Raw genomic sequence first — 41,050 nt, 5'->3', positions numbered from 1 at the left:
AATGCGGGATCGGAGCTGGATTATTCCCGGATTACGCTACGCTAATCCGGGCTACGTGATGGGTAGCCCGTATTAGCGTTAGCGTAATGCGGGATCGGAGCTGGATTATTCCCGGATTACGCTACGCTAACCCAGGCTACGTAATGGGGTAGCCCGTATTAGCGTTAGCGTAATGCGGGATCGGAGCTGGATTATTCCCGGATTACGCTACGCTAATCCGGGCTACGACGGGTTTCAGTTGAAGCTTTTGGCCAGGGTACGAACCCGGTGTTTGGGTAACAACAGCCAGTAATGACCGGCGTTTTTCATTTTACCGGCGATATAGGTAGCATCCTCCCCGGCGCCCCAGAACACATCACCACGCACCGCACCACGGATGGCGCCGCCGGTATCCTGAGCAATCATTAAGCGCTGCAGGCTTTGAGCTTCGTCGCGATCAGTCCTGGGATGAGTGGTGTTGAGCCACAGCGGGGTTCCCAGTGGAATCCATTTTCGGTCAACAGCCAGCGAATAACCTGGTGTCAGCTCCACGCCCTGTGCACCCATCGCCGCCGTTCGTTTCAGAATCTGAAAGAAGACAAACGATTTATTCTGGTTGAGGACGGGTAATATTTCGTCGGGATGCGCTTCCAGATAGGCGCGTATGCCTTGCATGGAGGCCGTTTTTTTGGTCATGATACCACGATCAATCAATACCTTGCCAACCGGGGTATACGAGCCACCGTTTTCACCCGCATAACCCAGATAGATTTTTTCACCGGTATCGAGCTGCACAACGCCGGAACCCTGTATCTCCAGAAAAAGGCGATCGATATGACTGTTAACCCAGACCAATACCGGCGCCTTGTCTTTCAACGCGCCCTTGTTGATTTCGGCGCGGTTGTGAAAGGGTACGAATCGGTTCTGCTCCATGCGACCGACCAGACGACGGTGCGGCAGGTCAGACCCAAAATCGCTGAGATTGACCGTGACGATATTGGATGGCAAACCATAAATGGGGACATTGTACTCTTCGCTGCGGGTCATGCTGCCATGCAGCAGAGGCAGATAGTAACCAGTAAACAGGCCCTGGACGGGTTTGCTGTCATAAAATTCGACTGGCTGAAACCAGCGTCTGAAAAATTTGCGGGCATTGGCTTCGCTGACAGGTTTGACGTTTGCAGCGGCCATACAGGCCGGCTGCCAGTCTTTTGCCTGCATGGGTATTTGCTGGCTGCCAACCGGGCGCTCAGGATCCTGGCGCAAAAACGCCTTACAGGAAATCTGAAACGCTTTGAAGGACTGCTCAATGTCAGCTGCGTCCCAACCCGGTAACTGGTTAAAACGAGATGTCTTGATATGTATCACGTCAGGTTTCGTCTTCCACAAGGTAGAAACAAGCAGAAGCATACTGATGACGACAATGGTATAGAATATTTTATGTTTCATAGCTGGACAAATATTACACTAAAATAAAATAAATGCAAGATTTTTATCCAGCTGGCCCTTTATTCCATACGCGACTGCAGAAGTTTTCTCAAGGAGTCAGGCAGCATGGCCTGCGCCTTTTCTGTCAGTCTTGCTTCGTGTTTTTGCCACAGGGTACCCACGTAAATTATCAGGATACCTATAATCGTAAGAGCAAAAGGAAACATCATGCTGTCGACAAAAACCTGATAGGCAAGGTGACCCAGATAGTAGCAGCAGCCAATGGCACCAAACACAACAAACACACGCCTGACCAGCACAACCCCAACGCCTATCATGAGCAGATTAATGCACAGGTAGAAGAACTTTGACAGCTCACTGTCAGAACTCTGGCAGCTCAACCCGCCCCAGAACGCCATGACTCCAAATAAATACAGCCAGAAGGCGTAATCACGGGTTCCTTCACTGCGGACGTCAACCCAGAAGGCCAGGCCAATCATCAGCAGTCCGAAATACATGGATACCATGGAGCGGAGTTCAAAGCTGTAATAATCACCACCTATCAGAACAGCAACGTCCATTGACATGTACCACAGCGTAACTGCGACTGGCATAATCATGAAGGGATAGCGATAGATATAGGCAAGAATGCAGCCAACGGCAAGCGTGGCCAGTTCCATGTATATCCATTGCCATTTTACAAAATAATTGTATTCGTTGAAATGCGTGCTGTCTGGCCACCAGTTCATGGCGATTTGCAGTCCATAAACGGCGAGGGGCGTTAAGACCACGGCAAAGGTCGCGCAGATACCGGCCGGGATAATGTGGTTTTTTCTTTGAAAATGATTGGTCAGCAGAAGTGCTGCAGCACCGTAGATGAGCGCAAGAAAGAAGATTCCCCAGCCACCAAACAGCTCCCAGCCCAGATTCATAAACAACGACATGGCGCCAATAGCCAGCAGGCCGCCAAAATAGTAAAGAACATTGGCAAAATTAAAGCCAGCTTCCTGTTCCGGTTGTTGTTTGATGAAGTTTATTAAGGCGTCTGCTTGTTTTGCGTCCAGAATATTCGCTTTGACCGCATCGTTTAAGAGGGCACGGGAAATTTTCATCTCAGATACTCCGCTGAGGTTTAGTAGCCTGTTGATAAGATTATAGCTTATTTCCTGATAGTAAAGATGGCGTTCTGGTGTTTGCCCACCCTACCCCTGTATATCATGTAAGTGTCATCCCCGCGCAGGCGGGAAACTATCCTGTCATAAGGCCGGACGAACCAGCTCCAGCTCTTCCTTAACTAATTCCAGAATGCTGCAATCGGCCTGTTCCGCGGATAGGGATTGTTTCATCTGCTTAAGGCGCGACTGCATTTCGTCGGCCATGTCACGGTTGTTAACCAGAGCGTGCAGCATGGAGCTGATTTGATCCGGGTTGCAGTCGTTTTGCAACAGCTCTGGTACGATCAGATCATTCTGCAACAGGTTACACAGGCCAAGATAACGAACCTTAACCAGCTTTTTCGCAATAAAGGCCGTCAGCATGGATACCTTGTAAATAATGCACATGGGCTTCAGCAGCAGGGCGCATTCAAGGGAGGCAGTTCCAGAGGCTACAACAACGCAATCACTGCAGGCTGCAGCGTCAATTGATTGACCGGAAAGAAAGGTGAATTTGTCCGGTTGCCTGACATAGGCCTTGACGGTTTCCGGGTTAAGCGTTTTCGCAATGGGTATCACAAAATGCCAGTCAGGATGAACGACAGACAGGCGTGCTGCGCTTTCAGCCAATACAGGCATATGCCGTTCAATCTCATTGCGACGGCTGCCTGGTAACAGAGCAATGAGCTTTTTATTCAGTGGCAGACCCAGCTGGGTTCTGAGGGCGTTCGTATCAGCTGAGTCTGGAATTTTATTGACCAGAGGATGGCCGACAAACGATACCGGTACGCCAGCCTGCTGATAAATCTCTTTTTCAAATGGCAGGATAACCGCCATCCGATCAATATTTTCCCTGATGGTACGAATTCGTCCGGCTTTCCAGGCCCAGATTTGCGGGCTGATGTAATACACGGTGCGAATACCCAGCTGCCTGGCAAACCTGGCAAGACGCAGATTAAAGCCTGGGTAATCAACCAGAACCAGCAGATCCGGTCTCTGCTGTTTAAGATGATGTTTGATGGCCGTAAAGGCCTTTTTTATGACAACGGCGTGCTTGATAACTTCCGAAATGCCCGTGACCCCAAAGCGGGCCAGGTCGCTTATCAGCTGGACGCCGGCTTCCTGCATGTGTCGTCCACCAATGCCACTGAGGATAAGACTGGGCTCATCCTTAAGCAGAGCACGTGCCAGGTGAGCGGCGTGCTGATCGCCAGACTCTTCGCCGGCGATGATCACCACGTGTCTTTGGGAAACTGACTCAGGCAAGGGCATGACGTGTTATCAGGTTTGCGTTAATTAAATCGTTGATTCGCTCAGCTGTTTCAAGCGCAGCACGTCCATCCTCACCTGTAACCAAGGGTGTGCTGTTATTTTCTATACTGCTGAGAAAGGCCTTGATTTCTTCGAGCAGGGCATCACCCTTTTCAAAAACCGATTCGTGGCGGGTGATGTCAGGAATCCCGGGGAACATTTCTCCCTGACCTTTCCTAAACAGAGCAAACTGCTTGTTCTGAAAATCGATGGAAATATAGGAATCTGGCTGGAAAATCCGCATTTTCCGTTCAGTTTTGAAACTGATACGGCTGGCGGTGATGTTGGCAACGCAATGATTGGCAAAGGTGATTCGGGCATTGGCGATGTCAGTGGCCTGAGACAGAATAGGCGAGCCCTGCGCCTCTATGCCGACAATCGGACTTTTTACCATGGCCTGGATAAGATCGATGTCATGGATCATCAGATCCAGAATGACGTTTACATCCGTTCCACGCGGATTATAGGGCGCAAGGCGCTGCGACTCGATAAACAGTGGTCTGTCCAGGTATTCGTCCAGAGCAAGACGGGCCGAGTTGAACCGTTCAAGATGACCGACCTGCAGCTTGGCGCCGTGCTCCTTTGCAAGAGCAATCAATTCGTTTGCCTGGCTGACAGTTTCGGTTATGGGTTTTTCTATCAGCACGTGAATGCCCTGAGCCAGGCAGGCTTTGGCAATGGCGTAATGTTGATTGGTCGTAGCCGCAATGCTGACCGCATCGACCTTACCAAACAGTTCGGTATAATCATGAACAGCCGGAACGGAGAGTTCCTGCGCAACGGCATTGCATTGTTCCTGGTTAACATCGCAGAGAGCGACGAGGTCGGCATTGGGGAGCATACGGTATTTTTGCGCGTGAAAACGGCCAAGATACCCCACGCCAATTACAGCACATCGGATAGCAGTCATAGTTACTTGAGTTGATAATAATTTGAACGCATTATGACAGTTCCACCAAAATAATGCAATTTGTCATACGGTTCGGTATTGAGGTCATCATTGGCTTCTCTTCTCGGCAAGCCGTGTCTTAAGCATCGTTATGAGCGGATTGTCGCTGTTAAACTCCCGCGTATCCAGTTTGTGTATGGCTTTGATTCCCATCAGGGCGTTGCTGACAAAAACCGCATCAGCCTCATGAAAATCCTCGATGCGCAGGGAGCGCTCTTTTACCAGGTTCAACTCATAAACCAGCAGATGACGGATTACACCGGGCAGGGCGCCATTTTCAACCGATGGGGTGAAAACCTGAGCCTCCTTAATCAGGTACAGATTACTGATGGCGCCATCAGCGACCATCCCCTGCGAATTTAACATGACAGCCTCGTCGAATCCCCTGGCCTGGGCTTCCTGCCTGGCCAGAATGTTATCCAGATAACTCAGGCTCTTGATGCGGGAAGACGGCGATTGCTCATTACGGCGGACACGGACCTGGCAGGCACTGAGCGTGTTGGCTGATGAGGTACTGAGTGCCGACAGGCTGAGAATGACGGTCGCACTTTGCGTTCCATCGGCGAGCAAGCCGCGCTCACTGACACCATCCGTCACGCTTATACGCAAAGCACAGGTCGAGGCCTCTGCCTGGTTACTCGCCAGTAATCGCTGAACCTGCTGCTGCAGCCCGGAAAAATCCAGGGGCAGGCGGATGGCGCAGGATGTTGCCCCTGCTTCAAGCCGCTGCCAGTGGTGGCTCAGGAGAAGTGGGCGTCCCTGGCTTACCAGAATGGTTTCAAACACGCCATGCCCAAGAGTCAATCCACGATCAGTAGGCAGGATGCACGGACTCTGACTGGGGTGTAGTTGACCATTGACCATCACAAACATAGGCATACCTGGTTTTCTCATGTTGATATTAGGATTATACTCCGCCGCAACAAGAATAATAAGGATAAATCATGAGCATGATTTGTATTGCTGGCGTCGATGAAGTCGGGCGTGGCCCTCTGGCGGGTCCTGTAGTGACCGCCGCGGTTATCATCGACGTCATTATTCCGGGTGTCACGGACTCCAAAAAACTCACGGCAGCCCGTCGTAATAAACTGGCAGAACAAATCAAACTGCATGCGAGGGCCTATGCCTACGGTCGTGCCGAAGTTGAAGAGATTGATCGATTGAATATCCATCAGGCCACACTGCTGGCCATGAAGCGGGCGGTTGAAGGCCTGTCCATACGTCCGGACAAGGTCATGGTAGATGGGGTGCATGCGCCTTCAATTGATATACCCTGCGAAACGGTTATCAAAGGCGATTCGCTGGTTTATCAGATTGGCGCAGCCTCTATTCTCGCCAAGGTAGCTCGTGATTCTGAGATGGACGAGATGGATCGCCAATACCCAGGGTATGGGTTTGCCGGCCACAAGGGCTATCCAACCAGTCAGCATCGCAATGCTCTGATCACGCTTGGGATAACTCCCATACATCGCCGTTCGTATGCTCCGGTGGCTGACCTGATTGATTGAGTCGTTCATAAATTCGAGTATACTCGTTTGATGTCTCGCCAGAATGACAACAATCGATGACTAATAATTTTCTTTACCATGTATTTATTTTCCTCGGCTCGGCCTGTCTCATCGTGCCCCTGGCCAGCCGCTTTAAACTGGGTTCCGTGCTGGGCTATCTGGTTATCGGTGTACTCATAGGTCCCTTTGGTTTTCAGTTGATAGGTAATGCTGCGCAAATCATGCATTTTGCCGAGTTTGGCGTGATCATGATGCTGTTTCTGATTGGTCTGGAGCTGGAGCCTGAAACTCTGTGGCGCCTGCGCCGGGTCATCGTTGGCCTTGGTGGTCTTCAGGTGTTGATCAGCACGGTGGTTCTTACACTGATTGGCATGGCGTTTCATTACGATTGGCGTGTCAGCCTGACGGTCAGTATGGCCTTGTCCCTGTCCTCCACCGCGCTGGTCATTCAAATGCTTCAGGAAAAAAATCTGATGCAGACCACCACCGGCGAAACATCATTTGCGGTTCTGCTGTTTCAGGATATTTCCGTTATTTTTATTTTGCTGTTGATTCCTCTTCTGGCGGCTCCCGGTACCGCACCCATGCAACAGGATAATCTTCTGGCGGCTTATCCCGGCTGGGCCCAGACTCTGATTATCAGCGCCATCATTGCTGCGGTGGTGTTGGCTGGGCATTATCTGTCGCATTATTTTTTTTATATGATAGCCAAAACCAATTTGCGGGAGGTGTTTACGGCTACCTCGCTGGCTGTGGTGGTGGGGATTACCCTGTTGATGCAGGAAGTAGGGGTTTCGCCAGGTCTGGGTGCCTTTATTGCCGGTGTGGTGCTGGCAAATTCTGATTACAAACGAACACTGGAAACCGATATTGAGCCCTTCAAGGGCCTGTTACTGGGATTGTTTTTTATCTCTGTTGGCATGGGGATTAATTTTACCCTGCTGGCGGACAAGCCTATGGATGTATTGGGCGTGGTCAGTCTGCTGGTGTTGGTTAAGGCCGGCATTCTTTTTGCCTTGTGCCTGTTGTTTCGACTGTCCAGAGTACAATCGTTTGGTATTGCCATGATTCTCTCTCAGGGCAGTGAGTTTGCCTTTGTGCTGTTTCAGTTTGCCCGGAGCAGCCAGGTCATCAACGAAAATCAGGCTGGGTTTTATACCCTGGTTGTCGCTATATCGATGGCGAGCACACCACTGCTGAGCCTTCTTTATAATCGATTGATTCTCCCTCGTTTTATGAGCCGCAGGCCGGAGGCGCAATATGATGAATTTACTGAGCAGGGCAGCGTGATTCTGGCGGGATATGGGCGCTTTGGTCAGGTGATTGGAAGATTTCTCAGTGCACAGGGTGTGTCAATCACGGTATTGGAAAGCAATCCGGAACAGATTGAGTCGCTACGCAAATTTGGTATTAAGGGCTATTATGGCGACGCGGGAAGGCTGGATATTCTCCACAATGCCGGTGCGGCGCAGGCCAGATTATTAATTGTTGCGGTTGACGATCCGGATACCTGTATGGATATTGTCAGGCTGGCTAAATCCAGTTTTCCCAATCTTGCCGTTTTTGCACGTGCGAGAAACCGCCGTCATGCCTATGAGCTGGATAAAGTGGGTGTAGATTATTTCAAGAGGGAAGTATTCGACTCCTCGTTGTCAATGGCTCAGGATGTGATGAAGTTCCTTGGCTTTAATCCCGACAGTATGAAACGAAAGGCGCGTGCGTTTGCGCAGCATGATGAGCTCGTTTTGAAAAAATCCTTTGAGTTTTTTGAGCAGGAACAGGAGTTAATAAGTTTTGCCCGTCAGGCAAGGGGAGAGCTGGATCAGATTCTTCAGGATGACCAGCTCACCGGAAGCCGGGTCAGTAAAAAAGAGGTCCCAATCGAGCATTGAGGGCAACCCGAACCCGCATTACCCTTCGCTGATACGGGCTGCTATTCTGAGTGAGACAAGTAGTAGGGGAAGGCGCAACATCGAAAAAACTGATGGTCTGCGCCTTTGCCATGCACATCGCAGTGCCGCCAGAAGGGGTGATGTGTTTTTTTGTCTCGTACAAAGCAGCGGCTGTTGACGATGATCACTGGTACTGCTGTCGAATCACCTCCATGGGTTCGACCAGATTGTAGTTAGAGTATCGCCCCCAGTAGCGAGCAGTTGCCTTAACCAGATCGGCCTGTAAATAAGGCCGGTGATCGCTCTGACTTTTGAATAAGGCAATCAATTGAAGTTTTTCCTTAATGAATTCGTTGATATCTACATAAAGTGCTGGTTTAAAATCAATAGTGGTTGATGGTGATAAATAGCAGTAGATATTTGGGATTTTCCGGCAGGCGGTGATCGTCGCCAGATACGCGTTACGATGATCCTGGTGACTGTCGTGTAAGGAGTGCGTATACACATGTGTTGGTTTACATTGTTCCACTACGCTTTCAATCAATTCGATTGTTTTCGTTGCTTCTGAGATTCCCTTATCAGACAGGGAGCCCATGAATAATCTGGCTCCCAGGATATTGGCAGCCAGCCTTGATTCTGTTTTCCTTACCTCAGGATTACCCCCTGATTCACCCGCGCTCAATGTTAAAATATTCAGTGCATCTCCTTTGGAGCGATGCAGCAGCAGGCTTCCGCTGCAGCCAACCTCGACATCATCAGGGTGTGAGCCTATCGCCAGAATTACTTTTTTCTCTTTTTCTCTTCTTGTTTTAGCTGCTTCAGCCAGCTCAAAGACTTTGGTGATAAACTCTGTTTTTTCCAGGGGCTTAAACATCAGTCCATCAGCATGATTCTGCATGGCAGTGATGATGAAATGGATTTTTTGATCGGATGTGACAATTAAAACGGATGTTTGAGGTGTGTTTTTTTTCACAAAATCAGTGACATCAAGGTCATTGATCTGCGACTGACTGAGATCGGTTATCACCAGATCCCAATACTCTTCGTTTATCAGCCGGTAGGCTTCGCTGGCATTCAGGCAATGAGTAAGGGAAGCCAGATTTTCCAGCCAGCCAGTAATTATCCCGGCAACAGCCAAATCATCTTCAATCAGCAGAATTTTGCAGGACGGTGTATTCAAAGCTTCATCCTTATTTGAGCTTCACAGCAAGCTGTTCTGCTGTTAATTTTAGACGATAAATTTCACTGTTGTGCATGGGAGTTTTAATTTCTCTCTGACGAAACATGGTCATCCATTCTGGGGAGGTGCTAATCCCCTGTGTCAGGGTAAGCTGACAGGCATTAAAAAACTGACCATGACCGACAACAATCACGAAGCCGGATAAACTTCTCAGACCATGGAAAAAAGCGCAGATTCTTTCCTGAAACTGCCTGAACGACTCAGCATCCTCACCATCCTCGTAGTATGGATCGGCGTTGAGCCAATAATCGTGGATTCGCTTAACACGCTCCTCAGGTGGGCACAACGCCAGTTTCTGCGGAGAAAGACAGGTTAACTCCTGGATTGGCCAGATAGCATGGCTCATATCTGGCCAGCGTGCCAGAATCGGTTCGGCACTTTGCTGCGCACGTCGGAGAGGAGACATAACCAGCAAATCTGCCTTGCAGGGTATGGCCGCTGCCACCTGCTGCGCCTGCTGAAGACCTGCAGGTGTTAAAAGAGTCTGCCTGGGATCTCGGCTCCATGTACCGGCGTTTGCACTGCTTTGACCATGACGAATCAACCATACGTTCAGGTCTGACATAATTTTTCCCATTCTGAAATGTGAAAAAACTGTTCCGTCCAATATCGAACAACCATTAATTCCTTATAGGGAAGCAGACTATCCGAAAATGGATGGCCGGAAATATCCTGGATCAGCAGCTTAGGTATATCGATGCCAGCCGCCGCCGTAAGAGGTAAGGTGCCTGGAAATCTCGGGTTAATTTCCAGTAGTTTAAATTGTCCATGAGCATTAGCTTTAAATTGAATATTAGCCACGTAACGGATGTTGGTTATTTCAGCTATGAGCAGGGCCATGTCGCTTAATTCCGGAACGATGCGCGTTTGAGCTGCAACAGCGATGCCGGAGTCAATTTTCATCCGAAGGCGGGGAACGGCGGCCAGTGGACGACCATTGCCACGTATATAGACATCAACAGAATACTCCTCACCGCTCAATACCTCCTGAATCAGATAACTGCCATCTCGAGGCAATTGCTCCAGATCCTGATGATCAGTCAGAGTCATTATACCGGAGGAACCAGCTCCGTAACGTGGTTTAGCGAACAATGGATATTCGTTTTGTTTCAGTGGTGCGCTGGTCAGGATTTCATAACGAGGGATAAGCCCGGTTTCCTGGCATTTGCTCAGCAAAGCGTATTTGTCTCGACAGCACTGCAGCACATCGGCAGAGCTGAGTGGTAAATGAATGCCGTGGTTTTGAAAGCGTGTTGATTGAGATGCCAAGGGGTAGAGTTCGACATCCACCGTTGGAATTAATAATTCGATTTGATGTGTAACACATATATCGAAGACTCTGTCGACAAAGTCTGGCGCATCTCCGCGAGGAACCAGCAGGCGGCGACTGGCGGGCACCAGATACAATCCAGCTGCACAGGGATCAATATCGACCATGAAGATATCATGCTCCTGATTTAAACTTTTCCAGACGCTGATCGCTGCGGCGCCACCTGCGCCTGTAATTAATAGTTTCATACCTGTTTCCTTTTAAGCCCAGTACACCCGCCAGCCGAGGGCGAAGATCGTAGCGCCGTTAAACTGGTAATACTCGTAACGCCCTTCAAGCGCGTGGTTTTTTGTAACAGGGAGAATAAAATTACCGTGTCCTTGCCAGCTGCGCTGCGTTGGAATATAAGCCGTTCCAATATCATAAAATCCTTTGTTACTATATTCCCTGCTGAGATCAAAGGCATAGGTTTCTACCTTTCCACCAATTTCCTGATTGGTCCAGTAACCGGTGGTTGTCAGATTAAAAGGCAAATCGGTATACAGGGTAAGTGAAGAATAATATAGCTGGTTTTTCCAGGGAGAGGGCGTTCCTACCCAGAAGCCACCCAGTAACTGTAAGCGGGGCAGCAAATACACATTGGCATTTCCACCGATACGATTTTCCAGGGGTAAATCATTGCGTTCGCGATAATCGTAGTTAATACCCCAGCCGTATCTGTCTGGTATTTGGCGTTGGAAATCAACGAAATAGCTGTTTTTAGGTAAAATGGTTGGATTGATGGGGATATCCAGCTGCAGCTCTTTAGTGTTGTGCGTGAGAATGGCGATAAAACGATCAGTGGCATTCAGGTCTACATAACCATACAGGGTGGTGCTGTTAGAGTGTTCGCTGTCGATGAGATATTGCCCCTCGCTGAAACTCAACATATATCTGGTTGCGTCACTCAGTAAATCCACGCCCGCCAGCGCGCCGGTATTGCCTGGCTGAATGGCCAGCGATTCGTTGAAATACGCGCGGGACTGTTTAAACTGTTTATTTGTCAGTGTTAAAAGACCCATGCTGTTAAGCGCCTCGACGTCTTCAGGGTTTTGCTGTAACAGTCTGGTAAAAATGAGATTGGCTTTCTTAATTTGATAAAGGCTCATGGTAGCCCGGCCAAGACCCAGCAACGCCATACGGGAATTCGGGTTTTTAGCCAGTATTTCGTTATAGATCTGTATTGCCTTGCGGCTCTGACCAGCCCACTCATAGGTCAAGGCCAGCTCTTGAGCAGGAACCGGATCATCAGCAGGGGCCAGCGCACGCGCCTGTTCAAGCCACTGAATAGCGATCGGATAGTCTTTCTGGGCGCGTGCCAGAAGACCACGGGCAAGCAGCACCTGGCTGTCGCTACGGTGTTCGCTGGCGCAGTGTGCCAGAATCTGCTGCACATCTGACACCGAGAATCTGGGGCTGTTCACCAGAGACAGTGCGCGCATGGTGTCACAACGTGATGCCCGGGCAGTTACAGGTGAGGATTTTGGGCTCTGGTGTGATTGTTCTGCCATGCGAATCTGCTGGAGCGCTATACGAGCACTCTCGTTGGCCGGCTGAATCGCCAGGACGCGCTGCAGATAGGTATTGGCAAGATCGGTGTTTTGCCTGGCCATATAGACTCTGGCTATTCCGTTCAGGGCATCAATGTCCTGCTGATTTTTCTTTAAAAAATGTTCATAAATTATTTGTGCTTCCTTGACGCGATCTCTGGCCATGGCAATGCGTGCCTTGCCAAGCAAGGCAGCGCGAAGTTCTGGATAGCTGCTTAACAACTCCTGATAAACAGCCAGAGCCTTATCCGTCTGATGAGCCCACTCATAAGTGAGTGCAAGCTCCTGGGCTGGCACGGGGTTGCCGAATGGTGCGCTGTTTCTCGCACGGGTCAGCCACTGGATAGCAAGCGGATAATTCGCCTGTGATCGGGCCAGCAGGCCATGCATGAGCAGCACCTGAGTATCCTGCGCCTGAACCTTATCGCAGGAGAGCAGGATTTTTTTAATTTCGTCAAGCTGCAAAGGTTTGCTGTTCAGAAGAATCAGTCCCTTGCTGCTCTCGCATACCGATATGTGCTGTGACGGGTTGCTTTGTGCTTTGAGGACCATCGCTGAGATAAACGGCGCGAGAGGAAAAGAAGGAATATTGGATTGAAGCACAGAGGTCTGCTGCAGTGCCTTGTTGCTCTGCGCTAGACCCAACTGAGCGTCGGGGTTGTTTTGCGCCTGCTGCAGGGCTTGTTCAAAATAGCCTCTGGCTTCGGTAAATTTACCTTTGGCCATTAAGGTCCTTCCCATGCCGTTTAAGGCCTCCAGATCACGGGGGTCTTTCTGCAGCAGCTGCTGATAAATCAGAGTTGCTTTTTGATAGTCGTGATGAAACAGGGCGATGCGCGCCCGACCCAGCAGACCGGCCTGAGAGTCGGGATTGCTGGCCAGAACCTGATCATATATACGTTGGGCATCATCGGTCCTACCAGACCACTCATAGGTCAGCGCCAGCTCCAGTGCGGGTATGAAATTGCCGTTGGCCGCCTGAGCCTGTGCCAGCTGTAACCAATTGATGGCAGGTTGAAAATTTTTTGTCGCCATTCCCTCTTTTCTTGCCAGCAGACCATGAAGCAGCAACACCTGAGTATCCTGTGGTGTGCGCTGGTCACAGAGAACGAGCATTTTTTTTATTTGCTCTAAGGGCGGCTTGCTTTGATTAAGCAGAGCCAATGCCTTGTTCGGTTTGCAGGAATCAAGATTATCATCAGCGACGGCTGGTATGCTAATCAGCAGTGCAAGCAGCGTTGAGAAATAATTTTTTACGGACAGGGTTTGCATCATGATAATCCAAAGTAGCTGCGTAGATATACCAGGTAAATCAGGAGCGCCAGGAACAAAACTTCATAAATAAATAGACGCTTTTCATAGCGCTTGTTCTGTGCAAGGATCGTTTTAAAATCATAGTTTTTAGAGGTGCGCTTAAAATTGGATTGAACTTTTCCCTGCTTAACGGTTTTGTTCCATTTCATTTCAAGATTGGCCAGCTCAGCCAGATAAGATGCGAAAGTGATTGCGCATAACAATGGACCGTATCCAACAAGAACCAGAAGTACGTTGGTTATTTTTTGCGACACACCGGCTTTGTCCATACGATAAACGAGCCAGGCTGCGGGCATACATAATGCAACCCAGCTGTTTATCCATAAGATAAAATAGCTATGATTAAGTTGCCAGGGATCAATATTAAACATCTTCGTAACGAAGGCTGCGAACAGACCAGGAGCTACCGCGATACACATGTTAATAACCGAGATAAGCCCCGGGAACATCAGGCCAGCGAACCAGGCACGCCTGGCAGTACGGGGGTCAAGAATGAAACTGAAAAAAGTGATGAACAGGTAGGCGACCAGGCTCAATACGGAAAGCATACGTAAAAAGGTCCAGGACAGACTTTGCTGTAGGAAAAAAAGTGCGTCGAGAGAAACAGCGGATAAAATCATAGTGATTGGCATGAGCAGGGTACTAAACCAAATCAAACCAAAAAAAATGCCACCGAGACCTGATGGATGTTTCGGCCGAAACCAGAGTTTACGAAACAGGCGTGAAATCTGTACGTTACCGCGCGACCAGCGGTAACGTTGCTTCCATAAGTCGGTAATATTGTCTGGTTCTTCCGCAATCGCAGTCGCATGACCATCAAAGAGAACCCGGGCGCCTGTTAACTGGGTAGCCATGGTGGTATAGGTGTCCTCGGCCAGAGTAGATGTGTCGATGCGCCCACCTAATGCTTCAATATTCGATCGTTTATGCAGCTGAGCGCCGCCAGCAAGACAGGCCAGCACACCCAGTACGTTTTGTGAGCGCCTGGCGGCTGCCTGCGCAACCACATATTCAAAGCCGATAAAATGAGACACGAGATTGCCTTGGTATTGACCTTCACGGATATACGCCGTAACTGCACCAACGTCCGGGTCAACCAGATGACGTGTCATCATTGCCAGCGTATTTTGTTCAAACAGCACATCCGCATCGATAATTACAATCGCCTCGGCCCAGGGATCAGCCAGAATGATCTTCAAACCGTGATTCAAAACGGCCGCCTTGCCAAAACCTTCTTTGATGCACTTCTGATAAAAAACCAGGCCAGGATGCTCTTTTGCCCGGGCACGAATTACCTCATCAGAGCCATCGTCACTGTCGTCATCGATGACATAAACACGTAGATTCTGGTCTGGGTAATTCATATTGACGAGGCAGTCAATTGTTGTGCCAATTACGTCAACTTCATTGCGTACGGGTACTATAATGGCGACGTTGGGCGTATAGGACGCGCATTTGTTATAGTGATTTCGCAGGCCGTGCAGACCAACTAATAAAAACTGTAGCAGCAGAGTAACTACGGGGATCATTCCAATTATTATCAATACAGCAAAAAAATATATTAATGAGGTTTTCATATATCCCTGTTCGTGAACATTAAACGTCCAAATATATGTCGTCCCCGCCTGCGCAGGGACGACTGCGTCTAGAACCGCCACACGTCAAAATTAAATAGAAATGTACTACAAATATGCGCCCGATTTCAGAATCATATTAACCATGTGATATTTACAATGCCATACTGGCGTGCAAAACCGGTAGCGCTGCCGCCGGCTGCGCTGTTGTAGCCATACCCCGCGTCAATCACCAGATGCTTACCCCAGGGCCCACGAAAGCCGGCTTCGAAAAATTTGGTGGGAGTCTTGGGATCCTGATTAATCCGCTGCTGCCCCAGACCCGCATTGATGTAATAACGCCAGACTGGATTAGCGTGGCGATTGAGTTTGAGCGTTACGCGCGTTTCTTCATATTGTTCCGGTGAAAAGTAGAAGGGGGAGTTAGGGATGCTGTTGGTATAACTGCGCCAGTAGAATTCCCCATACAGACCAAGATCAGGAAATAACAGTACCGAAGGCCGCAGATTAAAGCCGTTACGTATATTGTTATCGCTGAAATGATCAGACAAAACGCCCGCCGCTACCCTGAAACGATAGGCAGGGAATAAAATCCCAGATCCGGCCACTGAGTTAACGGATATTTTGTTCAGCAGGGATGGCACTGACTCCACAATATCCTTGCTCGCCAACGCGTTAAGAGAATAAAAATCATTGGGTGCATAAAAAAGAGCTGCCTTGGCCAGAACCGGATTCCAGTTCAGATAGGATGCCGGGGCTACGTTCGCCACATAGGTCAGCGTGTCAGCAAGCCAGCCATCTGCCTGAGCTGTAAAACGGTTGCCGCTTACGGATTGCAGGCCCGGAACGGCATAATGGGATTTGGTCCAGGACACGGAGGTGTTCAATGGAACGCCAAAGCGATGAGAATAAGAAGCCTGATTACGCTGGATGGTAAAATCGTCACTGTCTTTCTCATAATAACTGGTAAAACCCAGTGTGTTGATGGCCGTGCCAAGACGGCTTTGCCACAACACGTCATCCAGGCGATAACCCAGATTAGAGTCCGGTTTAATTTGTCTGACCAGGTTATCATAGGTCTGGAGCAGTGCCATGGATTTATAAGGCCAGTTTGACCATAATGCCGCTTCGGAAGCGCTGATCAGCATAGCGGGCATGTGGTAGACGAAACCATTCGGAATGCTGCGCCAGGCTTTCATTGGCAGATCGCGACCACTTAAACTCTGCACATAACCATTCAGGGCAACCTCATAATCTGCTTTATCCAGCGGCTGCTGCAGCAGTTGCGTATAGATCGGCAGAGCGCGCCTGAAATCACCGAGGCTGAGATAAACGGCGCCGATCCGAAACAGAATGACGCGATCCGGCCGCTGGAAGGTTTTTGCGATTGACAGGGCTTGATAATAATAAGCCAGGGCCTGTTTGTATTGGGGATTATCGGAGCTGGATGCTTCGCTGTTGAAGGATGCCTCGCCCTTTTTAACGAGGGCTGCAATACGCTGGTCATTCGGATTAACCGGTGCTGGTTTTGTAGGTTTTGTTGCGCTGCCCGCCTGAACCTGCGTCCTGAGTCTGTCCAGCTGTTTACTCAGAATAGTCTGCTGCGGAATGGTCTGCAACAAGGCTTGATAGCGGTTGAGCAGAGCCTGTGCCGCGTTCAGGTCATCGAGCGATACGAAGACCTGAGCAAGAGCAATGACAAGGCTCGGATTGCTGATGGTGTAGTTTTTGGGGAGCAGACTCAGTGCTTCTTTGTGCCTGTTTTGATAGTTAACTGCGCGGATCAGGCCATCCAGCGCAACCTGCTGATCAACGGCGTTTAACTTGTCGCGATACAAATCGCGGTATGTACTCTCAGCCGACGGGTACTGGCCCAGCCATAGCTGCATTTTTGCAATACCGAATCGTGCGGAAAAAATATCGTCCTGCTGGTGACTGACCAGACTGTCGGCCAGCAGTTTTTGATAAGTAGCCAGTGCCAGTTGAGGTTCGTTTTGTTCAACCTGAGTAACGGCACTTGAACTTAAAAAACCCATTGAAATGTTTTGTTTTGTTTGTTTCATCAGCTGCTCTAAGGCTGCTGCCTGCTTTGCTTCTTTTTGCTTTTCAGACTGAATCTGCGCATACAATCGGGTCAGCTGTCGGTCTGGCACCGAGTTTTTTGTAAGCGTCTGCAATAAGGGTTTGTACTTTTCCAAAAGGCTGTCAGCCTGATCTGTTTCGTTTGCGCTGATATAAGCCTGAGCAAGGGCTATGACCAGCTCCGGATTGCTTATCACATAGTCTTCTGCCACCAGTTGCAGGGCTTCCTTCGGGCGATCCTGATAGGTGATGGAGCGTACCAGCCCATTCAGTGCTATCTGTTTATCTTCCGGAGACAGGGGTTCGCTGTACAAGGTTCGGTAGATGGCTTCGGCCTCCGTGTACTTTTCCAGCCAGAGCTGCATTTTTGCAATGCCAAAACGAGCAACCCGTGCCTGAACCAGATTGTTGTTATCAAGCGCTACCGTCAACGCCTTTTGATACAGGAGCAGGGATTGTTCTGGCTGATTATTGTCAGCGCTGGCCTGCGCCTGGCTGATATAGCTGGCAAAGGAAGTTGCTGGGGCTGCCAGGGCCATCTGTGGCAGCTGTGCGGCATTAACCGGAATCACACCGCTGCCAAGCAAGGCTATTGAGCTGCCGATAACGACACGATGATGCAAAAAACTCATGATGCTTTTGTTCCCCAATGTTTCTTCAGGCTCAGGAATTCAGAAAAATAACCATGGATGCAGGCTGGTGCCATCAGAATCTGATAGAACAGCAAAAAACAAACCAGGCCGCCCCAGTTGCGCCGGACACTAAGGTTGGCACGATGAAAAACTCTGGACTGGGTTATGTAAAAATAGATGGTATAAAGCACGGTAATGGGTAAAACGGCGAGCGTCATCGGGCCTGCGATATAATAATGGCCAAATAAAGCCAGAATCAGCCCGGGAATAAAGGCGAATACGTAGACGAAATCAATAATCGGAAAGAGTACGTTCCAGAATACAAGAAACAGCGTTAATCGCATGGTAATCAATATGCGTGGATGCAGGCGAAAAGCTTCAATCAGGCCGCGTGCCCAGCGGCTCCGCTGATAAAAAAATGTCCGATACGTAACGGGTACGGAAGTAAAGGCTATCGCTCGATCGCTGAATCCGACACGATATTTCAGCGTGAGCAGAGACCAGGTCAGGGCAATGTCCTCACCGACCACTTCTGGCCAGCCTCCTGCCTCAAGAACACAGGATTTGCGGTACAATGAGAAGGCCCCCTGAGCTACCAATGTGCCCTGAAAGAGACTCTGAATACGTTTAATGGCTGCAATGGCATGAAAGTAATCCCATTCCTGCATACGAGTCATCAGGCTGACCCGCGAGTTAGCAACGTATAACGATCCAGCCACCGCCGCTGTATGGGGCGGATCAGATAAAAGCTGCTGCACGAGGTTGGTCAGCGCGTCAGTGCGCATGCGCGTATCGGCATCCAGCCCGACAATCAGCTCGTGAGAGGCGTGTTTAATGCCTGTGTTCAGACAACTGGCCTTACCTCCATGATTATTCAGGACCAGCGTCACATTCGGAATTTTCAGGGAGCGGATCAAGTCAGGTGTGCCGTCTGTTGAACCGTCATCAATAACAATGATTTGAAGAGCAGCCTTATAATCCTGGGCCAGAATGGAGCGCAACGTGTTTTCAATGCAATCAATTTCGTTGTAGGCAGCGATCAGTATGCTTAACGGGGGCCAGTTGTTGCAGGGCTTCAAGGCCGGGCGCCTGTCGATGATATAGGCGATAAACAGAAACATCTGCATGAAGCCTGGTATGTAGGCAATGAAGGTGATAATAAAAATCGACAGGAACGAGCCAATGATCGTACTGAGATCCTCGACCCAGCGTGCTGACAGGTATATGCTCAGCAGCAGCCACAGCAGCGCAATAAAGAAAGTAAAGGCAAATTTTACTTTGACTGGAATATACATGCCCTGCGTCAATCTCCCTGTTTGATGTGTCCATTTTACTAGCAAAACACGATGTCACATGTTAGCTCTTAATCGTGTCGATTGTCCAGATACGTGTACCTTCTTATAGGGAGCAGAACAGTGTTAACTGATTAACCTGACGGCACAACCCTGGCTTTGTTACAGGGTAGAGAAGCCCAGTCTGTTCAGACCAGACTGCATGAGCCTGGCAGCGGGTTTGAGTAGTTTCTCCATCACCGACAGTTTATGATGTTTGCTGATTTTCCAGATATTATGAGTATCCATTTTATCCACGAGATAGTCGTCGCTGGTCTTTATGGCATCAACAAGTCTTAATCCAAAGGCATCAACAGCCAGCCAGTGTTCGCCGGTAGATACTTTATCAATATCCAGTTGCTGACGGTTGGCCACCACGTAATTACGAAAGGCCTGATGGATAGCCTCGAGGTCTTCCTTAAATTTCTGCCGACCTTTTTCTGTGTTCTCACCAAGCATTGTTATCGTGCGTTTGTATTCGCCAGCGGTGATTAGCTCTACATCAATGTCATTTTTCTTAAGCCAGCGATGCACGTTGGGGATTTGAGCCACAACGCCAATAGAACCAATAATGGCAAACGGAGCCGCAACAATCCGGTTCGCAACACAGGACATGAGGTACCCGCCGCTGGCAGCCACCTTATCGATGCAGACGGTCAGCGGAATATTACGGTCACGTACGCGCTGCAGCTGGGAAGCCGCAAGTCCATAGGAGTTTACCAGTCCGCCCGGGCTTTCCAGCAGAATCAGAACTTCGTCTCGGGCTTCAGCAATGGCCAGTACGGCGGTAATTTCTTCGCGCAGCTGTTCTACCTGTGAGGCTTTCATATCGCCATGAAAATTGATGACGAACAGGGAGGGCCTTTCCTGACGCGCCTTCTTTTCCTTTTTGCTTACTTTGCTGTCCTTTGCCTTTTTACCCTTGATGTCTTTATTTAACTGCTGCTTCAATTCATCGTAGTCATGATTGAGCGACTCGATACTGAGTCTCGGTTTCGGCTTTTTACCAAAAACAGCCGCGATGCCGGCCAGCAAAAGCAGCAGGGCGATGACAAGGGTGATTGATTTTAATGCAAATAAGCCGTATTGCGCCAGAAAACTCATGGAAAAACTCTTGTGTAATATAAAGATAAAATGCAGAGTAACATTGACGCGGTAACTTGTCATCTGATGGGCAGGGTGAGGCAGGGCAGGTGCGCCCAATCATATCATTACCCACAGGTCTCTAAAACATTGTTTGTCGTTCCCGCGAAAGCGGGAATCCATCCATTACTTGAGCACTTTGCCTGATTTTGAATAGATTCCCGCTTTCGCGGGAACGACTTTATCTGGCTACTCAATACTTTTTAAATAAAAAAGTTCGCTCAATGGGTCGGATCAGGTTTATCATAGAGAATCGTGCTTACCACTGTTTATATTATGTCAGCGACAGAAACAATGATACCCAAACGACGAAGTCTCCTGCGTTCCACGTCCCTGGTTTCCCTGATGACCTTCATATCCCGCATGACAGGTTTTGCGCGTGATATGATCATTGCTCAGATTTTTGGTGCGGGAGCAGGCATGGACGCCTTTCTGGTGGCCTTTCGTATCCCCAATTTCATGCGACGCCTCTTTGCCGAAGGTGCCTTTTCGCAGGCCTTTGTGCCGGTGCTGGCGGAATACCAACAGACAAAATCACCCGAGGAGGTTCGTAACTTTATTGCGCGGGTGTCGGGCCGACTGATCAGCGTCTTGTCTGTGGTGACGACCATCGGCATGATAGCAACACCTGTGATAATCCTTCTGTTTGCGCCGGGTTTCGGGGAGGGCAGCATGCGCTCGCAGCTGGCAACCGAGATGCTGCGTATCACCTTTCCTTATCTGATGCTGATTTCGCTGGCCGCCATGACGGGGGCAGTACTTAATACCTATGGATACTTTGGTGTACCGGCCATTACGCCCGTACTTCTTAATGCCTCCATGATCCTGGCTGCCTTGTATTTGAGTCCTTATAATATTCACCCGATTGTAGGGCTGGCCTGGGGCGTATTAATAGCCGGAGTTGCGCAGTTTCTGTTTCAGCTGCCGTTTCTGTATCGCCGCGGGCTTTTGGTGATGCCGGCAAGGGCAAAGGGCGATCCGGGCGTTAAACGCGTGATGAAGCTGATGATCCCGGCATTATTTGGTGTCTCCATTGCTCAGCTCAATCTGATGATTGATTCTGTTTTCGCGTCATTTTTAAAAGTCGGCAGCGTGTCATGGCTGTATTTTACCGATAGACTGACCGACTTTCCTCTGGGTGTGTTTGGTGTCGCCATTGCCACGGTTATTTTACCGCACCTGTCACGAGAGCATGCCGGGCAGAGTGTTAAACGCTATTCCCAGGCCATTGACTGGGGGCTGCAGTCTTTGCTGCTGATTGGGGTGCCATCCGCTATTGGCCTGTCATTTTTTTCCATGCCGATTATCGCCTGTTGCTTTGCCTATGGGAAATTTTCACTTGTCGACCTGGTGCAGACTCAGAAAAGTCTGATTGCTCTCGCCTCGGGCGTGCCCGCGTTCATGATGGTAAAGATTCTGGCGTCGAGTTTTTATGCCCGCCAGGAAATCAAAACGCCCGTTAAGGTAGGGGCGGTGGCCATGGTCGTGAACAGCCTGTTATGTGCCGCGCTTATCTGGCCGCTTGCTCACGCAGGCCTTGCTTTGGCCTCGGCCCTTGCAGGCTACGTCAATTGTGGAATTCTCGTATATTTATTGTTGAAGCGTGGTATTTACCAGCCGCAGCTGAACTGGTTGAAATTTACAGGGCAACTGGCTGCGGCCAACATTGCCATTGCTGTTTACCTTTATTTTATGGCTGGCACGCCCGCCGACTGGCTTGCCTTTTCACCGTTGAGCCGTGTTTCTCTTCTGGCCGGACACAGTCTGGTGTCCATAGCCATATATTTGTTGGTTCTCTATTCTCTGGGTGTGCGTGTAGCGCAGTTCCGGGGCCTGTTTAAGGAGTAACGATGCGATCAGATTTATTTTATCAACACAAGGATGGTCAGAGTGTGAGCCTTGAGTTTATCAGCAAGGCGCAGTGGGAGTCGTCTGATTTTCCTGATGCCCTGCGCGCGGCCTTGCAGGCTCAGCAGTTCAAGGGACGCCCTGGAGACGTGGTTTTACCTGCTGGCCAAAACAATAAAGCCTATGTTGGCTCTGGGGATGGAAGTAACATGGCGCTGGCCATGGCTCATGCCGCCAATCGCCTGCCCGCCGGGCGCTACCAGCTGGACGCTGAGCTTTCGCCCTGGGCTCTGCTCATTTGGTCTCTGGCACAGTATCGATTTGATCGTTATAAAAAAAATGAATCGGAAGCACGGATTCTGCTGCTTGATGAGGCCAGCCTGATCCGTGTACAGCAGGAGGCCGCGGCACTTTTTCTGGTGCGGGATTTGATCAATACGCCTACCAACGACATGGGGCCTGCCCAGCTGGGTGAGGTGATGATTGACATGGCCAATACCTTTGGTGCGGATTACGAAGAATGCATTGGTGATGAGTTATTGCAGGATAATTATCCCGCCATTCATGCTGTGGGGCGAGCGTCTATCCATCAGCCCCGGCTGCTCATGCTGACCTGGGGTGACATAAATCATCCACGTGTCAGTCTGGTTGGCAAGGGTGTCTGCTTTGACAGCGGTGGTCTGGACATCAAGCCTTCGTCGGCGATGCGTCTGATGAAGAAGGACATGGGCGGCGCTGCCAACGCTCTTGGGCTGGCGCAGTGGATCATGGCCAGTCGCCTTCCTGTGCGTTTGCAGGTTTTGATTCCAGCGGTAGAAAATGCCATTGGACCTGATGCGTTTCGGCCGGGTGATGTGTTGACGATGCGCAACGGCCTGACGGTTGAAATTGATAATACAGACGCAGAAGGGCGTCTTGTCCTGGCCGATGCGCTGGTGAAGGCCGGTGAGGAGGAACCTGAACTGGTGGTGGATTTTGCAACCCTGACGGGGTCTGCGCGCACAGCGGTCGGTACTGAAATTGCTGCCATGTTCTGTAATGACGATGCCCTGGCTCAGGAGTTGATGACCGCTTCCACAGAAGTGAATGATCCAGTGTGGCGCCTGCCATTGTTTGCCGGCTATGAAAGCATGCTCGATTCGTCCATTGCAGATATGGTTAATTCAAGTGCCTCCGCTTACGCCGGAGCCATCACGGCTGCTCTGTTTCTAAAGCGTTTTGTTCCAGCAAAGGCATCGTGGGTGCACTTTGATATCATGGCCTGGAATGTTTCCAGCAAGCCCGGCAGACCAGAAGGTGGCGAAGCCATGGCCGTGCGGGCAGTTGCGCAGTATCTGCAAAAGAAATACGCGCCTAAAAAGGATTGAATATGACTCAGAAAGTATTTGTTAATCGCATATTAAATATGAAAAAAATCAAGTGGATTGGTTTTGATATGGATCACACTCTGATTCGTTATAACACACGGAATTTCGAAGGTCTGGTGTATCGTCTGGTTGTGGAAAACCTGATCGAAAGCAAGCAGTACCCAGACGCCTTACGGCAGTTCAGTTTTAATTTCGATGATACCATTCGAGGTTTGATAGTCGACAGCAAAAATGGCAACGTACTCAAGTTGAGCCGTTATGGTGCGATTCGTTTGAGTTACCACGGAACTCAAAAGATTGAATACGCCAGACAGAAAAAGATTTATCGCAGTATGTATGTGGATTTGAAGGATCCTAATTTTATGGCCATCGATACATCGTTCTCGATAGCCTTTTGTGTTTTATATAGTCAGATCATTGATTATAAAGATCAATATCCTGGCGATTTGCCTGATTATGCAACCATTGCCAAAGACGTACTGGCCAGTGTGGACAGAGTTCATGCGGATGGCAGTCTTAAATCGATTATCAGTGAGAACCTGGAGCAGTTTGTGCTGCGTGATGAGCAACTGGTCAAAGGGCTAAAGCGTTATCTGCATTATGGGAAAAAGCTGTTTGTTCTCACAAACTCCGATTTTTTTTATACCAAACTGCTGTTGGATTATGCCATAAACCCCTATCTTGAAAACGGAGAAACCTGGCGGGATCTGTTTGATTACGTCATCACGCTCGCCAGCAAACCACGGTTTTTTTATGATAATCCACGGTTTTTGCGGATTAACCCTGAAGATGGCAGCATGACGAACACCAGGGATAAGATAACTCCTGGTATTTATCAGGGAGGCTGCGCCAGAAAATTCACAGACGATTTGGGCATAAACGGCGATGAGATTTTATACATCGGCGATCATATATACGGCGACATTCTTCGTTTGAAAAAAGACTGTAACTGGCGCACAGCACTGGTTGTGGAAGAGCTGGGAGATGAAATCGCTTCGCAGATACGCGCGCTTCCTGTTGAGCGTAAAATTGTGGACGCCATGGAGCTGAAAAGTGTTTATGAGCAGCGATACATCGATCTGTGCTCCAGAAAACTGGAAAAAGGCGTGGATGATTCTGACAGCGAGATCGCGCAGTGCCAGCAGCAGATTGCCGCAATCGATGCCGATTTAATGAAGCTGCTGGAAGAGCAGCAATCGTTCTTTAATCCACGCTGGGGCAGGGTTTTCCGTGCGGGGGCTGAAGAAAGCTACTTTGCTTACCAGGTTGATCGTTTCGCCTGTATCTATATGGAAAAACTGGTGGATTTACTGGAAAACTCGCCCATGCGCTATTTCCGCGCCAACCGCCGCGCGCTTGCTCACGATGTGGTGCTGTGAGCAGATAAAGGAAAGACTTCCCGCCCCCGTCAGCGCGGGAAGGAGCCTGGTCTTATGCTTATGCCTTACCCAGTCTCTGTTTGCAGTTATGGACAGCTCGGAATGACGATGACCTCTTCATCCTCATCTACCGGAGTAGATGCGGCGCCTCCCTGTGCCTTATGCGTGCCTGAGAACAGCGAATACACATAGCGTTTTGTATTCGCATCCTTTCTCAGAATCTGCTGAATGGCGTGGACTTCTCCCTGAAATGCCGTGGGTACCCGCATCACGGTTTCACCTATCGCTCGATGAAGGGCTGCCAGTAGAGAGGTAGTATTGTCTTCATCGGCTGTTTTTATATGGCTGGATAAGACCACACGAATCCATGTCAGGTAGTCCGCCGATGGGAGCTGTCGATATTTGCTAAACAGGTGAGCCAGTATTTTTTTATATGTGTCCTCGCGATTACATTCATAGGCACGCAGCAGGCCTGCCAGGAGAATGGTTTTTTTATCAGAAAAGTCGATATCCTCCAGACTGTTCATGATCACATCGGCTGCGGCCAGATGATGCCACTCCTCCAGATAGCGCTCATGGGTTGTGGGATGGAGGACCTCCCGATGCTCGCCCATCGTAAACATGAGGGCTCGTTTCAACACCGATACCTTTTTTTGTCTTGCAGGTGAGTTAAGCACAGAATGGAGCACCTGACCTAAATCATCTGGACGGTGTCGAATCGTCAGTATCAGTCCATTGGTCAGGTAGTCATTGGGCGGGGGGAGGCGGTCTACTTCCTGATTAAGCAAATGAATGTTGTCTTGTTCCAGCAGACGTCGCCATATTGCGTTGATGCGTTTTGCCAGAGAGCCGTGGCGGTTGACCAGCGCGATTGAATGCAGGCGATAGAGCAAATCAACGGTGTTTTGTATCTGGAGTTCGCTGTTGGCATTTAAATCCATGCGAATCCGGTTAACCTCTCGCAGATGATGCCGTCCCCACATGCGGTTAAACGGATATAATAAGGGAGCATCAGAATTATTTCCGGTAAAGAAACGCTTCCAGCCAGGCAGCCCGATTGAATAGGTGTCCAGCAGGGCGGTTGAATAGCTCAGCATGTCATGATCAGTCCCTGGCATAAATTTCTCCTGGTTAATTTTTAAGCCGTGATCGTTGTTCTATAGTATACAAATATGGGAGAAATCACATCCATGAATGAAGCATAAGTGGATCGCCTTTCTTAGGCAGGGCTGTCCCATCTTAATTTGAACTGAAGTTAATCCGTTGGCACGAGCTGCTCCCTTCTCCCTTGAGGGAGAAGGGTTGGGGATGAGGGTGGTGGGTGTAGCACGGATTTGAACTGAAGTTAATCCGTTGGCACGTTCGGCTCCCTTCTCCCTTGAGGGAGAAGGGTTGGGGATGAGGGTGGTGGGTGTGGCACGGATTTGAACTGAAGTTAAGGCGGGACAGCCCTGCTTTCTTAGGGTCTGTTGACCATTCACCCTACCTTAAGGCATTAACAGGCGTATCGTCATCACGCTTTTCATCCACGGGAATCGACTCGCTGGGTTTGACTGCTTGCCTGAATAATTGTGGATTATATTGAATTCCATTACTGGTGCTTCGCATTTCCCGGAAGAACTCCGTAAATTTACGCAGCAATATACCCAGCGATTGCAGGAGAGTCAGTGAATGACTTTCTTTTTTGGCAATGATGCTTTCTGCGACAGTCGAAAACGGCACACCGTGCGATTGCAGTATCCGGAGGGTCTGTATATGAGTGCGCTCGACCGCCTTGGGCGACATGGAGATGGACTGCAGCAACTCGCGGGATATGCCGGGGTTTTTCTCTATCAGATACGTGACGACCGGGCTGTGATTTAAGCGAATAGCCTCCAGCAGCCAGCCCATCTTCGTCTCATCGCGAAAAAGAGCGTCGGTATTACCCAGAGATTTAAAAAGAACGTCAAGTGTTTCGGCGCTGCCACTTTGAACCGCACTTAAAATGGGATCCAACGGACTGCCCTGGGTTAACACAAATCGCTCCCTGTACTTCGGCTCTAGAGTGTCCGCCAGTTGGTCTTTAACCATTTGCGTGACGTATGCTTTATCTTCCTCACTTTCAAAAAACTGTGTCTCCAGAGCACGCCTGATAGATTCTTCCGATAAAGCACGGTCATGCTCCCTGACGTGCTCAAGGCAAGACGCCATCAGCAGCGGATTACCCCCTCCAGCGGCTTGATTAATTGCAATCTCAGGGCTATGCCTTAAAAAATCCTCAAAATAATGCGTTTTTATGACATCATTTTCCAGCAGCGTTTCCAGTATGTCTTTTTTACCGCCTTTCATTGCCACGGACAACAGCAGCTCGATTTTCAATGGGTCTGCTGACGAGATGTTCTCTATCAACGGTTTAAGAGATTCTTTATTATTGTTAATCACGGCAAACCCAGCAGCCTTGCCTGGATTATTACCTGTTAATTCGAGTAATAGCCTGGTCTCTGCCTCATCACTGAAAACAACCGCTTCGTTCAGGGTAAAAGTTTTGGAGCTGTTGCTGGCGCTGGGCAAATAACGAGTATAAAGCGCGGTTTTACAAGGCAGGTTACGTGGGGGCGCTTCTGGGTGTCGAATGAGTTGTATGCTCATAGCCAGCTGATCCGACGCAAGACCAGACGTAGGGCCAAAAACATTATTATGTAATTCATTGACAAGTTTTTTTTCAGTAGAGAAGGTGTTATAGCCCCACATATAATTAGGATCATACACGGCATACTGCCCATTCTTTTTGATGATGGAAATGGAATGGGTTTCGCTCTGCACCTGTAATACTTCACCTTCCTGCAGGTTAAGAGCGCTCATCGTCTCCACCCAGTTTTGTTTACTGCTGGCCAGAGTAAAGCTGAACGATGAGCTTAACGGTTTATTGTTAACGCTCAGCATCTGAATTGCGCCAGTCTGACCAAAGCTGTGTGTGAATTTTCCCGGGGAAAAGGTAGCGGCGACCTTTACGGCAAACACGTCAATCAGCTCGTCTGTGATGAGTGCGTCACGCTTTCCTGTTGCAATAAACGCCAGAATCTTCATAAATTCATCTGTTTTATTTTGCAGGGCGTATTCCGCATGAACCATAGCCAGGCCATTGCAGATACCGCTTTCATTCATTTTGAAGGGTAGGTTATTCGCTTTTAAATAGCGATTCAGATTAGAGATAATCCTACCCTGATAAATAATTGTTGCCATGTTTTATCGTCTTTATATTTGCTGACTTGCTTAATTATATGACACATTACGTTAAGGAATTATTTAAGAGTGCGAAAACAGAAAATCCCTGTAGCCCGGATTAGCGCCAGCGTAATCCGGGAAATGAACCACAAACAGAGAATCGTGCCGGGATGATCATGGCTTCCCGGATTACGGCAAAGCCTAATCGTGAGTTTCCGGTGAACATGCGTGATTTTCTAACCTGCCAATAGTTACCCTGTAGCCTTTAAATTTCCATTTTTTGGAGGCCGCAGATGATACTCCCTAAACCAACTACAGTAACCCTTGATGAAGTCAAAGAACATTTTGAACACTGGCGTAAAATCAGAGCCCGACAAGGCAAAATCCCGTCATCGTTGTGGACTGAGGTCAAAATATTGATGGATCGTCATCCTGTGAATAGGATTGCCCAAACACTGAAGATAACCAGCGCACAAATTGCAGCGAATGTTGGTAGCGATAACAATAAATTTACCTTTGTATCGCTTTTGCCCGAGTCCCCGGTCGCTTGCAACAGGGAACCTGATGTACTCCAAACATGTGCCATCGAGCTCCAACGCCCGGGCGGCGCTCCTTTATCTTTGGCAGTTCAGGACCGCTCATGGATATACATCCTGAAAAAAAGATGGTGGCAAGGCTTACTGATTATGCTGAAATATAATCAGATTGGCTTGTGTATGGGCATAAAGTTTTGACTCGGGCACGGGTATTGGTTAAAATCCAGGCTGGCCGAAAACTTACAGATAATCTTGCCCGGCTTACGGTGTTGTTGTAAATCAAAAATACAAACAACCCCGGACAAACCTGCTTCAGTTTGCCCGGGACTGTCCTTACCGAGTATTGACTACTCGGTAATACTTAAATTACAGAGAAAAGGCTTCAAATGCGAGAACGATTTATTAGTGAAAATCAGATTCAACTTGTAGAGAAAGTTAATCTTCCAGGAAATATGATCGCAGTCGATGTAGATATGGATGATTATTATGTTGCTATATGCGAAAAAGAAGAGGATGTTTTTCTATTTACATGTGGTTTAGGTCCTTGTATTTCTGCTGCAGCATACTGCAAATTAAGTGATGGTCGAGTCATTCTTGGTGTTGCACATATGTATGGCATTTTAGAAAGCCATGATTTTCAGGGTATTTCCATGAGACATGCAGGCGATATGACTCAACTAGGTTACAGAGAGTCTCAACTTGACGAAGAGTCAATTAAAGAGGTTCTGCCGTTTTTCAAGCCACATAAATTAAGTAAATTGATTGAAACAATTAAATGCCATAGTGATGGCGAAATCATTGATATATATTTGGGTGGTGGTCGTGGCTATTATCCTGTAGTACATCAACTATATCGTGAATATGCCAGGAATCATGAAAACTTAAGATTATGTGATACAGCGTTTGATCCCTATAAAATAATTAGCCACGAAATAACGGCTCGATTTAGTGAAGAAATAATGAGTACGATTTCATCTACTTTTGGCATTACATCAACTGGGCAGGCTATTTTAGCAAAAAGAATAAATATTGGCGATCTGGGTGAATTGAAAAATAGCGAAGATTTTATAACATACTGTAAATCAAAACAAATTTCTTTTCCACCTGACAAAGATTTGGTATTTGGTTTTGAGACGCTAACATGGAAATATTTGCATAGAAAAGATTTTGAATACAATTATGACAATTTGAAAAAAGTCATTAGGAAAAAACCTCCCACTCAGTATATGCCTACATTATTTGGTTCTTCACAATATCAAAACAATGAGCAAGATGACTTGGCATCAACTTCATTGGCACCAAAGCTCTAAAGAACTCACCCAATCGTTTGCTCCCCAAACGATTGGGTGATTCAGGTCATTACAACCTTTTGATTTCTTAACAAAAAGAAAATCAATTTAGGATGCGTTTATAACGAAAATGGCTCATCTGTCCAGTAGCAGAAGAGAAAAAACACTAGGGTCTGTTGACAATTCAACTGATAAGAGAAAGTGTATCTCAAAGCCTAATCCGAGCTACGAGTCTGTATCCATCATGAACTCCCTGATTCTGTGGCGCATCGACACATCAAGGGGTGGATGTTAATATAACACCCAGAGTGATTTGGTGGAGACGCAGTGCATGAAATTTAATCCTTTTTCCTTTCTTTTTGAAAGCCCGGATTCACCGCACGCGCGTTCCTTGCGTACCACCTTCAGTGAGAAATGGATGGATGCCTTTCGGGTATTTTACGGCGATGCCCGAGCCCGACGGGCTGAGCCTCGAATGGGCATCTACGACTGGCTGACTTTATTCATACCTGCCGGCCTAAATCGCATGGAGGTTTATCTTGAACAAACTCCCGATTCCTCTTTTTCTTTCATGTACAAACCCTTACAGCTTTTAAACAACGCGCTGACAGTACCAAAAGCAATGGTTTCAATAATCGCTGCCATTGTCACCACACCTGTGATACTGATAACGGCCGGTGTGGTGCGGGCGATCGATGGTGATGGAAGAGAGCGTCTGCTGGAGATCGTCGGCAAACAGGAACCTGCGGGGCCTGTTTATCAGTTAAGCGCGCTGTTGAGCCAGCCTGACATTGATTTGGAATGCCTGAAATGTGAAGTGAAGGGAAATGAGCAGATAACGCTGCGCGCTTATGGACCGATGGGACTGGAAGGCCGTCGAATGTATGATTTCTTTCTCCCCGCGACCCCTGCCAACATGGCTCTGCTGACACGCTACAATGTTGGTGGAATTAATAACATCGCAACAAGCAGTGAAGAGACGCCCCTGATGTCTCCCTGACCGGCTGCGCTCAATATCCTCCCTCATACGGGCGGTGAAGCCTCATTTCACGACTGGTTTCACCACGATGATAATGCAGACGCCACAGCGACCGTTTTGCTTCGCGATCCCAGAATGGATGGTAGTCCACAGCAAAATGACGCTTCCACTGTCCGTTGTCCTGTACTTTGTAGATATTGAGCCCACCACCTCCGCTGTTGGGATAGAGCCTTAAGGCCGCCCGGTAATGCCCCCCACGCAGAAGACCGAGGGAGGCAATAAGCAGTATAACAGGAATTAACCCGTCGTTTCCCTCGTCCCCGGCGCCTGCCAGATCCCATTCCCTGTCAGCCCATTCCATGTTGTTCCCTGATGCACGTAAAATCCTTTAGCGATATTCAGGGCATGTCGGTACCGCTGTCAATCTAAACTTTCTATCTTCCGAACATTTGTTTAAATCTGTGTGAGAATCCAGTTGGCTCTGGTGTGTTATCTTCTATTGGATAATCTGCCATTATTTTTTCCAGCAGATAGTTGAGTGTTCCGTGTTTATTAATAGGAAGTGAGTTTGTTTTAACTCTGATATAAGCGATGCACTCTTGAGTGCTTAGCTGGGGGTTCATGTATAAATGTGCGAAAATTTCGTGAGCTCTCACTTTGTGGTGTCGTCTCGTAAAGGAAAAGAAAGGAGGATGGGCATAACAATAGAATAAGTTGGCTATCTGTTTTGCATGGAGACCATTATCTACCAGTCGCCGTGCCGCAGAGAATATGGGTCTTAATTTAGGATGTACAGGTCTTGCAGCGGGCGGCGGTGGCGCTGTTCTTTCAAAAGGAGGGGTTTGTAGTTCGATATCTACAAAATCGTGATCACGATGCTCCGGGTTGCGACTGGATTGTGAAAAAAAGGGAAACGAAGACGTGAATCCTGATTTTCTGGTATTTTGCAGGGAGTTCGTTTTTTCAAGCCTTGGTTCCGGGTGGCTTGATGAGCCGACATCGGAGTCCGCCGGCTGAGATGATGACGCAGGCCTTGTTCCCTCGTGCCTTTTTGAGTAATGGGAGTCGAGACTATGCCTTTGATTTAATGAATGCATATCGCTTCGGCTTCTCCTGGCATGATGGCGATCATAAGCCTTGGTAAAAATCTCATAAATATTTTTAAATGATCCTATCGGATTAGTTCTGTTGTAACTGACCTGATTGAAGGAGGAGATTTTTGCGTAATCCTGATCATCGATGGAATCAATCTGTAATTTAGATACATCAAGACATTTTAATAAAGCGTTCAGCTCTTGTTTATCAATAAGTTTTATTTGGTCTTTGTCATTCTGAAGCTGCCAGACAATAACCGTCATAATCTGCCACATAAGTGTCAGGCTTACTTTCAGTGTTGCCGGAAAAGACGGCAGGGTCGTTGAGAATGGGTTAAGAACCGTTTCCAGTCGTGTTAACAGACTGCTTAATTCGATAGTGTTTTGAGTAGATGACATCTGGGAGGCGTAGAGAGACGTGCGTGCCCGTGGTTGGAACTCGTTAATAAATTTCTGCAGCGGATCGGTGGTTTCGAATGTAATGATCTGCGTTTTGCTGTCAAATTTCATGGTAAATCCTTACTCTACACTGGTTATTCTACACATTAAAAACGGGGTTAATTAATCCTTGCAGATTATCAACGAGTTTTTCACTTTGGGTTTGTCTGAAAAAGGCGCCTCCCTTCATGGCATAATGCATCCCGATAGCAAAAAGGCCAAGACCGGTAAAGGCAATCAGAATATTGCCAATAATGACTTTCCAAAGCTCACGGTGACGGCCCATTTCATGATCTCTGGAATGCATTTTCGCAATAAAACTGGTTTTAAACTGGGCTTTGGTGCTTTCCTGTATGTGAGGTTCCTGCTCAAAAAACTGCTTTAAGTCGGCCTTAAGTTCCAGAGCCAGCTGCATCATGTTCCTGCCCTTGTCATGATCCCCTGTCAGTATAAAAAGGCCATGAGCAAACATTCTGTTGATATGGCGGTTAACATCGGCGAGCTCAGGCGGGGCGTCCCATTCTAAATAGTGGTAATCATCAGGGTTCAGCTCCCCTGTGCATTCCAAATATGCAACCCAGAATCCAAGTCCATCTTCCTGCATTTTATGAATTCGGTCGACATTGGTTTCATCATTTAAAATGCCTCTTGAGCTCATCATGGAGAGAGAGTGAGCTAAATAAACGGCATTTTTTCCTGTCCGGATTATGATATTCAAAGTATGCTGATTCAGTAGGTTCCCTCTTTGTAAGTTATCAAAAGCCATCTGAAATTCGTCGATATGCTTGCGGTTTTCAAAAATCAAATCAATGTTTTCCTGATTCAGAAGATTCGCTTCGCATAACGTGGCAAAGGCTATCGATGTCTGTAGGATTTTATAGCGATTGCCTTGAGTGAGACGGGCAAAATTTTGCGGTGTCAGGCAGTTGGCTCGCCACAAGGCCTGTGCGCCCCGGGCGCCAGGTAATGTTTCACAGGCTCTCATATGCCACTGCAATGCCTGTATTCCGCCCAATTGTTCAATGAACCCACACACTTCATCGCTATACAAAGGACGCAGTATTAAATCATAAACCTCCTTTTCACCCGTTTCTGCCAGTATGACAGCTGAGCAGAGGCTGATTTTTTTTTCATTGTCGCGTAAAAGCCTCAATCGCTCCCTGGTGTCGCGGTCAGGGGAGGTATACCGTGCGTTCAGTCGGTCAATTTCCCAGTTGATTCGACGCTTGATTTCATTCAGTCGGGATACCAGAAATCTGCGGTCTGGTATTGGCTGCTCGGGGACAAATGACTCTTCATCGTCTAACTGTAGAAATTCGTTTAGAAACTGATAATGATTGGCTCTTGCCGGGTTATGAATCAGCACGTAGTGATAGTAATCGCGAAAGTTGTTGCGCTGAGGTTTTATACCAGCTAATTCATCATCGTGTTCTGCGCGCCTGTAAGGATCAGCCAGTGTCTCATATGCCTCCTGAATTTGCTTGAACTCTTCTACCTTTCCTGGCACTTTGTCTGGGTGACATGTCTTGACCTGTTTTCTATGAGCAGCCTTGATTTCATCAAGGCTGGCATCCATCTGGACGCCAAGGATTTTATAGTGATTCAACATCATCGTTCCTCGATTGAGTGCTTATCCCGCGGACTGAACCACCCGGGCTTCGGGCGGGATTGTAATATACGATGATCGATAAATACACATTCTTTTTTCTTTCAGAAGGTCCCTTTGCTAGATGCCATGGTTTCCCGGATTACGGCTGCGCCTGATCCGGGCTACCTGTCCGACTTCACCGGGATAGCGTTTTCGTAGAAGGAAAGCAGGCAGTCTGCGACCCGTTCCGGGTGCTCCATATGCAGGTGATGTCCGCCAGGCAGACGGTAAATCTGCAGCGATTTTACCGCTTTCTCCCGGTTTTCAATCGCGTCCGGGCAGAACGGAAAGCCCTCATTTGCCCAGATAAGGCAAGAGGGTGCGCTGATGTTGCGAAGACAGGATAAAACCTGTGCTTCCGTCATGCGTAAGGGGCTGGTATTAAGCAGCCGCCTGTCATGCCGCCAGTAAAAGGCCTGATTATCCTCGCGTACGCCCCTCTCGCAGAGTATCAGCGCATTCTCAAGTGACACATGACCTCTGGCCGCACGCATCTCTGCTGCTTTCATCAGAGAGGAGTAGGCTTTTTCGGTTTTTTTTTCGAGCATCTGGGCCTGTTGCTGAAAATGGCTTAACTGTTCGCAGCATAGTTCGTCGGGAGCCGCCAAAGGACCAAGTGCTTCAATCATGGCCAGAGACAGCACCTGCGCTGGTGATACCCCCGCGACAAGGCTGGCAAAACAGGCGCCCATGGAATGGCCGAGCAAATGCACTTGTTGCAGACCAAGAGATTTAATAATACTCAGGGTGGTGAACAGGCCATCAACAAAATGGTAGTGATTACCGGCTGACAAATGTGACGAGTGGCCGTGCCCGGGCAGATCAACCGCAATCAAATAAAAATGCTGTGCGAGAAAAGGAGCCACCGGGTCGAACGAGCTGGCATTGTCAAGCCAGCCATGCAGAGCCAGCATGGGCGGGTTCTCCTTATTTCCCCATGCCTTGCAGGCGATGGTGAAACCGGGAACGGACAGATCAAAGCAATGAGCGTTCATATAAGAAACTGGATAAACAATGTATTTCAATGATAGTGCATAATTGCTTTTTCGCCATGGGTTTTTTAACAGGCCCTGATGGTATACCAGGACGGCCTTACTCATCCGGCAGGGGATCCGTCAGCTCATCCTGCATGGTCTCAATATACGCCACCACGTCTTCAATCGCTTCGACGCTGGCGATATGGTACATGGCATCGCCTTCATTCACCAGGGGGAGATTGGTTTTGCCAATCACAATACCACCAAAAGGAGCTTTCACCGTGACCGAAGCGTTCATTAAAAATGGGTCATGGATATAGCCCAGTATTTCGCCTTTTTTAACGGCCTGGGACAGGTCAGCTATGGGTTGAACCAGGCCACTGGCAGGCGCCCGTACCCAGCTGCTGTTTTCTGTAATAACCGGCTCGTATTTTTTACGTTTACGAGTGGCCGGTCGGGCAATCATGCCCAGCAAGGCCAGTACATTCAAAATGCCCCTCACACCGACACGGATACCCAGCTCGTTAAAGCGTAGAGCCTCGCCACCTTCGTAGACCAGTAAAGGGATACCCAGTTCACTGGCTGCTCCCCGCAGCGAGCCATCACGAATTTTCGCATCGATGATCACTGGGGTGTCGAAGGCCAGTGCCAGATCGCGTGCGCCAGGTGTTTCCAGATTCACCCGAAGCTGAGGCATGTTAACGCGGCCAATAGCGCCGGTATGCAGGTCGATACCGTACTGGCATTTCATTACCACTTCATTAATTAATATATCGGCCAGTCTGGCCGCCATCGAACCCGATTTTGAGCCCGGAAAGGCCCGATTCAGATCGCGTCTGTCCGGTAAATAACGGGATTGTAAAATAAAGCCAAAAATATTAGCCACCGGAATGGTAATCAGGGTGCCATGGATGTGTTTCAGCGAGGCATGCTGATGCACGCGTCGAATAATCTCGATGCTGTTCAGCTCATCACCGTGAATGGTGCCTGTTACGAACAGCCTGGGTCCGGCTTTTTTACCATGAAAAATATGCACTGGAATATCCATTCGACTCTGGGTATACAGACTCGCGGAGGGCAGCATCACACAGGTTATGGTGCCTGGCTTTATGATTTGGCCAGCAATTTCTATTGGACTATTTTTCATGATGTGAATCATTTGAATTCAAATTGTAATCAAAGTGTAGCAAATGGCGGCGGTTATTTCTGGACCGTGATTACGATGCTATTTGTCTTCTTTGTCGTCCACCCAATAGTCTGGCGGCCCTCCACCTGGCGTTGGGCGTGTGGGTAGGGGGCTTAAGTGACGCGTTGAGGCGCTGCCATCGGATATCTGCGCGCGTTGCTGCTGATGTCTGATTGTATTGAGGTTTAACGTATCAATCAGCATGTTATCCTTAAAAAGTAAAAAGACTGCGCTCTTGATAGATTCGCCACCGGATTCCAGTGTCCAGATAACATGCTGTCGTGCGTCATCTTTATCAGCGAAACGCGCGAATTCCTGTTTATCAGTGGAGTCCATGCTCTTCATCATAAGATGATAAACCAGGCCAGAATCATCATAGTCAATGCCGTTTTCGGCGTAGCTGGCGTGTGTCACACAGATGTTTTCTTTATTTACTTCCTGCACCAGCTCATCATCGTCATACATTCGATAGATGACCCTCTTATGCTCTTCCTCTGCAATATTAGATTTTTGGGTCATAAAAATCCGTGCTTCCCCGGCATCGGAAAACCCGGCAAGCAGTTTTTCTTCACCATGGGCATATTGCTGGCTGACTCTAAAGTTCATAAGCTGATCCAATTGATAAGGTACAGATAATTATAGCAAGGCGCATCAACTATCAGAACCGCTCCCTCACGGTCACGGTTCTGAGAAAGTACCTTTGACTGAGTGGGGCTATGCTCTTACTCTCCGCGCTGACAATGAATCATTTGTTACCATGTCATGCCGGAGTGCGAGATCATGCATTACGTCGGCGACTACCGGAATCTCCATCACAGGCTGACCGTGTTTATCCAGTAATCCCAGTTTGATTAAAACCTCTTTTGTCCGGGTCCCGCGGTTATACAAGGCATGATCGAAGATATCGACCAGACTGGCATGCTTATAATCGAGACGAGAGCGCCCGCCGAGGCAGAAGAACATCCCGGATCGATCCTGCGTCAGCTGGTATTGATAGCTTTTTCTGACGCTCTGAAGAATGCTGTCAGCGCTTTCCTGCCTCAGATTACACAGTTGAGAATCCGGCTCCAGACAGCGGAAGCGCTTGGTCAGCCATTCGTAAAAATTGCGTCCATTAAGCGCGTGCACATCTGCGGTAGGGTGAACATCATCCCAGAACATGTAACCGCGAGAGGGGGACGAGCCTTCATCAATATGGAAATCCTCTGACTCGGTATAGGGTGTGTTCTGTTTTTCCTGCTCAAAGCCATATTGTTCAGGGTTATGGTACATATCCCTGAAGGAGCTGTTGATATCATAAACATTGATGGTGCACTCAGGAAATTCGAGTGCCATTTGCGCACAGGCTGTCGCCAGCTGATTATTAAAGTGATCGCTGCAGCGGGAGGCGTTGCGCTGTTCACGAAGCGATCGTGCCTGGTAGCGTGGTGTCAGGGACATATCGGGGAGATTGAAGAGGGTGAAGTTTCGATATCCGGCATGAATCATCTTCCGCATGTTTTTCATACGCGCCGCTACCGCTTTATTGGCTATTTCTATAGAAGGCTCACGATTAACGGTGATCATGTCGTTCGCGCCAGACCATTCGATAACCATGGTTTCCTGTTTTTCACGCCAGGAAACACCCATCTCGCGATCGTTGCTCATCATCATACGGCGCATGTCTTCGAGTGTTGCCAGAATGGTACGGCTGAAAAAACGGGAAATACTGGTGCTCAGCTTCCAGGCATAATCGTAGGCCATCAGACCGCCCTGGCAATAGCTGCGCAGCCACGTTTTTCCGTGATAGGTTACATTGAGGTAATCGTCAAGAGTAAAATCCTCCCCATGCGGTACTGCTGCTGCCGGTTTCATGCGGTTGATTAGTTTGCCGTGCTCGATATTACTGTCACTCATGGACCGTTTCATACCCGAGGAGTGAGAGAGGCAGTCGACAGGATCCTCGCCAATGGCTGCCTTGAGTTTATGATCGTTGGCAAGCAGTCCGTCATAGATATCATCATAACGAGGACGATCGTTGTCCTCCAGATCGAGGTATTGTTTGTCTGATTGTTTTGCCATGCGCTGAATACGGGCTATTTTGAAATCCGTTGCCAGCAAAGACGCCAGTTCATCAACCCAGACATAGCCATTGGTGAATCGCCTGTCAGGAGAGATCCCTTTTAAGCCGCTCAGGATATCCATGGGGAGCACGCCGCCTATTGTCAGGCTGTCCATGAATCCGCGATCAGACAGACTGTCGCCCATGACGACGAAGCGCTTTATAATGGTTTTTCTGTTATCCTGTACCGGACGTCGCTGTTGTTCGAGGACCAGGTCCTGGGAATCTTCGCTGGATGATTCCTCGTCATCACGGTCTTCGATTATCGTGCTTGTTATATGGCGGTTCATATGCTCTCCTGTTGAATGAAATAACTTTCCGTGTGCCAGTTATTTATAGAACAGGATGAGAATATTCGTTGTTTTTTTCGTTGAAAAATTTTGCGTAGGTCGGACGCTTTGCCCGACGCTTCTGATTTTTAAAGAATGTTGCATCCAGTGTCAGAGGTTTCATTCTCGGAATTGTAATTAGTAAATGACGCAGAACCCGTAAGCCTGACAACGTGCGCTCCCGGAGTAGACTCTATCTCGTTGATATAGTTATCGTAGTCTTCTGGCGTACCCTTGTAGCCGGATCTTAAATATATCTTTTCAGTCACATAGTTAAAATCCGGCTATACTGTACATATCACGCTCATGTCTGTATCTGATTTGAGAAGAAACAGATAGATAGCAATCACTCTTTCGGGAGATAAAATGATTACAGTTCTAACAACGGTCGGCGGCAAAGAGGTGAAAGGCACACTGCAATACAATGTAGAGAGTGACCAACAAGGCCCGCATCTTCTTATTATTTACATGTATTCCGCAACTCCGGAATTTGGAACAACAGCGATACGCAAAGTAGCAGATGAATCAATTAAAACTGGTTTAAAGATCAAGCTGAATGCTGCCTACTCCTCGCATATTTTTCATCTTTACATGGGAATGAAACCCAGTGGGAGCTTGCAGGAATTCCCATTGCAAGACGATGAAAGGCAGGTTCTCAATAAACTCAAGGCGCAGGACGATTTTGAACCCGCTCCAGATGAAAAAGAATGCCTTATAAAATTGCTTAGAGAAGAATTTCGTGGTGTCTATCCAAAGAAAAAAGAATTTCAATGGGAAGATGTATTGTATCACAGGGAGTTATTAATCGGGATGCTTGATAAAGTTCATGATACAAGCATTTATTTTGTTACCCCTCTCTTAAACCTGCTTGAAGGCAGCATTGAAGCGGGTCGTAAGCATCCCGATACATCCACGTTGCGTGCGGTTCCTATGGAAATGTCTGAAGAAGGTCATGAGCGCTGGAAAACGGCCATTGACAATAACAGCGAGTTCATTCCGTTCAGAAACTTTGAGCACCTCCATCCATTCATGACGGAACAAGACAGGCTTCGTCTGAATTTGATATTGGCCATCAAGGCGATAGAGGTTCGATTTGATGACGCCATGCCAATCGAAGCAGTTAAAGCACATGCGGAAACGTTGAAAAATCAATGCATGGCGTTGAGATCACAAGGTACCCAGCCGTTTGTAGAGAGATGTATTGCGAAAAAGCTAGCCATTATCGAAGCAGCGGCTCAGTTTAGAATAGCTACATTAAGCGAAGAAAATAACGAAACGTTATCACGATCAGAATCAGTCCATTCAGTTTCGCAACCACTTGCTGGCGAAACCAGGTTCTTTTCAGCTGACAAATCCGGAGCTAAAACGCCTGACCATGCTGCATCCAGCACACCGTCTCCTGCAGCATCAGGCGCTGATGGTAAACGTCATTTGTCATCAAGCTACAAAGAACGGCTGCAATCGGTACAAAATCCGGATGATGTGAGCCGCCCGGAAAGAGAGTTAAATAAGGGCATTGATCAAGTAAGTCAATCGAAACCGTAAAATTGAAATGACTTAAAGTCGCTATAAAATAAAATTTGCCCTTCCCGTGCATCATTTGTCATCCCCGCGCAGGCTGAGAACTATGGTCAAATCAGGCTCGGTGCCAGCTTCAGGATGGTTTCCCGCCTGCGCGGGAATGACGGTCCAGAGTTTTTGTCCAGTACTGAGTTAGAGTTTAATGCTGCTGGCTTAGCGAATATAGCGAGTAAAGGTTATATTTTTCAACAAGAATTGTAGAAGGTTCGGGTTAATTGAGTTAAAGCCATAGCCCTGTTTCAAAAGGGTGTCAGGAGTCGAACAAGGATTGATTCGTCAGTCACTGCGTTCCTTCCTCACCCCTTCGGGGCGCGCTGAAGCGCGTCCAAAATGCTGCGCCGCACTGCGTGCTCTTCGCTTCGCATTTTGTCGAACCTCTTTCGGTTCGAACCCTTCCGGGCCAAATAAATTTGCGTTTTTTCTTGTTCACGGAAAGAAGAGATACCACGTAGGTCGGGCGCTTCGCCCGATGATCTGGCCATTGCATGCCAGAAAGATCGAATTAATTGATAAAAACCGTCGCCCTTTTTAAAAAGGTGCCAGGAGTCGAACAAGGATTGATTCGTCAGTCACTTCGTTCCTTCCTCACCCCTTCGGGGCGCGCTGAAGCGCGTCCAAAATGCTGCGCCGCACTGCGTGCTCTTCGCTTCGCATTTTGTCGAACCTCTTTCGGTTCGAACCCTTCCGGGCCAAATAAA

The 41,050-nt window shown here is 48.4% G+C and carries 31 protein-coding genes; 9 read left to right on the top strand and 22 right to left on the bottom strand.

Annotated elements, in window-relative coordinates; translation table 11 throughout:
• Window positions 1-234: 234 nt before the first annotated feature.
• The 5 genes from mltA to ACQUTA_RS11880 all read right to left on the bottom strand — a co-directional run bounded on the left by mltA (window position 235) and on the right by ACQUTA_RS11880 (window position 5,694).
• Complete coding sequence (gene mltA / locus ACQUTA_RS11900; protein WP_444988476.1) at window positions 235-1,428, bottom strand: murein transglycosylase A; 1,194 nt, start codon at window positions 1,426-1,428, stop codon at window positions 235-237.
• Window positions 1,429-1,487: 59 nt separating this feature from the next.
• Window positions 1,488-2,519, bottom strand: a complete 1,032-nt coding sequence (locus ACQUTA_RS11895) for a DUF2157 domain-containing protein (RefSeq protein ID WP_444988475.1) — start codon at window positions 2,517-2,519, stop codon at window positions 1,488-1,490.
• A 144-nt stretch (window positions 2,520-2,663) separates the two neighbouring features.
• The gene (lpxB, locus tag ACQUTA_RS11890; protein ID WP_444988474.1) at window positions 2,664-3,833 is read right to left on the bottom strand and encodes a lipid-A-disaccharide synthase; all 1,170 of its coding nucleotides are present in this window, start codon (window positions 3,831-3,833) and stop codon (window positions 2,664-2,666) included.
• On the bottom strand, window positions 3,820-4,782 hold the full coding sequence (locus ACQUTA_RS11885; RefSeq protein WP_444988473.1) for a Gfo/Idh/MocA family protein: 963 nt from the start codon (window positions 4,780-4,782) through the stop codon (window positions 3,820-3,822). The genes lpxB and ACQUTA_RS11885 overlap by 14 nt, the downstream gene beginning before the upstream one ends.
• Window positions 4,783-4,869: 87 nt before the next feature.
• On the bottom strand, window positions 4,870-5,694 hold the full coding sequence (locus ACQUTA_RS11880) for an aminotransferase class IV (RefSeq protein ID WP_444988472.1): 825 nt from the start codon (window positions 5,692-5,694) through the stop codon (window positions 4,870-4,872).
• A 71-nt stretch (window positions 5,695-5,765) separates the two neighbouring features.
• Between ACQUTA_RS11880 and rnhB the strand changes: the two genes are divergently transcribed.
• A complete protein-coding gene (gene rnhB, locus ACQUTA_RS11875) occupies window positions 5,766-6,329 on the top strand; it encodes a ribonuclease HII (RefSeq protein WP_444988471.1) in 564 nt (187 codons plus the stop codon).
• A gap of 56 nt (window positions 6,330-6,385) precedes the next feature.
• A complete protein-coding gene (locus ACQUTA_RS11870; RefSeq protein ID WP_444988470.1) occupies window positions 6,386-8,221 on the top strand; it encodes a monovalent cation:proton antiporter-2 (CPA2) family protein in 1,836 nt (611 codons plus the stop codon).
• 184 nt (window positions 8,222-8,405) lie between these two features.
• On the opposite strand, the gene ACQUTA_RS11865 is transcribed toward ACQUTA_RS11870, so the two are convergent.
• The 8 genes from ACQUTA_RS11865 to sohB form a co-directional block, all read right to left on the bottom strand.
• Window positions 8,406-9,401: a PIG-L deacetylase family protein gene (locus ACQUTA_RS11865; protein ID WP_444988469.1), complete on the bottom strand. Its 996-nt coding sequence runs from the start codon at window positions 9,399-9,401 to the stop codon at window positions 8,406-8,408.
• Between the two features lie 10 nt (window positions 9,402-9,411).
• A complete protein-coding gene (locus ACQUTA_RS11860) occupies window positions 9,412-10,026 on the bottom strand; it encodes a histidine phosphatase family protein (RefSeq protein ID WP_444988468.1) in 615 nt (204 codons plus the stop codon).
• The gene (locus ACQUTA_RS11855) at window positions 10,014-10,979 is read right to left on the bottom strand and encodes an ATP-grasp domain-containing protein (protein WP_444988467.1); all 966 of its coding nucleotides are present in this window, start codon (window positions 10,977-10,979) and stop codon (window positions 10,014-10,016) included. The genes ACQUTA_RS11860 and ACQUTA_RS11855 overlap by 13 nt, the downstream gene beginning before the upstream one ends.
• Before the next feature lie 12 nt (window positions 10,980-10,991).
• Complete coding sequence (locus ACQUTA_RS11850) at window positions 10,992-13,595, bottom strand: tetratricopeptide repeat protein (RefSeq protein ID WP_444988466.1); 2,604 nt, start codon at window positions 13,593-13,595, stop codon at window positions 10,992-10,994.
• The gene (locus ACQUTA_RS11845) at window positions 13,592-15,163 is read right to left on the bottom strand and encodes a glycosyltransferase family 2 protein (RefSeq protein ID WP_444988465.1); all 1,572 of its coding nucleotides are present in this window, start codon (window positions 15,161-15,163) and stop codon (window positions 13,592-13,594) included. The genes ACQUTA_RS11850 and ACQUTA_RS11845 overlap by 4 nt, the downstream gene beginning before the upstream one ends.
• Window positions 15,164-15,342: 179 nt before the next feature.
• Complete coding sequence (locus tag ACQUTA_RS11840) at window positions 15,343-17,922, bottom strand: tetratricopeptide repeat protein (protein WP_444988464.1); 2,580 nt, start codon at window positions 17,920-17,922, stop codon at window positions 15,343-15,345.
• Window positions 17,919-19,217: a glycosyltransferase family 2 protein gene (locus tag ACQUTA_RS11835; RefSeq protein WP_444988463.1), complete on the bottom strand. Its 1,299-nt coding sequence runs from the start codon at window positions 19,215-19,217 to the stop codon at window positions 17,919-17,921. The genes ACQUTA_RS11840 and ACQUTA_RS11835 overlap by 4 nt, the downstream gene beginning before the upstream one ends.
• A 159-nt stretch (window positions 19,218-19,376) precedes the next feature.
• Complete coding sequence (gene sohB, locus ACQUTA_RS11830) at window positions 19,377-20,357, bottom strand: protease SohB (protein ID WP_444988462.1); 981 nt, start codon at window positions 20,355-20,357, stop codon at window positions 19,377-19,379.
• Window positions 20,358-20,672: 315 nt separating this feature from the next.
• Here sohB and murJ point away from each other — a divergent pair, with 315 nt between their 5' ends.
• Genes murJ through ACQUTA_RS11815 form a run of 3 tightly spaced genes read left to right on the top strand, consistent with a single transcriptional unit; the run spans window position 20,673 to window position 24,990 of the window.
• Window positions 20,673-22,244, top strand: coding sequence for a murein biosynthesis integral membrane protein MurJ (gene murJ / locus ACQUTA_RS11825; protein ID WP_444988461.1), 1,572 nt, complete (start codon window positions 20,673-20,675; stop codon window positions 22,242-22,244).
• Between the two features lie 2 nt (window positions 22,245-22,246).
• Window positions 22,247-23,611, top strand: coding sequence for a leucyl aminopeptidase family protein (locus ACQUTA_RS11820; protein WP_444988460.1), 1,365 nt, complete (start codon window positions 22,247-22,249; stop codon window positions 23,609-23,611).
• A 2-nt stretch (window positions 23,612-23,613) separates the two neighbouring features.
• Complete coding sequence (locus tag ACQUTA_RS11815; RefSeq protein WP_444988459.1) at window positions 23,614-24,990, top strand: HAD-IG family 5'-nucleotidase; 1,377 nt, start codon at window positions 23,614-23,616, stop codon at window positions 24,988-24,990.
• A gap of 86 nt (window positions 24,991-25,076) precedes the next feature.
• On the opposite strand, the gene ACQUTA_RS11810 is transcribed toward ACQUTA_RS11815, so the two are convergent.
• Together ACQUTA_RS11810 and ACQUTA_RS11805 are read right to left on the bottom strand one after the other, a co-directional pair.
• Complete coding sequence (locus ACQUTA_RS11810; protein ID WP_444988458.1) at window positions 25,077-26,108, bottom strand: DUF5617 domain-containing protein; 1,032 nt, start codon at window positions 26,106-26,108, stop codon at window positions 25,077-25,079.
• A gap of 364 nt (window positions 26,109-26,472) precedes the next feature.
• Entirely contained in the window at window positions 26,473-28,212 is a 1,740-nt protein-coding gene (locus ACQUTA_RS11805) for a hypothetical protein (RefSeq protein WP_444988457.1), read from the bottom strand.
• Between the two features lie 275 nt (window positions 28,213-28,487).
• Between ACQUTA_RS11805 and ACQUTA_RS11800 the strand changes: the two genes are divergently transcribed.
• From ACQUTA_RS11800 to ACQUTA_RS11790, 3 genes are all read left to right on the top strand, one after another.
• Window positions 28,488-28,928, top strand: a complete 441-nt coding sequence (locus ACQUTA_RS11800; RefSeq protein ID WP_444988456.1) for a hypothetical protein — start codon at window positions 28,488-28,490, stop codon at window positions 28,926-28,928.
• Window positions 28,929-29,116: 188 nt separating this feature from the next.
• Window positions 29,117-30,040, top strand: a complete 924-nt coding sequence (locus tag ACQUTA_RS11795) for a hypothetical protein (RefSeq protein ID WP_444988455.1) — start codon at window positions 29,117-29,119, stop codon at window positions 30,038-30,040.
• Between the two features lie 310 nt (window positions 30,041-30,350).
• Window positions 30,351-31,019: a hypothetical protein gene (locus tag ACQUTA_RS11790; protein ID WP_444988454.1), complete on the top strand. Its 669-nt coding sequence runs from the start codon at window positions 30,351-30,353 to the stop codon at window positions 31,017-31,019.
• A gap of 10 nt (window positions 31,020-31,029) precedes the next feature.
• Here the strand turns inward: ACQUTA_RS11790 and ACQUTA_RS11785 are convergent, their stop codons facing one another.
• From ACQUTA_RS11785 to ACQUTA_RS11755, 7 genes are all read right to left on the bottom strand, one after another.
• Window positions 31,030-31,359 (bottom strand): hypothetical protein, encoded by a 330-nt coding sequence (locus ACQUTA_RS11785; RefSeq protein WP_444988453.1) that lies wholly within the window; start codon window positions 31,357-31,359, stop codon window positions 31,030-31,032.
• A 73-nt stretch (window positions 31,360-31,432) separates the two neighbouring features.
• Window positions 31,433-32,602 carry a hypothetical protein gene (locus ACQUTA_RS11780; RefSeq protein WP_444988452.1) on the bottom strand — a complete coding sequence of 390 codons (1,170 nt, stop codon included), beginning with the start codon at window positions 32,600-32,602 and terminating at the stop codon, window positions 31,433-31,435.
• Window positions 32,603-32,630: 28 nt separating this feature from the next.
• A complete protein-coding gene (locus ACQUTA_RS11775) occupies window positions 32,631-34,142 on the bottom strand; it encodes a J domain-containing protein (protein ID WP_444988451.1) in 1,512 nt (503 codons plus the stop codon).
• A gap of 158 nt (window positions 34,143-34,300) precedes the next feature.
• Window positions 34,301-35,173 (bottom strand): alpha/beta fold hydrolase, encoded by an 873-nt coding sequence (locus ACQUTA_RS11770; protein WP_444988477.1) that lies wholly within the window; start codon window positions 35,171-35,173, stop codon window positions 34,301-34,303.
• Window positions 35,174-35,270: 97 nt separating this feature from the next.
• On the bottom strand, window positions 35,271-36,302 hold the full coding sequence (locus tag ACQUTA_RS11765; RefSeq protein ID WP_444988450.1) for a succinylglutamate desuccinylase/aspartoacylase family protein: 1,032 nt from the start codon (window positions 36,300-36,302) through the stop codon (window positions 35,271-35,273).
• A gap of 78 nt (window positions 36,303-36,380) precedes the next feature.
• Window positions 36,381-36,947: a hypothetical protein gene (locus tag ACQUTA_RS11760; RefSeq protein WP_444988449.1), complete on the bottom strand. Its 567-nt coding sequence runs from the start codon at window positions 36,945-36,947 to the stop codon at window positions 36,381-36,383.
• Window positions 36,948-37,055: 108 nt separating this feature from the next.
• Window positions 37,056-38,732, bottom strand: coding sequence for an SGNH/GDSL hydrolase family protein (locus ACQUTA_RS11755; RefSeq protein WP_444988448.1), 1,677 nt, complete (start codon window positions 38,730-38,732; stop codon window positions 37,056-37,058).
• 405 nt (window positions 38,733-39,137) lie between these two features.
• Between ACQUTA_RS11755 and ACQUTA_RS11750 the strand changes: the two genes are divergently transcribed.
• Window positions 39,138-40,316 carry a hypothetical protein gene (locus ACQUTA_RS11750; RefSeq protein WP_444988447.1) on the top strand — a complete coding sequence of 393 codons (1,179 nt, stop codon included), beginning with the start codon at window positions 39,138-39,140 and terminating at the stop codon, window positions 40,314-40,316.
• The last annotated feature ends 734 nt before the right edge of the window (window positions 40,317-41,050 follow it).

Source organism: Legionella navarrensis, assembly GCF_052527415.1.
The sequence above is the reverse complement of the archived record's forward strand: the minus strand, read 5'-3'. Positions and strand labels throughout refer to the sequence as shown.

Excerpts from the sequence above, each read along its gene's own strand:
- mltA (WP_444988476.1), bottom strand. The coding sequence starts at position 1,428 with ATGAAACATAAAATATTCTATACCATTGTCGTCATCAGTATGCTTCTG.
- ACQUTA_RS11895 (WP_444988475.1), bottom strand. The coding sequence starts at position 2,519 with ATGAAAATTTCCCGTGCCCTCTTAAACGATGCGGTCAAAGCGAATATT.
- lpxB (WP_444988474.1), bottom strand. The coding sequence starts at position 3,833 with ATGCCCTTGCCTGAGTCAGTTTCCCAAAGACACGTGGTGATCATCGCC.
- ACQUTA_RS11885 (WP_444988473.1), bottom strand. The coding sequence starts at position 4,782 with ATGACTGCTATCCGATGTGCTGTAATTGGCGTGGGGTATCTTGGCCGT.
- ACQUTA_RS11880 (WP_444988472.1), bottom strand. The coding sequence starts at position 5,694 with ATGTTTGTGATGGTCAATGGTCAACTACACCCCAGTCAGAGTCCGTGC.
- rnhB (WP_444988471.1), top strand. The coding sequence starts at position 5,766 with ATGAGCATGATTTGTATTGCTGGCGTCGATGAAGTCGGGCGTGGCCCT.
- ACQUTA_RS11870 (WP_444988470.1), top strand. The coding sequence starts at position 6,386 with ATGACTAATAATTTTCTTTACCATGTATTTATTTTCCTCGGCTCGGCC.
- ACQUTA_RS11860 (WP_444988468.1), bottom strand. The coding sequence starts at position 10,026 with ATGTCAGACCTGAACGTATGGTTGATTCGTCATGGTCAAAGCAGTGCA.
- ACQUTA_RS11855 (WP_444988467.1), bottom strand. The coding sequence starts at position 10,979 with ATGAAACTATTAATTACAGGCGCAGGTGGCGCCGCAGCGATCAGCGTC.
- ACQUTA_RS11850 (WP_444988466.1), bottom strand. The coding sequence starts at position 13,595 with ATGATGCAAACCCTGTCCGTAAAAAATTATTTCTCAACGCTGCTTGCA.
- ACQUTA_RS11845 (WP_444988465.1), bottom strand. The coding sequence starts at position 15,163 with ATGATCCCCGTAGTTACTCTGCTGCTACAGTTTTTATTAGTTGGTCTG.
- ACQUTA_RS11840 (WP_444988464.1), bottom strand. The coding sequence starts at position 17,922 with ATGAGTTTTTTGCATCATCGTGTCGTTATCGGCAGCTCAATAGCCTTG.
- ACQUTA_RS11835 (WP_444988463.1), bottom strand. The coding sequence starts at position 19,217 with ATGTATATTCCAGTCAAAGTAAAATTTGCCTTTACTTTCTTTATTGCG.
- sohB (WP_444988462.1), bottom strand. The coding sequence starts at position 20,357 with ATGAGTTTTCTGGCGCAATACGGCTTATTTGCATTAAAATCAATCACC.
- murJ (WP_444988461.1), top strand. The coding sequence starts at position 20,673 with ATGTCAGCGACAGAAACAATGATACCCAAACGACGAAGTCTCCTGCGT.
- ACQUTA_RS11820 (WP_444988460.1), top strand. The coding sequence starts at position 22,247 with ATGCGATCAGATTTATTTTATCAACACAAGGATGGTCAGAGTGTGAGC.
- ACQUTA_RS11815 (WP_444988459.1), top strand. The coding sequence starts at position 23,614 with ATGACTCAGAAAGTATTTGTTAATCGCATATTAAATATGAAAAAAATC.
- ACQUTA_RS11810 (WP_444988458.1), bottom strand. The coding sequence starts at position 26,108 with ATGCCAGGGACTGATCATGACATGCTGAGCTATTCAACCGCCCTGCTG.
- ACQUTA_RS11805 (WP_444988457.1), bottom strand. The coding sequence starts at position 28,212 with ATGGCAACAATTATTTATCAGGGTAGGATTATCTCTAATCTGAATCGC.
- ACQUTA_RS11800 (WP_444988456.1), top strand. The coding sequence starts at position 28,488 with ATGATACTCCCTAAACCAACTACAGTAACCCTTGATGAAGTCAAAGAA.
- ACQUTA_RS11795 (WP_444988455.1), top strand. The coding sequence starts at position 29,117 with ATGCGAGAACGATTTATTAGTGAAAATCAGATTCAACTTGTAGAGAAA.
- ACQUTA_RS11790 (WP_444988454.1), top strand. The coding sequence starts at position 30,351 with ATGAAATTTAATCCTTTTTCCTTTCTTTTTGAAAGCCCGGATTCACCG.
- ACQUTA_RS11785 (WP_444988453.1), bottom strand. The coding sequence starts at position 31,359 with ATGGAATGGGCTGACAGGGAATGGGATCTGGCAGGCGCCGGGGACGAG.
- ACQUTA_RS11780 (WP_444988452.1), bottom strand. The coding sequence starts at position 32,602 with ATGAAATTTGACAGCAAAACGCAGATCATTACATTCGAAACCACCGAT.
- ACQUTA_RS11775 (WP_444988451.1), bottom strand. The coding sequence starts at position 34,142 with ATGATGTTGAATCACTATAAAATCCTTGGCGTCCAGATGGATGCCAGC.
- ACQUTA_RS11770 (WP_444988477.1), bottom strand. The coding sequence starts at position 35,173 with ATGAACGCTCATTGCTTTGATCTGTCCGTTCCCGGTTTCACCATCGCC.
- ACQUTA_RS11765 (WP_444988450.1), bottom strand. The coding sequence starts at position 36,302 with ATGAAAAATAGTCCAATAGAAATTGCTGGCCAAATCATAAAGCCAGGC.
- ACQUTA_RS11760 (WP_444988449.1), bottom strand. The coding sequence starts at position 36,947 with ATGAACTTTAGAGTCAGCCAGCAATATGCCCATGGTGAAGAAAAACTG.
- ACQUTA_RS11755 (WP_444988448.1), bottom strand. The coding sequence starts at position 38,732 with ATGAACCGCCATATAACAAGCACGATAATCGAAGACCGTGATGACGAG.
- ACQUTA_RS11750 (WP_444988447.1), top strand. The coding sequence starts at position 39,138 with ATGATTACAGTTCTAACAACGGTCGGCGGCAAAGAGGTGAAAGGCACA.